55 protein-coding genes, 1 tRNA gene and 2 pseudogenes (2 of these 58 only partly in view) are annotated in these 55,593 nt (G+C 64.1%); 26 read left to right on the top strand and 32 right to left on the bottom strand.

The annotated features are described in order from the left end of the window. On the top strand, positions 1–291 hold the 3' portion of the coding sequence (locus AAG689_RS06895) for a hypothetical protein (RefSeq protein ID WP_406625302.1). 213 nt of this gene lie to the left of the window's left edge; 291 of the gene's 504 nt are visible here — the last part of the coding sequence; its start codon lies beyond the left edge, outside the window; its stop codon occupies positions 289–291. A 99-nt stretch (positions 292–390) separates the two neighbouring features. Here AAG689_RS06895 and AAG689_RS06890 read toward each other — a convergent pair whose 3' ends face one another. Then, entirely contained in the window at positions 391–603 is a 213-nt protein-coding gene (locus tag AAG689_RS06890; RefSeq protein ID WP_406625301.1) for a hypothetical protein, read from the bottom strand. 582 nt (positions 604–1,185) lie between these two features. On the opposite strand from AAG689_RS06890, the pseudogene AAG689_RS06885 reads away from it, so the two are divergent. After that, positions 1,186–1,620: pseudogene (locus AAG689_RS06885) on the top strand (RadC family protein); the annotation flags it as partial. A gap of 177 nt (positions 1,621–1,797) precedes the next feature. Further along, positions 1,798–2,106, top strand: a complete 309-nt coding sequence (locus AAG689_RS06880) for a hypothetical protein (protein ID WP_406625300.1) — start codon at positions 1,798–1,800, stop codon at positions 2,104–2,106. A 6-nt stretch (positions 2,107–2,112) separates the two neighbouring features. Here AAG689_RS06880 and AAG689_RS06875 read toward each other — a convergent pair whose 3' ends face one another. Then, positions 2,113–4,611, bottom strand: a complete 2,499-nt coding sequence (locus AAG689_RS06875; RefSeq protein ID WP_406625299.1) for a DNA repair protein — start codon at positions 4,609–4,611, stop codon at positions 2,113–2,115. Between the two features lie 220 nt (positions 4,612–4,831). Here AAG689_RS06875 and AAG689_RS06870 point away from each other — a divergent pair, with 220 nt between their 5' ends. After that, entirely contained in the window at positions 4,832–5,233 is a 402-nt protein-coding gene (locus AAG689_RS06870) for an S-adenosylhomocysteine hydrolase (RefSeq protein ID WP_406625298.1), read from the top strand. Next, positions 5,230–6,195, top strand: coding sequence for a nucleotidyl transferase AbiEii/AbiGii toxin family protein (locus tag AAG689_RS06865; RefSeq protein WP_406625297.1), 966 nt, complete (start codon positions 5,230–5,232; stop codon positions 6,193–6,195). The genes AAG689_RS06870 and AAG689_RS06865 overlap by 4 nt, the downstream gene beginning before the upstream one ends. A 107-nt stretch (positions 6,196–6,302) precedes the next feature. Here the strand turns inward: AAG689_RS06865 and AAG689_RS06860 are convergent, their stop codons facing one another. The 5 genes from AAG689_RS06860 to AAG689_RS06840 form a co-directional block, all read right to left on the bottom strand. Beyond that, a complete protein-coding gene (locus AAG689_RS06860) occupies positions 6,303–7,625 on the bottom strand; it encodes an exonuclease SbcCD subunit D (protein WP_406625296.1) in 1,323 nt (440 codons plus the stop codon). Positions 7,626–7,639: 14 nt separating this feature from the next. Next, on the bottom strand, positions 7,640–8,149 hold the full coding sequence (locus AAG689_RS06855; protein ID WP_406625295.1) for a hypothetical protein: 510 nt from the start codon (positions 8,147–8,149) through the stop codon (positions 7,640–7,642). A 5-nt stretch (positions 8,150–8,154) separates the two neighbouring features. Further along, on the bottom strand, positions 8,155–8,961 hold the full coding sequence (locus tag AAG689_RS06850; RefSeq protein ID WP_406625294.1) for a hypothetical protein: 807 nt from the start codon (positions 8,959–8,961) through the stop codon (positions 8,155–8,157). A 112-nt stretch (positions 8,962–9,073) separates the two neighbouring features. Next, the gene (locus AAG689_RS06845; protein ID WP_406625293.1) at positions 9,074–10,297 is read right to left on the bottom strand and encodes a DUF1173 family protein; all 1,224 of its coding nucleotides are present in this window, start codon (positions 10,295–10,297) and stop codon (positions 9,074–9,076) included. A 5-nt stretch (positions 10,298–10,302) separates the two neighbouring features. Then, positions 10,303–11,265, bottom strand: a complete 963-nt coding sequence (locus AAG689_RS06840; protein WP_406625292.1) for a site-specific integrase — start codon at positions 11,263–11,265, stop codon at positions 10,303–10,305. 945 nt (positions 11,266–12,210) lie between these two features. Here AAG689_RS06840 and AAG689_RS06835 point away from each other — a divergent pair. Further along, positions 12,211–13,095, top strand: a complete 885-nt coding sequence (locus tag AAG689_RS06835; protein ID WP_406625291.1) for an AEC family transporter — start codon at positions 12,211–12,213, stop codon at positions 13,093–13,095. A gap of 93 nt (positions 13,096–13,188) precedes the next feature. On the opposite strand, the gene AAG689_RS06830 is transcribed toward AAG689_RS06835, so the two are convergent. After that, a complete protein-coding gene (locus AAG689_RS06830) occupies positions 13,189–13,998 on the bottom strand; it encodes an AraC family transcriptional regulator (RefSeq protein ID WP_406625290.1) in 810 nt (269 codons plus the stop codon). A 63-nt stretch (positions 13,999–14,061) separates the two neighbouring features. Between AAG689_RS06830 and AAG689_RS06825 the strand changes: the two genes are divergently transcribed. Next, complete coding sequence (locus tag AAG689_RS06825) at positions 14,062–15,288, top strand: MFS transporter (protein ID WP_406625289.1); 1,227 nt, start codon at positions 14,062–14,064, stop codon at positions 15,286–15,288. Between the two features lie 277 nt (positions 15,289–15,565). On the opposite strand, the gene AAG689_RS06820 is transcribed toward AAG689_RS06825, so the two are convergent. From AAG689_RS06820 to AAG689_RS06805, 4 genes are all read right to left on the bottom strand, one after another. Continuing rightward, complete coding sequence (locus tag AAG689_RS06820; RefSeq protein ID WP_406625288.1) at positions 15,566–16,090, bottom strand: helix-turn-helix domain-containing protein; 525 nt, start codon at positions 16,088–16,090, stop codon at positions 15,566–15,568. Between the two features lie 149 nt (positions 16,091–16,239). Continuing rightward, positions 16,240–17,190 (bottom strand): PDR/VanB family oxidoreductase, encoded by a 951-nt coding sequence (locus AAG689_RS06815; protein ID WP_406625287.1) that lies wholly within the window; start codon positions 17,188–17,190, stop codon positions 16,240–16,242. A gap of 1 nt (position 17,191) precedes the next feature. Then, positions 17,192–17,716 carry an MOSC domain-containing protein gene (locus tag AAG689_RS06810; RefSeq protein ID WP_406625286.1) on the bottom strand — a complete coding sequence of 175 codons (525 nt, stop codon included), beginning with the start codon at positions 17,714–17,716 and terminating at the stop codon, positions 17,192–17,194. A 364-nt stretch (positions 17,717–18,080) separates the two neighbouring features. Next, positions 18,081–18,608 carry a helix-turn-helix domain-containing protein gene (locus AAG689_RS06805; protein ID WP_406625285.1) on the bottom strand — a complete coding sequence of 176 codons (528 nt, stop codon included), beginning with the start codon at positions 18,606–18,608 and terminating at the stop codon, positions 18,081–18,083. Positions 18,609–18,708: 100 nt separating this feature from the next. Between AAG689_RS06805 and AAG689_RS06800 the strand changes: the two genes are divergently transcribed. From AAG689_RS06800 to AAG689_RS06785, 4 genes are read left to right on the top strand one after another with little or no spacing between them, the layout of a single operon-like run. Then, complete coding sequence (locus AAG689_RS06800) at positions 18,709–19,026, top strand: hypothetical protein (protein ID WP_406625284.1); 318 nt, start codon at positions 18,709–18,711, stop codon at positions 19,024–19,026. Next, positions 19,008–19,697 carry a Bug family tripartite tricarboxylate transporter substrate binding protein gene (locus AAG689_RS06795; RefSeq protein WP_406625283.1) on the top strand — a complete coding sequence of 230 codons (690 nt, stop codon included), beginning with the start codon at positions 19,008–19,010 and terminating at the stop codon, positions 19,695–19,697. The genes AAG689_RS06800 and AAG689_RS06795 overlap by 19 nt, the downstream gene beginning before the upstream one ends. 16 nt (positions 19,698–19,713) lie before the next feature. After that, positions 19,714–20,364: a glutathione S-transferase family protein gene (locus AAG689_RS06790; protein ID WP_406625282.1), complete on the top strand. Its 651-nt coding sequence runs from the start codon at positions 19,714–19,716 to the stop codon at positions 20,362–20,364. 16 nt (positions 20,365–20,380) lie between these two features. Continuing rightward, entirely contained in the window at positions 20,381–21,193 is an 813-nt protein-coding gene (locus AAG689_RS06785) for an aldolase (protein WP_406625281.1), read from the top strand. Between the two features lie 74 nt (positions 21,194–21,267). Here AAG689_RS06785 and AAG689_RS06780 read toward each other — a convergent pair whose 3' ends face one another. Both AAG689_RS06780 and AAG689_RS06775 read right to left on the bottom strand, forming a co-directional pair. Beyond that, positions 21,268–22,491, bottom strand: a complete 1,224-nt coding sequence (locus AAG689_RS06780) for an HPP family protein (protein ID WP_406625280.1) — start codon at positions 22,489–22,491, stop codon at positions 21,268–21,270. A gap of 414 nt (positions 22,492–22,905) precedes the next feature. After that, on the bottom strand, positions 22,906–23,439 hold the full coding sequence (locus AAG689_RS06775; RefSeq protein WP_406625279.1) for a carboxymuconolactone decarboxylase family protein: 534 nt from the start codon (positions 23,437–23,439) through the stop codon (positions 22,906–22,908). A gap of 174 nt (positions 23,440–23,613) precedes the next feature. On the opposite strand from AAG689_RS06775, the gene AAG689_RS06770 reads away from it, so the two are divergent. The 3 genes from AAG689_RS06770 to AAG689_RS06760 are packed head-to-tail and all read left to right on the top strand — an operon-like array spanning position 23,614 to position 26,062. After that, the gene (locus tag AAG689_RS06770) at positions 23,614–24,579 is read left to right on the top strand and encodes an AraC family transcriptional regulator (RefSeq protein WP_406626305.1); all 966 of its coding nucleotides are present in this window, start codon (positions 23,614–23,616) and stop codon (positions 24,577–24,579) included. 38 nt (positions 24,580–24,617) lie between these two features. Further along, positions 24,618–25,121 (top strand): DUF1543 domain-containing protein, encoded by a 504-nt coding sequence (locus AAG689_RS06765; RefSeq protein ID WP_406625278.1) that lies wholly within the window; start codon positions 24,618–24,620, stop codon positions 25,119–25,121. Positions 25,122–25,138: 17 nt separating this feature from the next. Beyond that, positions 25,139–26,062 carry a ketopantoate reductase family protein gene (locus AAG689_RS06760; protein ID WP_406625277.1) on the top strand — a complete coding sequence of 308 codons (924 nt, stop codon included), beginning with the start codon at positions 25,139–25,141 and terminating at the stop codon, positions 26,060–26,062. Between the two features lie 235 nt (positions 26,063–26,297). Here AAG689_RS06760 and asd read toward each other — a convergent pair whose 3' ends face one another. After that, positions 26,298–27,152, bottom strand: coding sequence for an archaetidylserine decarboxylase (gene asd / locus AAG689_RS06755; protein WP_406625276.1), 855 nt, complete (start codon positions 27,150–27,152; stop codon positions 26,298–26,300). Between the two features lie 128 nt (positions 27,153–27,280). Between asd and hemL the strand changes: the two genes are divergently transcribed. Genes hemL through cyoE form a run of 4 tightly spaced genes read left to right on the top strand, consistent with a single transcriptional unit; the run spans position 27,281 to position 31,735 of the window. Next, complete coding sequence (gene hemL / locus AAG689_RS06750; RefSeq protein ID WP_406625275.1) at positions 27,281–28,618, top strand: glutamate-1-semialdehyde 2,1-aminomutase; 1,338 nt, start codon at positions 27,281–27,283, stop codon at positions 28,616–28,618. Beyond that, complete coding sequence (serC, locus tag AAG689_RS06745) at positions 28,615–29,736, top strand: 3-phosphoserine/phosphohydroxythreonine transaminase (RefSeq protein ID WP_406625274.1); 1,122 nt, start codon at positions 28,615–28,617, stop codon at positions 29,734–29,736. The genes hemL and serC overlap by 4 nt, the downstream gene beginning before the upstream one ends. 5 nt (positions 29,737–29,741) lie before the next feature. Next, entirely contained in the window at positions 29,742–30,836 is a 1,095-nt protein-coding gene (gene hisC / locus AAG689_RS06740) for a histidinol-phosphate transaminase (protein WP_406625273.1), read from the top strand. Then, the gene (gene cyoE / locus AAG689_RS06735; protein WP_406625272.1) at positions 30,833–31,735 is read left to right on the top strand and encodes a heme o synthase; all 903 of its coding nucleotides are present in this window, start codon (positions 30,833–30,835) and stop codon (positions 31,733–31,735) included. Before hisC ends, cyoE begins: the two co-directional genes overlap by 4 nt. 135 nt (positions 31,736–31,870) lie before the next feature. Here cyoE and fdxA read toward each other — a convergent pair whose 3' ends face one another. The 13 genes from fdxA to AAG689_RS06670 all read right to left on the bottom strand — a co-directional run bounded on the left by fdxA (position 31,871) and on the right by AAG689_RS06670 (position 42,554). Further along, positions 31,871–32,194, bottom strand: coding sequence for a ferredoxin FdxA (gene fdxA, locus AAG689_RS06730; RefSeq protein ID WP_406626304.1), 324 nt, complete (start codon positions 32,192–32,194; stop codon positions 31,871–31,873). Between the two features lie 10 nt (positions 32,195–32,204). After that, complete coding sequence (locus tag AAG689_RS06725; protein ID WP_406625271.1) at positions 32,205–32,903, bottom strand: hypothetical protein; 699 nt, start codon at positions 32,901–32,903, stop codon at positions 32,205–32,207. Continuing rightward, a complete protein-coding gene (locus tag AAG689_RS06720; RefSeq protein WP_406625270.1) occupies positions 32,900–33,541 on the bottom strand; it encodes an SCO family protein in 642 nt (213 codons plus the stop codon). The genes AAG689_RS06725 and AAG689_RS06720 overlap by 4 nt, the downstream gene beginning before the upstream one ends. After that, entirely contained in the window at positions 33,541–34,155 is a 615-nt protein-coding gene (locus AAG689_RS06715) for a c-type cytochrome (protein WP_406625269.1), read from the bottom strand. Before AAG689_RS06715 ends, AAG689_RS06720 begins: the two co-directional genes overlap by 1 nt. Positions 34,156–34,170: 15 nt before the next feature. Then, positions 34,171–34,761, bottom strand: a complete 591-nt coding sequence (locus AAG689_RS06710; RefSeq protein WP_406625268.1) for a cbb3-type cytochrome c oxidase subunit II — start codon at positions 34,759–34,761, stop codon at positions 34,171–34,173. Then, entirely contained in the window at positions 34,751–36,403 is a 1,653-nt protein-coding gene (locus tag AAG689_RS06705; protein ID WP_406625267.1) for a cbb3-type cytochrome c oxidase subunit I, read from the bottom strand. Before AAG689_RS06705 ends, AAG689_RS06710 begins: the two co-directional genes overlap by 11 nt. Before the next feature lie 539 nt (positions 36,404–36,942). Next, positions 36,943–38,127: an NO-inducible flavohemoprotein gene (gene hmpA, locus AAG689_RS06700; RefSeq protein WP_406625266.1), complete on the bottom strand. Its 1,185-nt coding sequence runs from the start codon at positions 38,125–38,127 to the stop codon at positions 36,943–36,945. Continuing rightward, positions 38,121–38,696, bottom strand: a complete 576-nt coding sequence (locus tag AAG689_RS06695; RefSeq protein ID WP_406625265.1) for a SirB2 family protein — start codon at positions 38,694–38,696, stop codon at positions 38,121–38,123. Before AAG689_RS06695 ends, hmpA begins: the two co-directional genes overlap by 7 nt. 4 nt (positions 38,697–38,700) lie before the next feature. Then, positions 38,701–39,141, bottom strand: a complete 441-nt coding sequence (locus AAG689_RS06690) for a CopD family copper resistance protein (RefSeq protein ID WP_406625264.1) — start codon at positions 39,139–39,141, stop codon at positions 38,701–38,703. After that, a complete protein-coding gene (locus AAG689_RS06685) occupies positions 39,138–39,593 on the bottom strand; it encodes an RrF2 family transcriptional regulator (RefSeq protein WP_406625263.1) in 456 nt (151 codons plus the stop codon). The genes AAG689_RS06690 and AAG689_RS06685 overlap by 4 nt, the downstream gene beginning before the upstream one ends. 13 nt (positions 39,594–39,606) lie before the next feature. Beyond that, positions 39,607–40,851, bottom strand: coding sequence for an NnrS family protein (locus tag AAG689_RS06680; RefSeq protein WP_406625262.1), 1,245 nt, complete (start codon positions 40,849–40,851; stop codon positions 39,607–39,609). Next, positions 40,844–41,245: a group III truncated hemoglobin gene (locus AAG689_RS06675; RefSeq protein ID WP_406625261.1), complete on the bottom strand. Its 402-nt coding sequence runs from the start codon at positions 41,243–41,245 to the stop codon at positions 40,844–40,846. The genes AAG689_RS06680 and AAG689_RS06675 overlap by 8 nt, the downstream gene beginning before the upstream one ends. 412 nt (positions 41,246–41,657) lie before the next feature. Beyond that, positions 41,658–42,554 carry a LysR family transcriptional regulator ArgP gene (locus AAG689_RS06670; RefSeq protein ID WP_406625260.1) on the bottom strand — a complete coding sequence of 299 codons (897 nt, stop codon included), beginning with the start codon at positions 42,552–42,554 and terminating at the stop codon, positions 41,658–41,660. 109 nt (positions 42,555–42,663) lie between these two features. Between AAG689_RS06670 and AAG689_RS06665 the strand changes: the two genes are divergently transcribed. Beyond that, on the top strand, positions 42,664–43,281 hold the full coding sequence (locus AAG689_RS06665; protein WP_406625259.1) for a LysE/ArgO family amino acid transporter: 618 nt from the start codon (positions 42,664–42,666) through the stop codon (positions 43,279–43,281). Positions 43,282–43,375: 94 nt separating this feature from the next. Here the strand turns inward: AAG689_RS06665 and alr are convergent, their stop codons facing one another. Both alr and AAG689_RS06655 read right to left on the bottom strand, forming a co-directional pair. Beyond that, the gene (gene alr / locus AAG689_RS06660) at positions 43,376–44,497 is read right to left on the bottom strand and encodes an alanine racemase (protein WP_406625258.1); all 1,122 of its coding nucleotides are present in this window, start codon (positions 44,495–44,497) and stop codon (positions 43,376–43,378) included. Positions 44,498–44,519: 22 nt separating this feature from the next. Beyond that, on the bottom strand, positions 44,520–46,784 hold the full coding sequence (locus AAG689_RS06655; RefSeq protein ID WP_406625257.1) for an Orn/Lys/Arg decarboxylase N-terminal domain-containing protein: 2,265 nt from the start codon (positions 46,782–46,784) through the stop codon (positions 44,520–44,522). A 709-nt stretch (positions 46,785–47,493) separates the two neighbouring features. Between AAG689_RS06655 and AAG689_RS06650 the strand changes: the two genes are divergently transcribed. The 6 genes and pseudogenes from AAG689_RS06650 (at position 47,494) to AAG689_RS06625 (ending at position 52,300) form a co-directional block, all read left to right on the top strand. After that, positions 47,494–47,567 (top strand) — tRNA-Cys (locus tag AAG689_RS06650). 181 nt (positions 47,568–47,748) lie between these two features. Beyond that, on the top strand, positions 47,749–49,005 hold the full coding sequence (locus AAG689_RS06645) for a cystathionine gamma-synthase family protein (protein ID WP_406625256.1): 1,257 nt from the start codon (positions 47,749–47,751) through the stop codon (positions 49,003–49,005). A gap of 184 nt (positions 49,006–49,189) precedes the next feature. Next, entirely contained in the window at positions 49,190–50,392 is a 1,203-nt protein-coding gene (locus AAG689_RS06640; protein WP_406626303.1) for a DegT/DnrJ/EryC1/StrS family aminotransferase, read from the top strand. Between the two features lie 243 nt (positions 50,393–50,635). Next, positions 50,636–51,341, top strand: a pseudogene (locus tag AAG689_RS06635) (CoA transferase subunit A). 1 nt (position 51,342) lies between these two features. After that, on the top strand, positions 51,343–51,984 hold the full coding sequence (locus AAG689_RS06630) for a CoA transferase subunit B (protein WP_406625255.1): 642 nt from the start codon (positions 51,343–51,345) through the stop codon (positions 51,982–51,984). A 67-nt stretch (positions 51,985–52,051) separates the two neighbouring features. Then, on the top strand, positions 52,052–52,300 hold the full coding sequence (locus AAG689_RS06625) for a DMT family transporter (RefSeq protein WP_406625254.1): 249 nt from the start codon (positions 52,052–52,054) through the stop codon (positions 52,298–52,300). A 152-nt stretch (positions 52,301–52,452) separates the two neighbouring features. Here AAG689_RS06625 and ahpF read toward each other — a convergent pair whose 3' ends face one another. Both ahpF and ahpC read right to left on the bottom strand, forming a co-directional pair. After that, positions 52,453–54,021, bottom strand: coding sequence for an alkyl hydroperoxide reductase subunit F (ahpF, locus tag AAG689_RS06620; protein ID WP_406625253.1), 1,569 nt, complete (start codon positions 54,019–54,021; stop codon positions 52,453–52,455). A 163-nt stretch (positions 54,022–54,184) separates the two neighbouring features. Next, positions 54,185–54,745 (bottom strand): alkyl hydroperoxide reductase subunit C, encoded by a 561-nt coding sequence (gene ahpC, locus AAG689_RS06615; protein ID WP_406625252.1) that lies wholly within the window; start codon positions 54,743–54,745, stop codon positions 54,185–54,187. Between the two features lie 268 nt (positions 54,746–55,013). Here ahpC and AAG689_RS06610 point away from each other — a divergent pair, with 268 nt between their 5' ends. Next, positions 55,014–55,593, top strand: the 5' end (the start) of a protein-coding gene (locus AAG689_RS06610) for an adenosylmethionine--8-amino-7-oxononanoate transaminase (protein WP_406625251.1). 698 nt of this gene lie beyond the right edge of the window; 580 of the gene's 1,278 nt are visible here — the first part of the coding sequence; the start codon lies at positions 55,014–55,016; its stop codon lies beyond the right edge, outside the window.

The following is a 55,593-nucleotide window of genomic DNA, read 5'->3' as shown; positions in this document are numbered from 1 at the left end:
GAGGTGCGCAACCAGCGCATCGGCCAGTTCGTGCGCTGGCTGCTTCGCGGCCTCTTCGTCCGCGCGCCATCGGCCACACGCCGTGCCATCGGCCGCGGCGGCGACATCGCCGTGGCCTGCCTGCCCGAGGTGTCCGCCGAGCCGGCGACGGCCCAGGTCCAGCAACTCGCCTCGGACCCAAAAGTCCGTGCCGCTCGAAAGGCATTCAAGGGCAAGGCCGAGAGCCAACCTCAGGCGACTGCGCCCGCTCCAGCGGAAGCGCAACCGCAGGCGGTTCGAGCCGGCGGCTGATTCATCGGCCGCCCGTCCCCCCGTTCCCTCGGCCTTCGCCGGGGGAACGGTACGGGACTCCCCACCCGACCTCGTTTCCCATCCCCTCCCCAACACCCCTCAGGCAGCCAGCCAGAGAGCGACCTCCTTGTCGATCATCCAGTGCAGGAACTGGGTATCGAGCGAGCTGCCCCAGTAATGGGCCTTGCACCGCGCGACATAGTTCTGCAGATCGGCGACCGTGCGGATGCCGACCGGCTCGATGGCGGTCAACCACTGAAGCCGCTCGATTTCGGAGCGGGTCAGTCGGATCTGGGAGCCCAATCGGATCATGGTGATATCGCCTCGCGTCAACGTCATCGTGGCGCAATTGCAAGGGTTTGTGGGCGCACTGGCAGCGTGCAGCACAAAAATTTCTGTGCTGACACTGCAATCACACTCCGCTGTTTCTTCAGGTCGGGTTAACCCGAAGCCCCGTTCATATTGTCGGTTCACTGCAACAGCCACCCAATATTCGCCACCCAGGAACGACCCGCCTGCCCGGGAGTTCCCGGCAGCGCGTGACATATCCGGCTTGCAGCCCACCGGCAGCAGGCCCACACTGGAGACTTCCCTGCTTCCTGATGGAGGCGCACCGGCCCATGGCCGGCGTCGCAGTCGATACCTGCCCAAACCACTGTGCCGACACCTGTTGCGCACCTTCTTCCCAACGGGGACGCCATCCCCGAGGGGTGTGGCGTTCTCTTTTTTTCGAACAAGGAGACCGCCATGGACTTGACCACCATGAGCGAACAATCGCTCATCGACGAGCTGCTCGGGCTCACCCGCCGCGGGTCCGCGTCAGCGGACTTTGCCCCGAGTGTCTGCAAAACCCGGCATCCCGCCGAGATCCACGATTCGCCACACCTGCGACGCATCCTGGAAATCGCCCGCGAATTGCTGGTCCGCAGCCTGCGCAACGACTGGCAGTACCGGCCGCTGATGGCCAGCCCCGCCACTTTCCGCGAGTGGGTGCGCCTGCGCTGCGCGCATCTCGAGCACGAAGTGTTCCTGGTCGTCTTTCTCGACGCCCATCACCGTCTGATCGATGTCGAAACGATGTTCCGCGGCACCCTGACCCAGACCTCGGTCTACCCGCGCGAGGTCATCAAGTCGGTGTTGGCACGCAATGCCGCCGCCGTGGCCTTGGTCCACAACCACCCCAGTGGATCTGCCCTGCCATCGCGCGCCGACGAGGTACTGACACAAACGCTGAAGGCCGCGCTCGCGCTGGTGGATGTCCGCTGCGTCGATCATTTCATCGTCGCAGGCGGCGATCTGCTATCGATGGCGGAACACGGATTGATGTAGGCGAAGACTCAACCTCCGTATTTCCCTGGCCGCCCAGTACGTCCGGGGAATGGTCCTTGGGCTTCCAAAGCCGAAGCCCCAATCAAGAGCCGGCGCCCGAGGCGCGGCATTGCCGAGCGGCCCACCGCCCCCGCAATGCCAGCCCAGCCCGGCACCGCCACCCATGAGGAGCACAGCATGCACACCACCAGTGCCGCGCGCCTGCGCGAATTGGCCGAGCCGCTGGCCGCCCTTTCACTGTCGCACCTGACACCCGCCACGCGCCAAAAGCTACTGGAGAACGAACTGTCGGTGAACGCCTATCCCACCGAATATGGCGGATTCGTATTCGTCGGCACGCCGTGCCACCGCCGACCGGCCGAAAACGACCTCGCATTCATCTTCGACACCGCGGAGCAAGCCGGAGTGGCCTGGCTGCTCTTCGATGCCGAAGCACCACTCCTGGAGGGCCTCCCGGTGTTCGCGCCCGCGCAACCCACTGGGTAGGATGGGTTATTCCATTCTGTCTTCCGCAATAACTCCATCGCCGTAGGTGAACGGGGCCGGCAAGCTGTCGGCCTTCAATGCCTCCAGGTCGATCACGGCGTCGGCCATCCCCGCAAGCTCCGGCGTCTGCGAAATAAAGAACTCGCGGCGGTAGCCACCCAGCCGCAGCACCTCCCGCTTCATCGCCCCGAACATGCGCTTGCGTGCCGGGTCCAGCGCACCATCCGCCTCGTCGGAAAACAGCGTTTCGTAGCGCCGCTCGCCCGTCTGGGCGAGGTACAGCGCCACCGCCCGGACCAGGCATTCATTGATCCAGACCCGCTCCCCTCCGCTCATCAGGCGCACGCTCTTACTCTCGCCCGATTCGGCATCGTGCACCACGATGTCGAAGTCCTCGCGCTTCTCGCCCTTGGCCGTCTCGGCCTGGGTGAGGATGGACACCGTGAAGCGCGGACCGTAGCTGGCCAGCAGCAGGTCGTTGGCCAGCGCCGACAAGGCCGGTCCCGCGTCGTCGATCGCCAGCGCGATCAGTCCGTCGTTGCTCATGCAGCGCGCGAGCAGGATCCAGTCGCCCATGGCACTTTCGATGCGTGCGGCGCGCCGTGTCGCCTTCGTCCGCCGATCCTCCAGCAACGCCTGCTGCTCACGCGCGAGGGTGAGCGCCTGGGCCTGGCGCTGTGCCTCCTGCTGGCCGCGCGTTGCCGCCGCGTGTGCGGCCAGGGCCCGATCGCGGGCGGCCTCAGCATCGGCCAGCATCCGCGCCTCGAACGGCGGCGGCAGGGTCGCGAGCACCGCATCGAGCCGTGCCAGAGCCTGCTGCACCTGCGCCGACTGCCGCCCGCGCCGTTCCTCGATGCCACTCAGTGCAACGCCGATGGTTTCCTGTTCCTCGGCGTCGGCCGGCGACATGCCGCCACCCTCGTCCACCGGCGCCAGCGCCGCCAGTTCCGCCTGGCTGTCGGCCAGTCGCTGGCGCGCCGCGCGCATCTCGTCGATCTTGGCCCCCAGCAGCGCGCACCGCGCGGCGCGCTCCCGGGCGCACTCCAGGCGCCGCTGCGCCTCGGCTACCCGCACCTCCACCGAAGCCAGCGCCTGCGCGCGGGCACGTACCGCCCGAATCTCCCGCTCCACGTCCGCCTTCTCGTCGGCCAGCCGTTGCAGCACGGCCTGGGCGCTCGGGATCAGCGCCTGTGCCTCGTGGGCATCCTCGAGCAGTTGGCAGCGCCCTTGAAGCGGGGTACCACTGCAGGGAACCTCCGCCGCCAGCCCGAAGCGACGGGCCAACGACTGCGCCTGCAGAGCCGCCTGGCCGGCCTCACGCTCGATGCCCTGCACGCGCTGGGCCAGCAGCCGCAGCGCTCCCTGCGCCTGCTCCCAGGCCGCGGCGTCCTGGCGACATGCCGCCAGCCGGTCGGCACGTAGCGCCAGCAGCCGCTCCGCCAGCGGCAAGCGGCGAGCCGCCCGCTGGATCGCCGGCTCGCGCGCCAGCAGCGCGAGGCACTGCGTCTGCACACCGTGCAACCGCTCCCGTTGCTGCGCGGCCTGCGCCGCCTGTTTCGCCATGCGCTGGCCGAGCCGGTCCAGCCGCTGACGTTCCGTGCGCTCCTGCGCGTCGAGTTCCTGGCTCGCTGTGCGCGCCGCCGACCGCACGGCCTCACGCTCGGCGCGCAGTTGCGTCCGGCGGGCATCGTCGGCGCGGCACCGGTCACGTTGAGCGACAGCCCGCACGCAGGCCTCGCGGGCACCCTCGAGCGTCACCGTCGCCTGGCGCAGCGTGGCATCCACCCGCTCGATACGTGCCGGCACATCGGCCCCCGCCTGCACCTCCCGCGCGAGCCGGTCACCCTCGGCGTCCATGCCGACGATCTCCTGGCGCACCGCCACCAGGCCAACCTTGAGCAGTTTCGCGGTGTCGGCGGCCTTGCGGCCCAGGTCGCGGATAGCCTCCTGGCCCAGCAGGTCCGCCAGCAGCGTCTTGATCTCCGCGTTGCGGTAGTCGCTCAGGTGGCGCTTGCCCTGCGCGCCGAACACGGACGTGAAGAAGGTGTCAGCGCTGCCGCACAGCCGCTCCACGCAGCGGGTGTAGGTCTCGACCTTGCCATCGGCCACCGTGCCGTCGTCCAGCGCGACTGGCCGCCAGGCTCCCGCCTCGGACAGCTCGAACAGGAAGGCCTCGGTACGCCGCCGCCCGTTCAGTCGAATCACCACCTGGGAACGATAGCAACGCCCCTCCAGTGCCCAGACCAGATCCTTCTCGTTCTCAGGGAGAAACACGTGATCGTAGTAGCTGAACCCGCCCGCGCCCGCCGCCGCGGTCCGCGACGGCATGCTCAGGTAGGGATGCATGTTGTCCAGCACGGTGCTCTTACCGCGCCCGTTGGCGCCGACGATGGCCACCAGTTCGGCCCCATCGCACGAGGCCTCGAAATCCAGCGTCAAGGTATCCAGGCCAAGGCCGTCGCGGATGCCGCGAAAGCCCTTGAGGGTGAGAGAAAGGAGTTGCATGAAACGCCCCTGTCGGTTGTCGTGACGACAGGTTCGCACCGCCTTTTCGCGCATCAAGCCCCGTCATGCCACCGAAGAGCCCTGCCCAAGCATCCCCGTACCGCCGGCACATTGATGATCGGGAATTGCAAACAAATATCCTTTTGCAATAACAACTTACGTAAAATCCACAAGACAGGTAAAATGAAGGTCAAGAGACCATCTTTTTGCGGGCACACACATGGACACGCTCAATCGCATCAAACGCTCCGTCGCCAACCGTGGCGACGAGGTGTTCCTGCGCAGCGAATTCGACCATTTCGGCAGCACCGCGCAGGTCGGGCGTGCCCTGCGCCAGCTCCTGCTCGGCGGTGTGTTCGTCCGCCTGGGGGTCGGTGTCTACGCCAAGGCCAAGCCCAGCGTGCTGACGGGCAAACCGATTCCCGTGCGCCCCCTGGAAGTGCTGGCCCCAGAGGCGCTGAACAAGCTGGGCATCGACGTGCTGCCCAGCCGCCTGGCCCAGGACTACAACGCGGGACGCAGCACCCAGCTGCCCGCCGGCATCGTCCTCAATATCGGCAAGCGCCGCACTGCTCGCAAGCTCAGCTTCAACGGCAAGGCGGTTCAGTACGAACGCGCATGAGGGTATTGCGGCCTGAGCGGCTGGAACTCATCGACGCGCTCGCCGCGGAAGCCGGTCCAGGAGGAATCACGGCAGGCCTGCTGGAGAAGGACGAGCACCTGACCGAAGCGCTTCGAGCGCTGTTCGCATTGCGCCCCGATGGCGTGGCGTTGGTGCTGTGCGGAGGAACCAGCCTGTCCAAGGCCCATGGGCTGATCGAGCGCATGTCCGAGGACGCCGACCTGAAGATCGTGCTATCGGACGCAACCCCACCATCGAAATCCGAAGTGCGTCGGCGTCTTTCCGATCTCAAGACCCTGGTGTCCAAGACCCTCGTCGGCATCGGGCTGGTCGAGGACAAGACCAGGGGGCAGGCGTTCAATGCCAACCGTTATTTCTGTAGCGAGTGGTCCTATGCGCGCCACTACGCCTCCGTGACCAGCCTGCGCCCGCATCTGCAGATCGAGCTGACGGCGCGCGCACCCGTGCTGCAGACGGTCGTTTGCCAAGTCGGCAGCTTGGCCGATCGATTGGCTGGACGTGAAGGAACGACGTTCGACGTGGCAACCGTGGTGGTGGCCGAGACCATCGCGGAGAAGGTACTGTCCTTCCTGCGGCGCTACGCCCAGCACCGCGCCGGCTTGCTGCGACAAGACTGGGACACGGCGCTGGTCCGGCATCTGTACGACGTACGCTGCATCCACCTGCGTCAACCCAATGCCCTCGCCGCCGCTCGACGCGCCTTCCCCGCGCTCGTCGCGGTCGACCAGAAGGAATTCGGCACGCAGTTCCAGGATTTCGCGGCGGCCGCATGCGAGGTTCTGAGCGGCGCACTCCGGCAAGCCCGCAGCGACGCCAGGATCCAGGCGGAATTCAGCAGGAATCTGCTGCCCTTGATCTACGGCGGCGAGGTACCGACGTTCGAGCAGGCTTTCGGGGATTTCGAAACCGTAGCCGGCGTCCTGCTGGAAACGCTGCGCTGACCGCCAGCTGCAGGCCGGCACCGACGCGGCGCGGTGCTTCTGCATTGCAGCTGGAGCAAGAAGCTGCATGAACCGCCCCCATCCAGCGCCCGGGCAAGTGAGCCCACTCACTCGGCCTGAACCGCTGCTTCACTGAACACGCCCGCCCCACCCCGCAACCTGATCCGCGCCTGAGCCTCTGGTGCGAAATCTTGCGTCGCCTCGTCCTCCCCATCCCTGAGCAATTGTGCGGCAAGCTCCTCGGGCGACTGTTCGGCCAGTGCAGCCAGGCAAGCCAGCAGCGGCTCGGCATTCACCTCGGAGACTCGCGCCCACAGGCGCAGCTTGTCCTCCAGCCGCGTCATCTGCGAGATCCCGGCCGCGCGGGTACGCACCACGGGAACGATGCGGCCCTCCAGCTTGGTTTCCGCCGCGCCAGCGAGCACGCGCTGGATCGCTTCGCGGTCCACCGCGCTGCGGTCCTCCTCGGCCACGGTCCAGCGCACCCGCACGCTGGCGCCGGCCACGTCCTGCCGCGCCACCGCCTCGCGCAGCGCCTCGATGTCCGGCCGCCCTTCGAACACGATGTCGACGGTGCGGCGCGCCGGCGTGGCCACCAGCGTGCAGCACGCGGCCTCGGCCTCGACGTCCCAGAACAGGAAGCCCTTCTCGCCTTCCTCGCCGTAGTGGAAGCGCCCGATCGAGCCGGCGTAGGCGATGACCTGGTCGCCTGCCCCGCCTGACTGAGCCCAGGCCTGGTGCCGGTGGATATGGCCGAGCATGAAGGCCTGCACCTCGGCGGCGAACAGTGCGCCGGTTGTAAACTCGTGGTCGAATCCCGCCATGGGCACGCCGTGCTCGCTCACGCAGCCGAACACCGTGCCATGCGAGACACCGATCGTCGGCAGGCCACGCGCCCGCGCCAGCCGGTGCGTCGGCGCGAAGCCCTCGAGTAGCCGCGCGAGTTGGTCGCCGACCGCCTGGGCCGCATCGCCGGGACCAACGGTGGCCGCGACGGTGGCTTTGTTGACGGTCGGCAGGCAGGAGAACACGGCCGCCGCGTCGTGGGGCAACGCATCGAAGCACCAGCCGGCCGAGCCCACCCAGCGCCGCTGGCGCGTGAGTGCAACCTGCCCGATCCGGTCGGCCACGTGGATGGGGTGTCGCCCGCCCAGCGAGCGGAAGACCGACAGCGTGCCGGGCGGTTCGTGCGAATACGTGCCCTGCAGCATCAACACGGGGCAATGGTCGGCGAGCCGGCGGACCTGCGCCGCCAGCCGGGCGGACGCCGGCGCGTGCAGGTCGAGCGCATGGTCAGTGGCGTCGCCGGAGATCACGGCTGCCTCGGCGCCGAGCGCGGCCGCCTGGTCGATGGCCGCGCCGAAACAGCGGTCGGCCTCGGCCAGGGTCTTGGTGCCGTAGTGCAGGTCGGAAAAGTGGGCAATGCGCATGGTTTGTTCCTCCTTCACGGGATGGGGATGGTGGCGGTGCGCAGCTCGGTCTCGATCTTGTCGAGGTAGCCGTGCAGGTCGTTGCGGTAGCGATCCAGCTCGTCCCAGGCCCTGCCGCGGCCATGCGGGTTGATCCGCCAGCCTCGCCCCCAGCGGCGGTCGGCGTAGGCATTGAAGCGCTCCGGCGCCAGGCCCATCGCCTGCGCGCGCGCCAGCAGTTGCTCGAGCGTCGGGGGTCCCGACCGTGCCGGCGCCTCGTCCCGGCACTGGCCGTCACCGCCAAGGACGTCGGCGTCCACGGTGGCCGGATCGGCCGCCACCGCCGCCGCCACGGCGCCGCAGTCGATCGGTCCGGCGCCTTCGAGCACCTGCGTCGCCAGCCGGGCCTGCTGGATAGCCGCTTCCTCGTCCTCGTGGTCGCGCAGCAGCGCTGTCACGTCCACCGGGGCCTCGAGTTCGATGATCCACTGCGGCACCCGCACGGCTCGGCCATGCTCGTCGATGTGAGGGACTTCCTTGAGCACCTTGGTCAGAAAAAAGTCGTGCGATCGCGGCCGAGGAAGCCTGAAATCCGGCCGCCGCGCATCTGCGCGACCGCCTGGAAGCGCTGGATCGCGTTGCTCATCGCGTAGAAGCTCGTGGTCGGCAGCTCCAGCGCGCTAATCGAGCGCACGCCCGGGATGAAGAACAGAAAGCGCCCTGTAAGGTTGCACTGCTGGGCCTGGTATTCGGGGCAGGACTCGGGTTCGCACCGGCCGCCGTTCTCCTCTCGCTCCACGGTCTTGCGCCCGCCGAAAATACGGATCGTGCGCCGGCCCGTGGCGTCCACCGGCACCGGGGCGTGGCGCATGCAGTGCCGCACCTGCCCGTCGGGCGAATACTGCGACCAGAACCGCTTCTCGTGGGTGCTCCAGGTCGCCAGCTCGTGCGGCATCACGGTCTGCCAGTGGTCCGAGGGAAAGACCACCGGGAAGCGGTACAGGCGGCGCCCCTGGCCGCGGTCCTCGCCGTAGGCGTCGAGGATCTGCTGCGCGATCTCCGGGTTCGGGAAATCCGAAGCGCGCACCGTGAACCACGGCACGTTGCGGGGGGCCAGCGGCGACTTGAGCTGCGGGAGGGCCTCGGCCAGCGCGCGTTCGATATCCTCGAACGAGCGGCCCTCGGCCACGCCCCGGGCATAGATGGCCTGGGCCTCGGGCCGTTCGGCGGCCTTGCGCGTGAGGACCATGATGCCCGGGCGGATCTTGCCGCCCGTGGGAATGCGGGCCGGCCCTTGGCCCAGCAGGGTGTGCAGGGCGAGCGGCCCATCCTGCACCTTGACGATCGGGTGTGCCATGCGGCGCTCCTTGATGAGACGTCGGGGATTCGACACTTCATGCTCTCGCGCGCCAAGGCGCTTTCAACCCCTCCGGTAGCCGGGCACTGCGACTGAACGAGCGCCCCGTGCGTCAAGAAGCGGGCGCGGGCAGCGCCGGCATGGCCTTGTCGGGCCACCAGACCCAGCAGTTCTGGGATGCAACCGCCTTCTCCTTCGCCATCCGCTCTTTCGAGGTGACGAATGCGCTCATGGCGTGCAGGGGAACCGGGCTCGGCCCGGCGTCCAGCAGCAGCACGTTCGGAAAGCTGCCCGCGTGGGGCGCGTCATAGCGCAACGGCTTGAGAAAGCGCCTCTGTCGCGCCACCAGCATGTCGATCAGGGGCAGCTCGTGCACGCCCTCGACGGGAATCCACTGTTCGCTGATGAGCATCAGCGTCGCGGCGTCGATCTCGTAGGTGAACTCGCGGCGGGCGCGGATCAGCGCGGCCATGATGAGCCGCACGCGATGGCCGGTGTCGGCGTCGCGCGCTTCCAGCAGTGCGGCGTTGACGCGCGCCAGGTGATCCCAACTGCGCGTGGCCATCAAAAGGGGCGCATCCGGCATGTGCTTGATCCAGATGCGGCTGGCCGGGTCCAGGCGGTCGCAGGCCTTGAACTCGCCGACCACCAGTGCCAGAGGCGCCTGGCCGTCACGGGGCTGCAGGACGGCCAGCTTCTCGCGGCGACGCTGCGCGATCTCGGCCTTGGACGTCTCGTTGAAGGGCTCTGGCACATAGAGCCGCTCCAATAGCGCAACCCCCTTGATGTCGATCTCGGTGGCGGCCTCGAGCAGGTACTTGCGCAGCACCGCCTGGTTACGCCGCCCCGCCATGGCCGGCGTCCAGCGATTGAACCCGGCGCGCTCGAACAGGAAGTGCAGCACCGCGCGCAGCGACATGCGGCGGCGCGGCACGGAGACTTCCGCAGGTTCCTTCGGTTCGCTGCGCGCGATGGACCGTCCGTCGACGCGGGCCCAGGGGAAGTTCACACGCAACTCGACACGGCCCGGCTGTGTCTCCAGCACCGCGTCACCCGTCAGCTCGCCCAGGCCGGAATATGCGCTGTCCGGCTCGTAGGACGGACACGATGGATGGTGTAGCTTGCCAGTTTCGGGCATGCGCTTGACCACGTAGCGGCAGTGCCGCGCCACATACATATCGATGCCGCCCCGCACGCACAGGCAGCGCGGGCGCTCCGCCGTGTCATGGATCTGCGCCAGCGCCTCCTGAAGGCCCGGATCGTCCGCGGCGAAGACGCTGCCGCGGATGGCGAATCGCTGGCCGCTGGCCGGGAGGTCGGGCGTGTTCTCGTCCATCGCCGCTACACCAGGTCCTGGGTGAGTTCGTCCATCGTCGGCTGCCGGCGCGGGAACTGCTCGCGCACTGCACTGCGTTCCGCGATCCCTAACAGCAAGCCCACCTGGGATTCGTCCGCACCCCTGGCATAGAGCCGGTCGGCCACCGTGTGGCGCACGGTCAATGCAGTGACGCCCTTGAAACCCGCGTAGCGGAACAGCTTGCGGTAGGTCTCCTGGATCGCCCGGCAGAGGAACCGCCTCTGCCCTTCCTCACCGTAGGGCGTGATCTTGAACCCCGTTCCGGTTGACGACAGGAACAGTCGACTGGTCTGGGCAAGCCCTCGAAACCGTTCTTCGATGCCCACGCCCAGTCCACGGCGCGCGCGATCGGTCAGGTAGTCGTCCATCGCCGCATCCAGGTGCGCGCTGCGGAAATACACGGGACGAGGCCGGCCAGTGATCGCCACTGCCGCGCGGATTTGCGAGGTTCGCCGTACCTGGCCCTGGGTGTCGAGGTAGTCGCGCACCTCCAGCCGCGCGATCTCAAGCGGCCGGGCCGCGGTGGCGAAGAGCATGTAGTAAAGCGCGAGGTCTTCGAGCGGCTGGTGGCTGCGATTGCGGATGCGCCTTGCCCCCGTGGTGATCTCGTCTGCGGTCAGGATTCGGGGATTGCCCTGGTCCGGTTCCGATAGCACGTCGAAGGTGTCAAGCGAGTCCAGCGCCGTCAACACCGCAAGCCGGTGTCTGCGCAACCGGCTCACGAACGCAGCACCGTCCTCATTCAGTCCGTCAATGCCGATGATCCTGGTCAAACGGCGCGCAACTGCCTTGATGCGCCTTTCGACGGCCGTGCGGGTGAGGCCGTGCAGCGCGGCGACGGACTCATAGGTCTGATCGTCCAGGACGGCGCGCAGCATCTCGACCGAGAGCGTCCAGTCCCGCTTCGGTTCCGCCGGCGCATCGTCGAGTCGTTTTTGCTCTTGCACGCCATCAACTCCTGGTCATTTCCATGAATCCATGAGCACATGCTGAGCATCATCCGGCGTTCGCGCCAGCCGAAATTGCGACGAAATGCCGGTGGTTTCGGCATTGGCTGCTCCACGATGAGCAGTGAGCGCCCAGCATCTGGCATCGCCTCGATGGGAGATGTCTGCTCCAACTTGCAATGGCGCCCCAGGTTCAGCCAACGGCGAGACCGAGAGGATCAAACCCCGATCATCTCGAAGTCGCTCTTGCCTGCATCCCATAGCCCAGACACCTCATGTGCTATCTACCGGCGAGTCGGGACGTGCCAAGAAGTCGTTGGGCGCCAGAACGTACAGAGAGGCTGCGTGTCGCTTTCGGAACTGGCGATTCCGCCCTGGGCGCCCCTGCCGTCGAGGCAGAAACCAGTAAGCGCGCCTCAAGCGCTGCTCACTATGACCGTATGTTCTATGTTACATTATTTTTTGACCTAGGCCATTATTTAACGAGGCACGATCAAGCTCTTCGTGGACTGCCCGCAGCAACCAGCAGCGTGAGTCCACAATGGCGCGCCGAACCCGCGCCAGCAGACGCGCCTTCCCATCCGGCAGGTGCCGCAAAGTACCAAGCGAGGAAGCATGGTTGGCAGAAGGCTTCTCCCCGCGCCCGCCAGCCCGTGTTCCTGCCGGACCCCTGGTCGTGCGCAGGCATGTCGGGCCGGAGCCACGAACGTGGCCCATCGGATCCAGCGTACCCGCAAGACGTGCCGTCGGCTCGAGGTCAGCGCTTGTCCGTATCACGTCTTCAACGAAAGGATCAACCGTGTGTCAGGTGTGCCTGAGCATCGTGCTCTCCGGCTGGATTTCCGCCGATAGCGTCGAAGGCGCCTATGGACTGCTTGCATGCACGGTCGGCGGGCGCACCGCGTATAGCCCCTGCATCATCCGGAGCTGCGAAAGAAGAGTCGAATGAGCTTATTTCTTCCGGTGCTCTATCTCATTCTCGGCTGGGGAGTTGGTCGTTACCGCCCCGGCATCAGGCATCGAGCCTCCACGCTTCTCACCCGGTATGTGATTCCGTTCGTCATCACCTACAACGTGGCGACCAAATTCAACGAGATGTATGTGGTGATCATCGGCACCGTGGTCGCCATGATGGTCATGATGCGGGTGTCCCGTTGGTTCTCCCCTGACCCCTTACGAAATCTCTGCTTCTTCTATCTCAATATCGGATGGCTGGGCCTGCCGATAGCCAGCACCCTGTTTGGCGACGGTGCCACAACAATAATGATCGCCGCCTACGTGGGCAGTTCGGTAATGGGGAACTCCCTGGGATTCATGCTGCTGTCGCCTCACACGGGAGAATCCAATGCCCTGCTGGCGAAGAAACTTCTGATCTCGCCACCGGTTCTGTCTGTCGCCCTCGGCATCGTGCTGATGCCGCTGCACTCCGCGATAAGCCACTATCTTTCCCCGGTGCATGAAGCTGCCACGTTCACCATGAGTTTTCTGGGCATGGCGATATTGGGCATCTGGCTGTCGCAGACAAGAATGAATTTGAGCGACTTCAAGCATGAGCTCGTGGAAGCATTGTGGCGAGCGGTCAGTTGGGCGGTGATCGGCCTGGTGATCATCTACCTGGCCTGGACATTCCATGCCGAAGCCATCTACAACAACAAGGCGACGGTCTTCCTGCTGTGCTTCCTGCCGCCTGCGGCAAACATCATTGTCATGGAGACCTACTATGTCGGCACGGGCAGATCCGCCAGAATCATCTCCTGCTCGACCTGCATCAGCATTCTCGCCATTGCCTGCTATGGTGCGATCACCACGCTAGTGCACGTGACCCAATAATCGCTTGGCCGCTTCACGCGGCAGGCACAGGCCGCCGGGCGCAGCGGCATTCATCCTGTACGCGCTCACGTCTTCCTGGATCGGGCGACACCGCTACTGCACGTCGACCTCGCCAGCCAGACGCGCCAGGAATGTGCGAGGCGTGACGCCGAGGGTGCGCCGGAACATTGTCGAAAACGCGCTCAGGCTCTCATAGCCCGAGTCCAGGGCGACGCGGGTGACGGACATTCCCCCACTCAGGAGACGGACCGCATGAAGCAGGCAGGCCTGCCTGCGCCATTGCACGAAGCTCAGTCCGGTTTCTGCACGAAAGCGCCGGTACAGCGTACGCGCGCTCCCCGGCGGCAGGAATCCTTCTCCCCCATGCACTGGATCGTCCAAGACCCGTTCGCACAGCTGCAGCAGATCCAGGCTGGCAGGCATGGGAAGCTCAAGCGCGCAACGCGGTAGCCGGGCGATCTCGGCGACCGCCAGCTGGCCAATCAACGCGACGGCCTGGTCGTCGCCGTTGATTTCCGGTGACGTCATCCGCATGATCAGTTCGCGCAGCAGCGCGGTGACCTCCAGCACGACGCTGCTGGGCGGCAGCCGCGCGGCGCTGGCTGCGTTGAGGTAGAGGGTTCGCATGTGGAGTTCGCCATGCGCGTCGATCGAATGCTCCGTGCCGGCGGGAAGCCACAAGGCCCGGCTGGGCGGCACCAGCCAGGCATAGCCCGGCGTGCGAACGAACATGGTGCCGGCCGCTGCGAACAGGAACTGCCCGCGCACGTGCTGGTGCTCCGGAAGATGTGCCCCCGCGGGGAACGAGACCCGACGAGCCACCAGCATGGGTGCCTCGGCTGCTGCGGGTAGAACGACGGGGGACCGGACACCCGGTCCGGCTTGCAAGGTCAGCGTGTCCATTTCGCGATAATTTACCAAGAAACATCGAAAGACGGATAGCTTCAAATCCGGCAGACTGCTGGCATGACTACGACCACTTCATCATCGGTTGCGCCAGGCCACGCCGTCGCCCAGGATCATCCCCGCGCGGTGGCGCTGCTGCTAAATGTCGGCCACGCGCTCGACCACCTGTTCCTGCTGATCTTCGCCACCGCCGTCGGCACCATTGCCGCCGAGTTCGGCTACGCCCGTTGGGAGGACCTGATGCCCTACGGGGTCGGCGCCTTCTTTCTGTTTGGATTGGGTTCCGCACCCGCCGGGCGCCTGGGCGACCTGTGGGGTCGGCGGCCGATGATGCTGGTCTTCTTCTTCGGCTTGGGTGCCGCGGCGCTGCTGACGGCCTTGGCCCAAGGGCCCTGGCAACTGGCGGGCAGCCTCGCGCTGATCGGCCTGTTCGCGTCGATCTATCACCCGGTGGGCATCCCGATGCTGGTGCAGCGTGCCCGTCGACCCGGTGCGGTCATCGGCATCAATGGCCTGGCGGGGAATCTGGGCGTGGCGGGCGCCGCCCTGCTCACCGGCTTTCTCGTACAGTGGTGGGGCTGGCGTGCCGCCTTCGCCGTGCCAGGCCTGATCTCCCTGGGCTGCGGCATTGCGTTCTGGCTGCTATGCCCGCCCCAGGGCCAAGCGCCGGGCCGCACCCGCAAGCCGCCGGCGGTCGTGTTGCCGCCCGGCCAGCTCGCGCGCGCGCTCGTCGTGATGACGGCAGCGGCCGTCACCGGCAGCCTGTTGTTCAACTTCACCACCAATGGCAACACGCAGTTCCTGACCGAGCGCTTCCAGGGCGTGATCGCGGACCCCGCGCTGATCGGCCTGCTGCTGGCGGTGGTCTACGCGATCGCCTCGCTGGCCCAGGTGGTCGTAGGCCGCCTGATCGACACGGTCCCGCTCAAGCGCCTGTACCTCTGCATGGTGCTGGCACAGATCCCCTGGCTGATCCTCTCGGCCCTGGCCAGCGGGTGGTGGCTCTTCGCAGCGCTGATCGGCGCGATGGTGTGCATCTTCGGTTGCATCCCCTTCACGGACGCTATGATCGTCAGGTACGTGGACGACAGCGTGCGGTCGCGCGTGGCCGGCATGCGCCTGACCGTCTCGTTCGGCATCAGCTCGCTCGCAGTCTGGCTACTGGGGCCCGTGGTCAAGGCGTCGAGCTTTGCGACCCTGTTTTTGGTCATGGCCGGCATTGCGATCTGCACCGCGTCCATCATTCTGCTGCTGCCTGCTGAGCCTGTCGCATCGCGAGAACGCTAGGGTCCAGCCTGTTCATAACGTAACAGGGAGGCCAGGCTCAGCTTTCGGTGGGTGCCAGCAGAAGTCGCGGCTACTAAGCACAGTCGACCAGCATGGTGCGTATGCGACCATTCAGGCGCTGTCGTCTTCGCGGCGCAGACCTGGCAGATACCCAGCACTGTGGAAGGCAGTTTCATGCCCGAAGCGACTTGGCGCCGCAGGCCTTCTCCACAATGCTTGAGCATGCCAATGCCGCAGCCAAGTGAGGTGTTATTGCGAAACGCCGAGCCACCTGAAGTCACGCCGTGGCGGCAATCACCACGAGCGCGGATGCTGGCTTGTCGGTCAGCGCGATCAACTTATGCGGGATTGTCGAGTCAAACTGGACGCAATCGCCGGGGCGCAATCGCTCCCTGCGGGCCCCGATCTGTATTTCGATGTCGCCGCTCAACACGAACAAGATCTCCTCGCCTTCGTGGTGGCTCATGATGCGGCCCCGCCTGTGTGTCTTCCCGGGCCGCACGATGAACGCGCGCATCACACGGTCGTTGCGGAGTCCGGCCACCAGCGACAGATGGGTTGACAAACCGCCTGCAATGGAGCCGTTGCCTCGGACGATGGAAATGATGTCTTCCTCTAGCTGTTGGCCGAAAAGACGATCCACCGTCACGCCCAGCGCCGTCGCGATGCGCAATGCTGCCTCGATGGAAGGCGTAGATACACCCCGTTCGATCTTCGACAGATAGCTGCGGGTCAGGCCCGAATCCCGGGCCAGATCCTCCAGCGTCATACCGCCCTGGACGCGCAGATACTTGAGATGCAATGCCAGTTCCGTAAATCGGTCTGCCGTAGCCCGACCTGCAGCCCCTGAATTGCCAAGAGTTGATTCAGCAGAAGACTCTGGCACGGCCCGACCACGCCGCATGGCACCCCCAACTCCTCCGGCGCGTTCGCTGTTCATTGCCGTGGAACCTACAGATCGAGTACCAGCCGCCGCCCCGAACATCCCGCCACGCAGACGATGACCTCGTGCTCGCGCTCTTCGGGGCTCAGCACACGGTCGCGGTGAATCGGCGGTCCCTCGAGCCAGCGGGTGCGACACGCACCGCAGATGCCGCCGCCACATGACACGGAAACATCGGCCCCCATCGCCTCCAGCGTGGCCAGCAGACCCACTTCCGGCAGCACCACCGATTCGCGCCCGCTCTTGGCAAGAACCACCTCGTAGGGTTGGTCCGTCGACATCGGGATAATCTTTGGCGCTACGAAGCGTTCCACGTGCTTGCGATGCTCCGGCCAACCGGCGACTGCGGCCTCGAAGGCGTCCAGCATTCGGCCCGGCCCGCAGCAGAACGCCTTGGTATCTTCGCCACAAGCCTGCAAGATGGCACGGATGTCGGGTGGATTTCCCGTGTGGGTGTTGTAAAGGTGTGCGCGCCCGGCTTTGAGTGCCGGACCCAGCATATCGATCAGGCTCGGTTCTCCCGCGCTGGCCCAATGCAGGATGTAGTTCGCCTTGCCTTCCCGCTCCAGGGCGAGGATCGCGGAGATAAAGGGCGTCACACCGATTCCGCCCGCGATGAACACGTTCATGCTCTGCGGCAAGAGTTCCAGTCCGCCGCGCGGCACCGAGACGCCAATGGAGTCTCCGACTCGAAGCACATCATGAATGTGGCGCGATCCGCCGCGGCCGACCTCCTCGCGCTTGACAGCCACCACATATCGCCTGCAGTCACTCGGATCGTTGCACAGCGAGTAGGTCCGCACCAGCCCGTTGCCAAGATGCAGATCGATGTGTGCTCCAGGTTTGAACGCCGGCAGGCGCCAGTCGTCCTCATCAGCCAACACGAGGCGTTTGACTCCCGGCAGCGGCTCCTCAATCTGCCGCACGAGCGTCTGAAGATGCTTGATCGGCTTTGCCATGTCACGCGCCGCGCACGGCATCGCCCACACGGATGATGCCCCCCTTGAGGATCCTGCAATTCAACCCTGACCTGTTGATCAGCGGGTCGAACACGGCCTTGCCGAGAATTTCCTCGATATGGCGGCATGGTGTGGACAGCCGTGTCGCCTCGAGCAGCGCCTCGCCAACCCAGAACTGGCGGCCGACCAGATGGTTCAGCGGCACGCCCTGCACTGTGACATTGCGTCGATGCTCGTGCGGCAGAAGCTCGATCCTCGCGTCGCGTGCCAGCGCCTCCAGCGTCTCGATCTCGAAAAGAGTGATCTGCCGCCCCTCTTCCGGCTTGTGCGAATAGAACCCGGTTTCCCGACCAATCATGTAACGGTCCCCCACGATGCCCTTGCCGGCGATGAGCGTGAGTTCGTCGAACGCTTCCATTGGAAGGAAAGCGCGCGGCGTAATGTGCAGATGCCGCACAGCACCAGTCCATACGGGCGCGACGGGGTGCCCGCTGGCCGGCGCATGCAGAATGGTCGAATGAGACATGAGGATCCTTGTGAAAATCCGGCTGCAAAATGGTTCAGAACAACGCTGCAACCAGGACACTTTGTGTCCTCAAGGAAATAGTACCAAGCGGCCCCCGTGTTGACAAGAGAAGTGGCCGCGGTGATAAGAACGCCCCCAAACTCGCGGCTTCAGCTCCCGTTGCCAAGACTCGACGTTTGGTCCGCTTGCTTGGCAGTTAGGCGGTAAAGTTGGCGCCGCAGCCGCTGTGCCTGGTCTTGATACGACACGATCGCGGAGCTGTGCCAAGCTGAACGCCCGCACACGCTCCAGCCGGCGTCAGCATGGGTGGTCTCAACACCACGCCGCCGACGAACCGAAGACACAGAATGTGCACGCAGGTTCACTACGGCTCTGCGGCAATCACCAGCAGCACCGATGCGGGTTGTTTTCCAACGGAGGTGATCTTGTGCGGGATGCTGGAGTTGAAGTGGGCACTGTCCCCGGCACATAGCGTCTCCGTGCGGCGCGCGAGTTGCAGCGTGACGCTGCCCTTGAGCACGTAAAGGATTTCCTCACCTTCATGATGACTCATGGGATGGTCGCGAACCGGCTCGTCGGTGGGTGTCATCACAAACGCGACCATCCTGTGCCCAGGCAGGGTGCCAGAGACCATACGCGGAGTCTGGAGCTTACCCTCCTTGCCCTCGGAGGCGCGATGGATCGACACAGGGTCATCTTCCGGCGCTTGGCCGAAAAGCTCCTCCACTTTCACACCCAGGGCCTTCGAGATCCGCAACGCCGCCCCGATGGACGGCTCCGAAACGCCCCTCTCCAGCTTAGAGATATAGCTGCGCGTGAGCTCGGCAGCCTGGGCGAGTTCTTCCAACGTCAGGCCCGCCTGCACGCGCAGCAACTTCAATTTCACCGACATATCTTTCCCTTAGGACACTTGTGTCCTAAACTACACTTGTTTCTTGACATAGATCAACACCCGGGTGACTTCCTGTCGCTCTCACATAAGGAGACATGTTATGACGCAAGTGAAACGCCGCCGGGCACTGGCCTTCCTCGCCCTATTCGGCATCGCCACGGCAGTGCCGCAGATGGCGTACGCCGCCGATGCGGCCTACCCCGACAAACCGATCCGGCTGATCATCCCCTTCGGTGCGGGCGGCATCACCGACGTCGCCGGACGGTTGATCGGACAGTACCTCGGAGAAGCCTTGTCCCAGCAGATCGTGATCGAGAACCGTCCTGGCGCTGGCGGCTCCATCGCCGCCCAGGCGATCACGAGCGCCCCCCCGACGGCTACACGCTGCTGCTGGGCACCGTGGGCACCCAGGTCGTGAACAAGATGCTCTACCGCAAGCTCAACTATGACCCAACCGCACTGACCCCGGTTTCGCTGGTCAGCAACTCGCCCTATGTGCTGGCGGTCCATAGCATCGACGGGGTGGAAGACCTGCAGGGGTTCATCCGCTATGCGAAGGCCCATCCCGGACGCCTGAACTTCGGCTCGGCGGGGAACGGAAGCTCGCCGCATCTGGGCATCGAGCTTTTCAAGCTGTCCACCCAAACCGACATCGTACACATTCCCTTCAAAAGCGGGGCCGAGGCCGTCAACGCAGCGGTCGGCGGGCAGGTGAACATCGTGATCGACGCACTGCCCGTCATCGAGCCCCAGGCCAAGGCTGGCCGGCTCAAGATGCTGGCCCTCGCCGCGGCCGAGCGCAGCCCGGTCACGCCCGATCTCAAGACCAGTGCCGAGCAGGGCCTGCCGCAGTTCCAACTCGGCTCCTGGAATGCCCTGGTGGCCCCACCGGGAACGCCCGCCGCCCAGGTGGAGGTGCTGAACAAGGCGCTGGCCCGAGCGCTCAAGCGTCCGGAACTCGTATCGCGGCTTGCCGCGATGGGCATCGAGCCTCTGCCGACTGGCGTCGCCGCATACCAGCAGCACATCGCCAGCGAAACCGCGAAGTGGGCCAAGGTCATCCAAGCCGCCGGCACCAAACTCGACTGATAGGACGACCCGTCCCATGCTCCTCTATGACACCTTACGATCCGGCAACGCCTGGAAGGTCCGGTTGCTCGCCAGCCTGCTGAACATCCCGCTCGAGCGCCGTACCCTCTCCATTGACCGGGGCGATCTGGCACGGCCGGAGTTCCTGGCTGTCGCGCCAATGGGCCACGTGCCCGTGCTGCGCCTACCCGACGGCAGCCATCTGGCCGAATCGCTCGCCATCCTGCACTACCTGGCCCAGGGAACCCCCTGGTGGCCCCAGGACCGTCTGGCGCAGGCCACGGTTCTGAGCTGGCTGTCGTTCGAGCAAGACCGCCACATGAAGCCGCTCGCGCAATTGCGGCTCCACCTGGCCTTGCACCGCCGGGGTGACCCGAGCGCCGAACCCTTTGTCAGCCATGCGGCGGCGGCACGCGCCGCGCTGGCGGTGCAGGAGGCACAACTCCAGCACCAGGGCGGGGACGGCTGGGTCGCCACAACGAACGCTCCGAGCATCGCCGATGTGGCGCTGTACCCCTACACCTGCATGGCCCCGATGGGCGGCATCTCGCTGGCGCCCTACCCAGCCATCCAGGCCTGGCTGCAGCGCGTGGAACACCTGCCAGGCTACCAGCCGCTGTTTCCCGGACAGCCCGAACGCAACCTTTCCATCGAAGAACGTCCCTGATCACAGAGGCCTAGCCATGACCCCATCCAATACTTTCCAACTCGACAAAGCCACCCTGGTGGCGCAATCCACCCACCGCATGGACCGGCAGTTCCAGGACAGTGCTTACTCCCTGCGCCAGAAGCTCGCACTGACTTGCCGAATCCTGTTCGACAACGGACACGACTCCGGGCTCGCAGGCCAGATCACGGGACGAACGGACGTGCCCGGCAAGTTCTACACGCAGCAGCTCGGCCTCGGCTTCGACGAGATCACAGAGGACAACCTGCTGCTCGTGGACGAGGACCTGAACGTGCTCGAAGGCAACGGCATGCCCAACCCTGCCAACCGCTTCCACTCGTGGGTCTACCGCGCACGGCCGGAGGTGAACTGCATCATCCATACGCATGCGCTCCACACCGCGGCGCTCGGGATGCTGGAACAGCCGCTGATCGTCTCGCACATGGACAATTGCGTGCTCTACGACGACGTCGCCTTTGTGGCGAAGTGGCCGGGAATTCCGGTGGGCAACGAGGAAGGTGAATTCATCGCCGGCGCCCTGGGCAGCAAGCACGCGCTGCTGCTGTCCCACCACGGACTCCTGATCGCCGGCTCGACCGTCGAGGAAGCCTGCGTGCTCGCCATCGCCTTCGAGCGGGCCGCCCGCATGCAGCTCCTGGCGAGCGGCGCCGGGACCATCCAGCCCATCGATCCCACCCTCGGCGCCGAGGCCCACGACTGGGTGTTGCGCCCCAAGCGCAACACCATCGCGTTCGAGTACTACGCCAGGCGCTCCCTGAAAGACCCGCGCAATGCCGATTGTGTTCGGCCCGCCTCCAAGGCAGGTTGAGCGGGGCAAAGGTCGGCCAGGCGCACGAGTATCCGAGTGCCACTGGATCGGTGGTAAGCGTGGGCTAAGAGCGATCAGGCCCTACCGATCGTGGCGCGGTAAAGCGAGCGGATAAGGTCGGATTGCGTGACGATGCCCACCAGGCGATGCTCAGCATCGACGATGGGGATGTGACGATGCCCATCGTCGGAAAAGACCGGCACCAGATCCACGATGGGACGATCGTCGCTCACCACGCTCACTCTGCGCGTCATGATCTGCCCGACGATGCCGGTTGTTGCGGCTGTGTTGCGTGATGCGCGGACCAGTTTTCGCAGCCGCCAACTCCAGCCCTCATGGACATCCAGGTCCACCTGTTTCATGAAGTCCGCGACCGTCACGATGCCGACCAGATGATGCTGGACATCGACTACCGGCAATGCCTTCACGCGCCGCTCGCGCATCAGCGTCCAAGCGTGGCGCAGCGAGCTTTCGAAATGCACGGTGACGGGATTCGGCGTCATGATGTCCCTGCAGCGCAGGTCGCCCAGCAGGCGCTGATAGGCGGCTGCCTCGGCCTGGCGCAGAATGTCTTCCAGATCGTCGCGGTCAATATCGACCACTTGGTTGTAGCGCACGAGCGCGGCATCCAGATCAGCCGCCGAGAACCGGCCTCCCGTCGCACCGGCCGACTGAGGTCGATGCACATGTGGCCACGGCCTTCGCGTGATGTTGTTGTAAACCACACCGACGATCGCCAACAGCGTGGAATTCAGCAGTACCGGGCTGAGCACATAGCCGAAGTCGGTCACACCGACCAGCACGGCGAGAAGGGCTGAAGCGCCGCCTGGAGGATGAAGGCAGCGCAATGCAAACATCAGCGCGATCGCCAACCCCACGGCCAAACCGGCTGCCAGGGTGGCGTCCGGCACCCAGCGGGCGCGTGCGATGCCGATCAGCGCCGATAACGTGTTCCCACCGAGAACCGACCAGGGTTGGGCCAAGGGGCTGGCGGGCGCGGCAAACACCAATACGGCGCTCGCGCCCATCGGGGCGACCAGCCATAAGGCCAACATGGTGTGTCCGTGTGCGATGGCCGCGTCGGCCATCATCCATTGCGAGCCGACGGCAGCCATGACAATGCCCAGCACAGCGCCGCAGCAGGCCCGCCATTTCTCTTTCGCGTTGATGGGCTGGGCAGCCGGCCACAGCGCGCGCAGGAAGCTCAGTACCTGGGCACGAATGTGGCGCCAGCAGGAAGTCGTCGAAGACAGGGAGCCTATCGCTTCGGAATTGTTCGGAGGAGTTCTACGCTCCATGCTGCGTCAGAACACAAGTCTGCCAAGCGCAGCCGTGATTGCAGCCTACATTGCCCGTCAGCCAACGTGCGCAGCAGGAACTCATCACTCCTGGCAGGCTGGGGTCGTAGCCACGGCGAACGGATTCCTTGGCAGACAGGTCAGTTCCCGCGAAAGCAACACAGTTAGAACTGCGTCGGAAGATGAACGGCATGTCGAAAAATCCCAACACTATTTCATTATTGACCTAGGACAATCATAAAATAGTGAGAGAATCCTCACAAGTCGCCGCCGCGAGTCTGTCCTCCACCAACTAGCGCTCGGCGGTCATGCAATACGGTGGCGTGTGATGCCACCTTCCAGGGGTGCGACCTTGAAGGCCACGCCCTGGAAGAAACCAAGCCCCACCCCTGAAGTGGTGAGGCGAGTGCAAGCCTATTTCAGGGCGACCTTGGGAAAGTCGACCGGAACATCCAGGGCGACGTTGACGTAGTTGGTGAAGAGGTTCAGTGCAACATGCGCCACGATCTCGACGATTTGCTCGTCGCCGAACCCGTTTTCCCGCAGGCGGGCAACGTCGGCATCACTGACCTGACCGCGTTGCTCTACGACCTTGAGTGCGAAGGCCAGCACCGCAGCGGTCTTGGCATCGCTGGATTGCCCGATCTGGGCGGCGGCAATTTCGTCGGCCGATGCGCCCGCCTTCTTGCCGAGCACCGTGTGCGCCGCCAGGCAGTACTCGCAGTGGTTGCGATTGGCGATGGCCACGGCAATCTGCTCGCCGAGCTTGGCGCCGAGCGTGCCGCCACCCAGGGCGCCGAAGGCCGCCCACATGCTCTGCAGAGCGGCAGGCGAGTTGGCCACGGCCTTGAACATGTTGGGCGTAGCACCGAAGGCTTGATCGATCTGGACCAGCAGCGGACGGCTGGCGTCAGGGGCGTGTTCGGTCTGGATGTTGACGCGAGGCATGTGGATCTCCTAAAGAGGTTTTGGCCAAAGGAAAGGAAGCCAGCCGGTCAGGCAAGCCCCAGCGGGAGATTGCGGGGCGCACCCTGTCTGTGGACTCGGCCTGCCTAGGCAGTATGGACGCATTGGATGTATGATTTGGATCAATCAGTCCTTAGAAAATACCATTTCGTCCAGATGTCAGTCACCCTTCCCATCGACCGCCTCTCGGGCATCCTGGAACGCTTCCGGGTCCAGGCGGAGTTGCATTACTCGGGCGCGTTGTGCGGACGCAGCCACTTCGACGCTGGTGAAGGACATGGCTACCTGCACGTGCTGCGCCGCGGCCAGTTGGAGGTACGGCACCCAGGCGCGCGGCAGGTGCCGAAATCGATACGCTTCGACGAGCCGACGCTGTTGTTCTACCCCTGCCCCTTGACCCATCTCTTCCACAACCCGCCGGCAGAAGGCTCCGACTTCACCTGCGCGCGACTGTGCTTCGAGGGCGGCACCGCCCACCCGCTTGCACGTGCGCTCCCGCCTCTGATCGCGCTTCCGCTGGCGCGGGTGCCCGGCCTTGATGCAGCACTCGGACTGCTGTTCGCAGAGACCGACCGCGTGCGCTGCGGCCAACGGCTGCTGGCCAACCGGCTGTTCGAGGTGGTCGTGATCCAACTGCTGCGCTGGCTGCTCGACCACCCACAGGAGGCCGGCGTGCATGCGGGCCTCATCACCGGCTTGTCGGATCCGCGCCTGGCGCGCGCGCTGACGGCCATGCACGACACCCCCGGAGAGCCCTGGCCGCTGGAACGCATGGCCGAGCGTGCAGGCATGTCCCGCACGGCGTTTGCCAGCACCTTCCGGGAAGTGGTGGGCCAAACGCCAGGCGACTACCTGGCCGACTGGCGCATGGCCCTGGCACAGAGCCGGCTGCGCGAGGGCCGCCCCATCAAGAACCTGGCCGAAGAGCTCGGCTACGCGAACCCTTCGGCGCTGTCACGCGCATTCAGAGCCAAGGTCGGAATGCCTCCGCGAGATTGGCTCGAGAAAACATCGGCTGAACTGCGCGAACGCGTGGCCGCGAATCCCCGGGCACAGCAGCGGCGTCGACCATCAGATGCCCCATCCTCCGCCTCACCCCATGGACACCATCCCAAGACATGAGACAGCCGCCCACCGACTCACCACCCATCCAGCTCCATATGTTCTACGTGGGTGGGAACGCGGGAAAATCGAACATCGAGGTGCATGACGTTCAGTTCGCTGCCGTGCAGCATCCGGAAGATGCCTGGCCGCTGCTGCGTGAGGCCTGGTTCGGCGACAAGCACAAGCTGCATGTGGACGGCTACAGCATCATCACCTGGGCCGACGGGTATGACGTCCAGCTGCACGCCACCCCGTTCACAGGAAGCAAGCGGCTGTACTTCGTCAATGTCGGGGGATACCGGCCCGACACCCTGGTCGAGCAGCACGAGTTCGGCCTCTTCGTCGCCGAGGATGCGGCCCGGGCCAAGCGCCGAGCGCTCGACGTCCTGCTCGTCGGGGCCAACACCCTACACAAGGACAATCTCTCAAGCGTAGACGATTGCGTCCTGTTGGGGAAGTTGGGGGGACTGCACATCCACTTGCGCGAGAACCCCCAGGGCCAGTCCGCAGCACCCGCGTGGCAGGGGTATCAGCCGATCGGGATTTCGCAACCAATCTGAGGATGGGAGGATCAACCATGCAAGTCCTAGTGCTTGGCGCCGGCGGGATCGGAGGCTACTTCGGCGGCAGAATGGCGGCGGCAGGTGTCGACGTCCGGTTTCTGGTTCGGCCAGCGCGCGCCGAGGTGCTCACCCGCAGTGGTTTGGTGATCAGAAGCCCTTTGGGCGATCTTGATATCCCGGTCGAGGCCCTGACGAAGCCAAGCGTGGCGTTCGATGCTGTAGTGCTGGCCTGCAAGTCCTACGATCTGGACAGTGCCATGGACGCCATAGCGCCCGCAGTCGGTGCGGATACGCTGATCCTCCCGCTTCTCAACGGGATCGGCCATCTCGATGCTCTCGACGCACGGTTTGGCGAAGAACATGTCCTCGGGGGCCTGTGCCACATTGGCGTGACCATGGCACCCTCCGGTGAGATCCTCCATCTCAACAGACTGCAAAGGTTGACGCTCGGCGCACGCACCGAGCAGCAGCGGGCCGGCGCCCGGCGCCTGCACGAGCTGTTGGCAAGGGGTGGCTTCGAGCCCGTGCTGAGCGACGTAATCATGCAGGAGCTGTGGGAGAAATTCGTCTTTCTCGCAACCTACGCGGGCATGACGACGCTGATGCGCACAACCGTCGGCGCGATCTCCTCGACGGATGAAGGTGATGCGATCACGCGCGAAATGTTGGACGAATGCATCTCTGTCGCCGCAGCCGAAGGCTACTTCCCACGCCCGCCCGCCAGGGCCGAGATGATCGCATCGCTGACCGACAAGCGCTCGACGGGAACCGCATCCATGCTGCGGGACATGACTGGGAACCGGCAGACCGAGCATGACCACATCATCGGAGACATGTTGGTCCGCGCCCGCGGGGCAGGCCTGCCTGCTCCGCTGCTGAGGGTCAGCCTGGCGAACATGCAGGCCTACGCAGCCACGCGGCCGGATGCGGGCGCGTAGGCAGCGTGGAGGAAGCCGTGCTGGCTTCGTATCGACAGCTTCCCGCCATGTGCGCCAGCCGCGTCGAGCCAACCAGCGCACCAGGTGTACGAGCACCTCGCACCGGCTTGCTTTGGCGCCGCGGCACCCTTCCTAACTGTCGTCAAGCTACAGGCTGTCGGCGCGTCGGTGATTCCGGACTGTCATCGCCAATGGCACCCCGCGTGTCGGCGAACCGCAGGCGGCAGCTGCTGACTCAAGGCCGGGTGGCGGCGGCCTGGCCCATCAGCACATGCTCGCCAATCTCCCATTGCGGGGCGAAGTCCCACGCGCTGCCCGGCATCAGCACCACAACCGTGGAACCGAGGCGGAAGCGTCCCATCTCTTCGCCTTGCAGGAGGTTCCGTGCCCGGTGCACGGAATCGTCCTCCCCGTAGAGCCACTGGCGGATCTTCGATCGCCGGGGTGGAGCCACCACCCCGTGCCAGGCCGTGGCGATGCTGCCGACGATGGCAGCGCCCACGAGCACCACGGCAAAGACACCGATCCGAGGATTCTCGAACCAGCACACGACCCGCTCGTTGCGTGCGAGCAATCCGTCGACGCCCTCCACGATGTCGGGCCGGACGGACAACAGCGTGCCGGGTACGTGGCGCATCCCCAGCAGGCGTCCCTCGCACGGCATGTGCACCCGATGGTAGTCGCGCGGGCTCAGGTAGACCGTGCTGAAGGTGCCCCCCTCCAGTTGGCGTGCCAGCGCCGTATCCCCAAGCAGTTGCTCGACGCTGTAGCTGCGTTGCTTGGCCTGGATCATCTGGCCTGCCCGGATGCCGCCCAGCTGGCTCACCCTGCCATCCGCAGGGCTGGTCCACTCCGCCATCGCCAAGGGGCGTACGCCGGGCCGCAGCGCTCGGACAAAGAACTCATTGAAGCTGCGGTAAGCACCAGGATTGCTGTGCAAGGCTTCGTCGAGGTCGATGCGGTGGCGGTACACGAAAGCACGGATCAGGGGTTGGGCAATCCATGGCCAGCGACAGCTCGCCAACACGCCTGCGCAACGGGTCAGCAGACGCATTGGGGCAAGGCGTTGGATCACCACCGCTGAAGACATTCGACCATGCCGGGTACCTGGTGCAATATCCTGTGTCATAATATACAATGTCCTAGGACAAAATCATACTTTAAACCATCGTGCTCTGTTGTGCGCGCGGCGGTCCTTTTTCAGGTGGCAGCAAGGGCATGGCATCAACGAATGATCAATTGTTCGCGCGGGGACGCAAGGTGATTCCCGGTGGCGTCAACTCTCCCGTGCGCGCCTACCAGGCGGTCGGCGGCGTGCCTCGATTCCTGCGCCGTGCCAGCGGCCCTTATGTCTGGGATGGCGAAGGGACCCGGTACATCGACTACGTCGGCTCCTGGGGACCGGCAGTCCTCGGCCATGCCCACCCGGACGTCGTGCAGGCGGTGCGGCAGGCGGCCGTGGACGGGCTGTCGTTCGGCGCTCCGACCGAAGCGGAGGTCGTCCTGGCCGAGGCACTGGCTGCGCGGCTGCCGTCCCTGGAGCAGGTTCGCCTGGTCAGCTCCGGCACCGAGGCCACCATGAGCGCGATCCGTCTTGCCCGCGGCTACACCGGCCGCCCCAAGCTGATCAAGTTCGAGGGCTGCTACCACGGCCATGCCGACAGCTTGCTGGTCAAGGCCGGCTCGGGATTGCTCACGCTGGGCCATCCCGATTCGGCCGGCGTGCCGCGCGCGTTCATCGAGCACACCCTGGTGCTGGGCTACAACGACCTGGACGGGGTGCGCGAAGCATTTGTACGACATGGCGACCAGATCGCCTGCGTCATCGTCGAGCCGATCGCTGGCAATATGAACCTGGTCAGACCAGCGCCAGGCTTTCTGGATGGCTTGCGCGAGCTCTGCACAGCCCATGGCACCCTGCTGATCTTCGACGAGGTCATGACGGGCTTTCGCGTCGGCCCGCAAGGCGCTCAGGGGCTGTTCGGCATTCGTCCGGATCTGACGACGTTGGGCAAGATCATCGGCGGTGGCATGCCTCTGGCCGCCTTCGGCGGGCGGCGCGATGTCATGGAACGGATCGCCCCACTGGGGCCGGTTTACCAAGCCGGCACGCTATCCGGCAATCCGGTGGCCGTGGCCGCAGGTCTGGCCACACTGCGGCTGATCGACGCGCCGGGCTTCCATGAACGGCTTGCGGCGCAGACCCAACGTCTCGTGGTCGGGCTACGCGAGTGCGGCCGTCGTGCCGGAGTACCGTTGTCTGCTGATGGCGTGGGCGGCATGTTCGGCCTGTACTTTCGAGCGCATGCCCCAGCGAGCTTCGCCGAAGCCACGGCCGTCGACCTGAACGCCTTCGCCGCTTTCTTCCACGGCTGCCTGTCCCGCGGCATCTACTTCGCACCCTCGGCCTTCGAGGCGGGCTTCGTGTCCATCACCCATGACGATGACGTCATTGACCGCACCCTCGCCGAGGTGAGCGACGTTCTGCTGACCTTGGCACGCAGCCGTGCAGCCCCTGAGGCAGGCGGTAGATGCTCCGCCGGAATGCTGCGATGAACAGCCTGCGGCAAAGGCCATTCAATTTCGGCGCTGGACCTGCCGCGCTGCCGGAAGAGGTGCTGCTCCAGGCGGCCGGCGAGATGCTGGACTGGCGTGGCAGCGGCATGGGCGTGATGGAGATGAGCCACCGCGGCAGCGACTTCATCGCGATCTACGAAGACGCGATCACCGGTCTGCGAATCCTGCTGGATGTCCCCCAAGAATTCCACATCCTCTTCCTGCAGGGCGGCGGCATCGGCGAAAACGCCATCGTGCCATTGAATCTCTCCGGCGGCGGCGTGGCCGACTTCCTGCTCACCGGGAGTTGGAGCAGCAAGTCCTGGGATGAGGCTCGCAGGTACGTGCGCACCGCCCATGTTGCCGCGTCCGCCGAACCGGATGGATTCACCAGCATTCCCCCTGCATCGCGCTGGCGTCTCAGCCCCGATGCCGCCTATGTGCATGTCTGCAGCAACGAGACGATCCAGGGCGTGCAGTTCGCCGAACTGCCCCATCTGGCGGCCCTCGGTTCACGCGCGCCGCTCGTCGTGGACTGTTCGTCCGACATCGCGTCACGGCGCTTCGACTGGCAGCGGGTCGGGCTGGCCTTCGCCGGCGCCCAGAAGAACCTTGGGCCCGCGGGTCTGACGGTGGTCTTCGTGCGCGAAGACCTGCTCGGGCGCGCACTGCCGATCTGCCCCAGCGCATTCAACTACGAGCTGGCCGCACGGCACCAGTCCATGTACAACACCCCGCCGACCTGGGGCATTTACCTCCTCGGGCTGATGGTGGAATGGATGCGGCGCCAGCGCGAAGGCGAATTGACCGGGGTCGCTGCGCTGGAGATCCGCCATCGGAGACAGGCCGGCAAGCTCTATGCCGCGATCGACGCCAGCGCCTTCTACACCAACCGGGTCGCGCCGACCGCGCGGTCGCTGATGAATGTGCCTTTCTTCCTGGCCGATACGCGGCATGAGGCGGCTTTCCTGGACGGCGCCCGGGAGCGCGGGTTGCTTCAACTCAAAGGGCACAAGTCCGTCGGCGGTATGCGTGCCAGCCTCTACAACGCCATGACCGATGCGGCCGTCGATGCACTCGTGGGCTATTTGCGCGAATTCGAACGGCAGATGGGATGACTTCGATGAACCACGACTTCCTCAGCCCGCCGGTCCGTGACCTGCGGCCATACCAGCCTGGCGAACAGCCTGCAATTGACGGCCTGATCAAGCTGAACACCAACGAGAACCCCTATCCGCCCTCCCCCCAGGCTATCGCGGCGATCTCTCGTGCTGCCTCGTCGGGCTTGGAGCTCTACCCGGACCCGGAAGCGCGGCTTTTGCGTGCCACGATCGCTGGACGACTTGGCGTGCCGAAAGAACAGGTCTTCGTCGGCAACGGTTCTGACGAGGTTCTGGCCCATGCGTTCTGCGCATTCTTCCGGCACGGCAGAAGCAAGTTGCTGATCCCCGACGTGACCTACAGTTTCTACGAGGTGTACTGCCGGCTGTACGGCATCGACGCCGGACTGGTCCCCGTCGATGAGGCGCTGCGGGTCGATGTGGGCGCTTTCGCCACGCATGCCCGCACCTTCGGCGACGTCGCCGGCGTGGTCGTCGCCAACCCGAACGCACCGACCGGCGAAGGCCTGGCCCTGGACCAGATTCAGCAACTGCTCCTGCTCGAACCCCGGCGCGTAGTGCTGGTTGACGAAGCCTATGTGGATTTCGGCGGACAGACGGCTGTTGGCCTGGTTGACCGCCATCCCAACCTGCTCGTCGTGCAGACGCTCTCGAAGTCGCGCGCGCTGGCTGGCCTGCGCGTGGGATTCGCGATTGGGCAGCCAGCGCTGATCGAAGCGCTCGACCGCGTGAAGAACAGCTTCAATTCCTACCCGCTGGGCCGCCTGGCCCAGACAGGTGCCATCGCGGCAATCGACGATGTCGCGCACTTTGAGAAGACGCGGCAGGTCATCATCTCCTCCAGGTCCAGACTGGCCGCAGGCCTCGCGGAGTTGGGCTTTGAGGTGCGGCCTTCTTTGGCCAACTTCGTTTTCGCACACCACCCCCGGCATGATGCTGCTAGGCTGGCCGCCTCCCTGCGCGAGACCAAGATTCTGGTGCGGCATTTCCGTCAAGACCGCATCGAGCAATTCCTGCGCATCACAGTGGGCACCGACCAGCAGGTGGATCAACTGCTGGGTGTGCTGCGCACCATGCTGCAGGAAGCACCGCCGTGAGTCCAGCCGGCAGGTTTCAGGACGCCCGGTTCCGCTGGTCCCGGTTCTGGGTGCTGACCAAGCCGAGGATTGTCCAGCTGATCGTGTTCTGTGCCGGCATTGGCATGCTGCTCGCGCTGCCTGGCCTGCCCACCGCCGCCCAGTGGGGGCGCATCGCCCTCGCCTGCCTCGGCATCTGGCTGGTCGCCTCGGCCGCAGCCGTCTTCAACTGCCTCGTCGAGAAACAAATCGATGCCCGCATGCGGCGCACCACGTGGCGTCCCACCGCCCGGGGCGAACTCAAGGATGGGCAGGTGCTGCTAGTCCTCTGCGTGCTCTGCGCGGCCGGCAGCCTGATCCTGTGGCGTTACGTCAACTTGTTGACTCTGTGGCTGACCTTGGCCGCTTTCGTCGGCTACGCCGTGGTCTACACCGTGGTGCTCAAGCCCCGCACGTCGCAGAACATCGTGCTGGGCGGCGCCTCGGGGGCGATGCCCCCGGTCCTCGGATGGGCCGCGATGCAGGGCGAGGTATCGGCCGAGGCCTGGCTGCTCTTTCTCATCATCTTCGTCTGGACCCCTCCGCACTTCTGGGCGCTTGCGCTGTACCGTGTCGAGGACTACCGGCGGGCCGGCGTGCCGATGCTGCCAGTGACGCACGGGCGTGACTACACCAGCCGCGCCGTGTTCCTCTACACGGTGCTGCTGCTGGTGGTGTGCGCACTGCCGACCCTGCTCGGCATGCGCTCATGGCGCTATCTGTGCGTGGCAGTGTTGCTGAGCGGTGTGTTCTGCATTCACGCCTGGCAACTTTGCCGACGTTACTCCGACGCGCTGGCGATGCGGACCTTTCGGTGGTCGTTGTGGCACCTGGCGGGCATTTTTGCTGCGCTGCTGGCGGATCACTACTGGCCATCCTGAATCGCGAGATTCCGTTGCGCCGGCGATGTTGCGAGGTTCAGTCGTGGCGCACAGGTGACGGGGCACTCGAGCGATGGATCTGAAGCGCCGGCCGCACAAACCGGGGTCCGCCGCCGAATCCGCATCCAACCCGCTTCATTCTTCCAGCAGATTCCGCTTGTGGGCCACGGCAGCCCAGAGTTCCGCGTCCGGCAAGGCGCCCTTGCCGCGCGCAATGAGTGGCCAGCGTTTCGCCAGCCGCGCGTTAGTTTCGAGGAAGTCGCTTTGATCTGCCGGAAGATCGTCGTCGAAGAAGATGGCATCGACCGGGCATTCAGGCACGCACAGTGCACAGTCGATGCAATCGTCAGGGTCGATCGCCAGCATGTTGACACCTTCCCGAAAAGCATCGACCGGGCACACGTTGACGCATTCGGTGTACTTGCATCTGATGCAGGATTCCGTGACGACGTGCGTCATCATCGGCCTTTCACTTGTGAACAGCCTGCATCGGTCGACCTGTCCCAGGCTTTGCATCAGGGCTCCGCTGTGTGTGGCCGGCCCCGGCGAGAAGCGCCCCGTGTGTGATAGCTAGGGCATCCCTTGGATCCTGACGGGACATGCGCCAGGTGATCCGACCAAGCCAGAGTGCCGCGATCCCGGCTGCAGTCCAGCTCAGTGTCTGGCCGAGCCACACTTGCTCGTCCAGGCGGTAGGCATTGCACAGCCGCACGGATGCCGTCTCGTAGAGCCAACCAGCGACCGCCATCATCGGGAGCGTGTTCCCGAGGAAGAAGGCTTGCAACCCGAGCCCCGCGCGACGCCATGAACCGCGCAGCGCAACACCGCACAGGAGCAGGGCCGCAAACTTGACGGCCTCCACGAGCGGGTTGACCAGCACCAGGTCGAGCAGGCGCGGCACCATCGACAGAGCCAAGACCAAAGCCGCAAAGACCAGTCCCGCCATCCCGTGGGCATTCCATCCCTGCAATCGCTGACGCACTGCGGGAGGGATGGCACCGGCGAGCAGCGCGCCCGCCAGCAGCAGCACTGGAAACTGCAGCAGCATGTGGGAGGACATGCGTGCTTCGAGCAGCGACCGCAGGGGCGGCAAGGCCATGGCAACAAGCAAGGCAAGTCCCGTCACGGCTTGGTGACGTGCCAGCCAACGGCCTGCCTCGTTCATCATGATTCGCCTCCCCCGGCAAGGTGGCGAGCGAACACCAGGGCTGCGGCCATTTCGGTGTAGTCGAAGATGCGCACCAACCGACCCGAGCCGTCGACGACAAGCAAGGCAGCGTTGTGCTCGTAGCCGCCCATGCCGTCTGGAATCACGACCACCCCGAAGCGGTCGAGCAGCGGGCGCAGTTCATCCTTCCGCACGGGCACCGCGAAACGCCAAAGGTCCGGGTCCGCATGGAACCGACCGGCGTAGGCCGACAGAACCTCTGGCGAGTCGTGTTCAGGGTCGAAACTGATCGACAGCAGATGGATCGGCGCCGCAAAGCCTTTTTCTGCCTCTTGTGCAACAAGCGCGGACTGCAACTGCTGAAAGGTCGATCCAAGCGCCAGGCAAACTGTCGGGCAGCGCGTGTAGACGAAATCGACGATCGTGATGCCGCCGCCCGAACGCAGCAGCGCCGGTAGGCTCGCGGCCTCCAGGCCGGGCCCATGGACCGTCATTTCCGGTGCAGCCACCGGTGCTTGCACGATCGCGAGCCGGCGTGCGCCTTCTTGCGTCCATACGCGAAAGTCCAGCGTCAGCCATGCGCCGGCCAGGTAGCCGAGCAACGCGACTGCGAGTCCGAGGCAGGCCGTGCGTCCCATCACTTGCTCTCGCCGATCAGTGCTCTGAGTTCCGCGCCGCCGGCAAAAGGCGTATCGCGCATCACCGCTTGGCGCTCGGCTGCGACCTGCTCCGCGGCAACCGGGCTGGCCGAGTTGGACCACTGCGCGCGCACGTAGCTTGCCAGTGCCGCGATCTCTGCATCGCCGAGCCGCTTGAAATCAGGCATCATGCCCGTGTAGGTCGTTCCCTGTACCTCGATCTCGCCGCTGACGCCGTGCAGGAGGATATTGATCAGCGTTCGCGCATCGCCCTTCACCCATTCCGAGCCGTCGAGCGGCGGGAACACGCCGGGCAGTCCCTTGCCTGTCGCCTGATGACAGGCCACGCAATTCGCCGCGTACAACGCCTTGCCGTCGAGCTGGCCCGCAGCTGCACCGCTGGTGGCCTTGGCAGCGGACAGGTCGGCCACGGTGCGCCGGTCGCCGAGGCTGGCGGCACCGAACGAGTCCGAGAACAACAGGTAGCCGGCGCCGAACAACACCATTGCCACCGTGACGGCGCCGGCCAACAGAGGCATGGGGCGGGTGCGCTCCGAAGGCTCGGCGTTCTCGCGCGCCTGAGCAGATGGCCGGGGATGGCGGGGCGTGTTCATGCAGACTCCTCGGCGTCAGGGTGTCCCGGGCGCCGGCAGCACTGGATAGGTGCGGTCCAGCGACTGCAGGTACTTCACGAGGTCGAGCGCTTCCTGCGTCGCGATCACCACCTTACCGGCCGGCGCGTGGCCCGGCGGCAGTGGCACCGCCTCTTCGCCCGCCTCGGCGGCATCCTTGATCCGGAACAGGAAGGGATAGGCCGGCATGATCGACTCGGGCACGTAGGCGCGCGGCTGATACAGGTGCCCAAGGTGCCAGTCCTTGCTGGGCTGGCGCGCGCCGATGTTCAGCAGGTCCGGACCGGTACGCATGGTGCCCAGCAGATGTGGCTTGTCGTAAACGTAGTCGGAGGGCACCGACGGGCGTCCCCAATTGCGCGAGAAGTCGGGCGCCAAGGCGCGGTCGCGCGGCTGCTGGCTGTGGCAAGAGACACAGCCGTTGGCGATGTAGACCTCGCGGCCGCGCAGCTGCGCGTCGGTATAGGGCTTGAGCGCAGCAGGGGCCTGAATGTCGCGCACCTGGATATAGGGCATCACAACCAGCGCCGCCGTGGCGACGGCCAGCGCCACCATGGCACCCGCCGCCAGCTTGACTTCATTTTCCATGGGACAGCCTCGGGAAGACCTCGCTCGGCGAGCGGAACAGCGCCGCGCCTGTGCGCTCGGGGCCGAAACGCAAGGCCATCGCGAAGAAGTGGCCGATGAACACGAAATGCCCCAGCACCATCAGTGCGCCCCCCACGCTGCGCGATTTCAACCAGGGCAGCGTCAGCGTCATCGACTCGTTGAAGCTGCGTGCAGCATCAAGCATGGCCAGCCCCTGCAGCCAGCCGCCGATGGACAGGCCCACCACGTAGATGCCGATGCCGATGGCCGCCAGCCAGAAGTGCAGCGAAATCAGCCAGGGATAGGGCCACTCCCAGTCCAGTACGCGCGGCAGCATGAAGTAAATCGCGCCAAACATGACCATCGACACGAAGGCGTACATGCCCAGGTGCGCATGCGCCACGGTGAAGTGCGTGAAGTGCGTCACCGCGTTGACGCTGCGCAGGGCCTCCAGCGAGCCTTCGACCGACGACGCCAGGTACATCAGCCCGCCGAACATCATGAAGCGCAGGGTCGGCGAATAGCGCGCCAGGTGCATCTGGCCCTTGAGCGTGCCGCGCATGTTGATCGTGAACGCGATCACCGGGATGATCATCATCACGCTCTGCACGATGGACAGTGTCGTCAGCCAGCCGGGTACCGGGCCACCGATCAGATGGTGGCCGCCGACCTGGCCATAGAAGAAGGCGAGCGTCCAGAATCCCAGCAGCGACAGGTTGTACGAGACGACTGGCCGGCCAATGATCTTGGGCAAGAAGTAGTAGATCGTGCCGATGCTCACCGGCGTGAACCAAAGGCCCAGCGCGTTGTGGCCGTACCACCAGTTGGTGGTGGCCTGCTGCACGCCCGTGTGCACGCCGGGCAAGTTGGCGACGCCGAACAGCACCGCGATCCACAGCAGCGCCGCGACGGTGTACCAGACGCTCACGTACAGGTGCTCGACTCGGCGGTTCACCAGTGTGAACAGCGCGGGCAGAACCACGAGCGCGACGCCGGCGAAGATGAAGATGTCGATCTGCCAGGGAATCTCAAGGAATTCCATGCCATCCGACCAACCGGCCCCGATGGCGCCGATACCGGCCACGATCCCCGCATTGATGAAAGTGCCGCCGAGCATCACCCACAGCGCGCCATGTAGCCGCGTGCGCAGCAACCGCGGCAGCAACCACAGGATGACCGAAAGCGCCGCGTTGGACGACCATCCATAGATGACCGCATTCAGATGTACGGTTCGGATACGTCCGAAGGTCAGCCACGCCTCCTGCACCAGCCAGTCCGGCTCGTGCAGCTTGACCGAGGCGATCAGCCCGGCAACCGAACCGACCAGAAGCCAGAAGCACGCGAAGGCGATGAACATGAACACGGGGAAGGCGCTCGAACGATCCGCCGCGACCCGGTCCTGGATCTCGTCGTGGTCAATCGCGGAGACAGGTCCGGCGCGGGCCGCCGCCTGCATCTCGTGTTGCGCCGTCTCGCCGATCGCAGGATCGTCGATACGGCCGATCTCGCCACGCGCGAAGATGACCGAAGCGGCGCCAGGGTTCTCGACGAGCAGTCCTTTGCGCAGCGACCAGATGAAGGCGAACAGGCCAATCAGCGAAAGCAGGAAGGCCCCCAGGAGGCTCAGGACGGCGCTGTCCATCATGACCTCGTGAGCGATCCGGCGACTCGGGCCGGCAGAGCGGATTTCGTCATCGTCTTTCTCTCCTGACTTCCGGGGCTAGAACGGCCCGGTCCGTGATCGCCTTCAATTGTCACAGCCATAATAGATTATGTCCCATGACAATTTATCAAAGATCGCGCAAAGAAGATAGCCACCCTCCCGATGGGTGGTCGCAGCGCATCGCGAGCGACATAGAGGCCCGATGCAGGCCTCCCATGAGATCGAGCGGATCGGGGGTACGAACGACAACGACCCTGTTCGCGGAACACGCGAGCACCGCAACCAATGCCGGTGCTTTGCCGGTTCGGGAACACGCCCACTGCCGCGCGAGCAGTTCGAACTCGATCCGCCGCCACGGCGTGGAGAACGGTTCGCGCCCCAACATTGCCAGCAGCAGCGAAACGGCCGCGAACAGGCAGAGCCGACCACCTCGGTTCGGCAGAAAGACCTTCCGCTATCAGCCTGGAACGCTGTCCGCATCACGATGTCTTGGTGGTCGACACAAAGCGCCTTGGTGCCTAGCTCAACGCCTCTGCCGGGCCGAAGAACTCGTAGCGGCTGCGCTCGTCAGGCAAACCCAGATCGCGCAATGTGCGTTTGATGAAAGCCATGAAGGGCTTTGGGCCAAGGAAGTACGCCTCGTACTCCTGATCGGCCGGAAGCCATTGAGCCAGGTGTTCACGACTCGGCCGACCCACCGCATGCGGGGCCGGCTGGTCCGTGGCCGGGGCCTGCTCGTAGACGACATAGGACTGGAACTGCGGATGGTCCACGCTCCATTCGCGCAGCACGTCGCCGAAGGCATGGACGTGGGCGTTGCGGGCGTAGTGGATGAAGACCACGGGCCGGCCGGCGTCCAAGGCCGTCTTGGCCATCGCCAGCGTGGGCGTGATGCCCACCCCGCCACTGATCAGCGCGACCGGTCTATCGCTGTCCGTCAGCGTGAACTCCCCCGCAGGCGGGAACAGATCCAGCATGGCACCTTCATGAACCTGGTCGTGCAGGAAAGCGCTGGCATTGCCGCCGGGAATGCGCTTGACGCTGATGCGATAGCTGCGCCCGTTCGGTGCAGCCGACAGCGAGTAATTGCGGCGGACCTCCTCGCCGCCGACCATTAAGCGCAGGCCGATGTACTGGCCGGGCTTGAAGTCCACCACGGGTCGGGCGTCCACGGGTTCGAGATAGAACGAGGTGATCTCGGCGCTCTCGGCCACCTTGCGCACGACCCGGAACGGGCGCGCCCCGCGCCAGCCTCCCGGTGCCGCCGCCAGCGCGTCGTACACCTGGCGCTCCGCATCGATGAGGATGCCGGCCAGTTGCTGATAGGCCGCACCCCAGGCCTCGATGACGGCGTCGGTGGCCACTTCTGCGCCGAGCACCTCGCGGATGGCGCGCAGCAGACAGGCGCCGACGATCGGATAGTGCTCGGGCTGGATCTGCAGCGCCACGTGCTTGTTGACGATCTGCGCGGCCAGCGGGCCCAGGACTTCCAGGCGGTCGATGTTACGCGCGTACATGAGCACGCCGTTGGCCAGCGCGCGCTGCTGGGCGCCGCTGGCCTGGTGCGCCTGGTTGAACAACGGGCGCACCTGCGGGTACTCGCTAAGCATCAGCTTGTAGAAGTGCGTGGTGAGGGCTTCGCCGCCGCTCTCCAGCAGGGGGACGGTGGCCTTGATGATGTCGCGTTGGCTATCTGTCAGCATGGGGTTTTCTCGTGAGTAGGTAAATGAAGGGGTGAAAAGGTCGAGTTGGAGGACGACACAGTGGCCTCGCCGGGCCTGGCCCGGGGTAATCGCAGGCAAGGAACCGCTACGCCCCTCTGGAGGAAGGACTGCATGCGGGAGGCTGCGGGCGCGGACAGGGACGTTTCCTGGAATATCCGCAGAACACCGAGCGGCTCGTGGGTGCGGGCGACGGTGACCATCGTCGCGAAGCACACCAGGGCGGCGATGAATGCCAGGGCCTTGCCTGCGCGGGACTGAGCCCGCCGCAGCGCCAGCGACCCGAAAACGATGTAGGCCAGCAGGAAACCGAGCTTCGTCCGCAGCCACGGCGTCGCGAACGGATTGAGTTCCAGCGTCGCCAGCAGCAGCAAGGCCGCGGTCAGCAAGGCGGTGTCGATCACCTGGCTGCCCCGCCGCACCAGCGGTGCCATGGGCGCCCGCGCACCGAGCAGCACGCCGACACCCCGGCAGGCGAACAGGCCGCCGCTGAGCAGCGCCAGCCCCACATGGCTTGCCTTGATCACCAAGTAGTAGTCGGTAAACGCCATGCCGTCACCACGTCACGTAGAACATCGCCTTGGCCAGCAACACGATGGCCAGGATGTGACAAAACACGCTCCAATGCAGCCCGCGCGAACGCGTTCCGCGCAGGACGCCCCTGCGACGCCACACCATGGCCGTGGCGAAGTGGCCCAGAACGCTTAGCGCCAGCAGGATCTTCACGGCCAGCAGCAGGCCGAAACTGCTGGCCAGCGGCTCGGCCTGCGTCGCGCTGTGCTCCCAGGCCAGCCCAGCCCCCGCTCCGAACAGCGTCAGCAGCACCCAGGGCATGACGGTCGTGGCCCGGTCGCCGACCGCGCGCTCGACCACGCGCATCGTCTCGCGCGGCGTGTGCTTGCGCACCGTGTGCAGCATCACCACCTCGAAGAACACCGTGCCGGCGAAGGCGATCGCCGCCAGCAGGTGCAGCGCCAGCAGCGCGCCGTAGCTCATGCCAGCCTCCGTTGCTCGAAGCGGATGGGCCGCCCCGCCCCTGGCGGCAGATCGGGTGCCGGCAGCAGGTCGGCCAGCGTGAATCCGTCAAGGTGGGCCATGAAGGCCTGCAGGGCGCCGCCGAGGGCGCCGGCGAGCCGGCACTGGCCCGTGAGCATGCAGTTGCCCCCGGTGGCGAAACACTCGACCAGATCGAAGTCGGGTTCGATGGTCCGCACCACGGCGCCGATATTCACGTCATGCGGCGCGTGAGCCAGGCGCATGCCACCGCCCTTGCCCCGCACCGTCTCGATCCAGCCCGAGCGCCCGAGCAGGTTCGTGACTTTCATCAGGTGCGCCTCGGAAATCGCGTGGGTCTGCGCGACCTCGGCGATCGTGCACAGGCGCTCCGGTCGCTGGGCCACGTACATCAGCAGGCGCAGCGCATAGTCGGCCATCGTCGTCAGGCGCATCGGTTGGCTCCCGTCATCGAGGTGCCCGCGCAGGCAGCGGCGCCGACCGGATGGCCGGTGCCGGCTGACCCATCCGCGGTCGGATCATCATGGGCAGGAAGCGCCACAGGTACAGCCCGAAACCGAGTACCCAGGCACCGACCGAGGCGTGCAGCAGGGCCTGCGTCCACGCCGTCGGCAGCAGGGCCAGCAGGCGCAGCGCGGCGGCGGCGATCACCAGCCCGTAGCACGCCACGATCAGACCATCGGCGCGCAGCGGCCGACCGAGGTGGCCGAGCGCGGTGCGCGTGACCATGCCGATGATCAGCACCGAGAACCCGGCCACGCCGATCACGTGCACCGGCCAGGCGATGCGCAGCACCCACCCGGCCGACTGCGCCGCCGCCACCAGCAGACCGGCGCCGAGCGCGGCGTAGCCGAGGTAGAGAATCCACAGCAGCGGCACCCGCAGCACGGCCCAGGGCTTCCACGCCACCACCTGGATCAACGCGATGGCACCGGCCGCAGCGAGCAGCGCGGCAGATGCCTGCGGCCACCCCAGCAGGCCGCACATGATGGCCAGCCCGCTCGCGGCCAGCTGCACGTGGCCGCTGCGCGTGTGCATGGGCATCTCCAGCCCCGGCAATGCGCGCATGGCGAAGAACGGGATCACCCGCCGCGCCACCAGCAGCGCGATCAGCGCCATCATCAGCAGCCCGGTCCCGAGGTGCTGCATCAGGAGCGCGTAGTCGCCCTGCCACACGGCCAGCAGGAACAGGCCATCAGACACGCCCAGGGCCAGCACGAGCAGCGGCACCCCGTAGTTGCGCCGGCTGCGCGCACCGTAAACCGCCCTCCCCAGCGCCACGGCGGCCCAGGCGAAGAAAAGCAGTTCGCAAGTCGCTGCCAGCCAGAACGGCACGGAACCGGGTACCAGGTAACCCACGCGCGCCAGAGCCCACAGCAAACCCAGCCCGCCCAGCGCAGGGCCTTTGAGCGGATTGATGCCTGTCCAGTTCGTGCCCGCCGTCAGCAGAAAACCGACGGCGATGGTGGCGACGAAGCCCCAGAGCATCTCGTGGGCGTGCCAGATCACGCCGGGCAGCCGGGCTGTCAGCAATCCCGGCGCGAAGATCCACAACGCCACGGACAAGGCGCCCCAGAAGCACCCAGCCAGGTACAGCGGCCGGAACCCCAGTTCGAGAAAGGCCGACCACTGCGGCGAAGGTGCCGGCGACGGCGTCGGTGGCGGTTCCTCGATCCGCAGCAGTTCAGCCATGGACAAGCTCCGTGGGCATGGCGTCGGGGCTGCGGTTCAGCTGATAACCGAGCCACAAGCTTTGCGCGATCCGCTCGGCCATCGCACAGGCCTGTGCGGCCATGGCCCGGTTCGGCTGTTCTGCCGCCGTTTCCCGGAACAGCGCCAGCCAGCGGTGGAACAACTCGGCGCTCAAGTCGGACAGTGCAGCGTGCTTGGTCATCGGGCTGCCGCTGAAACGTCCTGTGCGCCGCAGGATCGATGACCAGAAATCCACCAGCTTGGCCAGGTGATGATCCCAGTCGTCGACATGGGCGTCGAAGATCGGACCGAGCACCTCGTCCTGCCGCACCCTCGCATAGAAGGCATGGACCAGCTCCGAGATTTCAGCTTCCGTGCACAGATCGGCAGACATGGATGTGCTCCGTGACCAGTAGGCTTCCAAGCCAAAAGATACATTTGAAGTATATCTTATAAACACCCGCCCTTCCTATCGAATGTCCGGCATAGCGTGCTACCTCCTATGCCCCTCTCGCTGCAACGGCATGTGCGAGGAGGCGATCACCAGCCTATCGCGTGGTACGGTCCCAGGTACGGCTGGAATACCGCGCAAGAGTGGCCTCGGCAAAGCTGCATCTCGAGGTGACCATGCTTCATGAATGGGCAAATCACCCAGGCCAAAAACGGCCGCAGCACCGCGCTGCGCACAGAAGCCCCCCATCGGCATCGGGCTTGGCATGCCAGTGGACTCCGTAGCTGCGATACCGACTCGGTGCTCATCAGCGTGTGCATGGAAGGCAGCGCCACCACCAGTGGTGCACCATCCTCTATTTGAGCAACACCTTGTCTGCAGCCTGGCGCAGGACCTGCGTGATTTGCTGCAGCGTACTGGAGCGCACTGCGGCATGCTGCCAAAACAACGGCACGTCAAGCCATCGCCCGGGATCAATGACGACGATGCGTCCCGAATCCACTGCTGGCTTGATCAACGATTCCGGCGCCAGGCACCAGCCAAGGCCCAGTGCGGCAGCTTCGATGAAGCCCGTGGAAGTGGGCATGTAGTGTATGGGGGGCTTCAGCCGAGCGCGAGTGATCCGCCTCATAAATCGCCATTGCAATTCGTCTTTGCGGTTGAACACGATCAGTGGAGCAAGAGCGAATGCCGCAGCATCCATGCCATCGCCAAAGTAATGCATCGCAAACTCCGGCGACGCAATGGCCCGATAGCGAAGCGCGCCGAGAGGGCATACCTCGCAGCCTTTTAAAGGCACCGATTCAGCGGTGATGGCACCAAGTACCGAGCCGTTGCGCAGGAACTCGAGGGTGTGGTCCTGATCGTCCACATGTAGATCGAAGAGATAGCCACGGCCCCGGTGCAGCATGGACAACGCCGGCAGCAGCCACGTGGCCAGGGAATCGTCGTTGACTGCGATAGCGATCGGATGTCCCGATGCTGCAGTGCTTTCCTCGGGGAGGAAGTCGGCCAGTGCCTCGGCCTCCAGCGCCTGCATGGGTCGGACGCGGCGCAACAATCGTTCACCGGCTGGAGTCGGGCGGCAAGGCGTCTGACGGACCACGAGAACCTGCCCAAGGCGATCCTCCAACGCCTTGATGCGCTGCGATACGGCCGATGACGTGACGGACAGCCGCCGAGCCGCGGCTTCGAAACTGGTTTCTTCCAGCACCGCAGCGAACGCGGCTAGTTGCGGATGGATAAGGTCCACGGCAAACACCTTTGAGATTAGTTTTTCTTCATTGTATGAAGGAGAAGTAGCTTTTCTTAAAAGGAGCGAGCAGTCAAGATGACAGCTTTCTCACCGCTCAGAGCTTCCAATGATCCTCGCGGCAGCGACTGCCGGTTTTACGACCGGAGCTGGCCTCATCATCGCCATCGGTGCGCAGAATGCCTTTGTCCTACGGCAGGGACTACAGCGCAGCCATGTTGGCCTAGTCGTCACAGTTTGTGCGCTGGGCGATATCGTTCTGATACTCTGCGGTGTCGCCGGTATTGGCGCATTAGTGCGCGGATGGCCTGAGTTGCTGCTGGTGCTGCGCTTCGGTGGCGCTGCATTCCTTGGATGGTATGGACTGAAGGCAGCACGACGTGCATGCTGTGGCAGTGGTGCGCTGATGCCGACCCATGCCAGTGAGCAGCACTGGCGTCGTGCGCTGCTGGCATGCCTTGCCTTCACCTTTCTCAACCCGCACGTTTATCTCGATACGATGGTGCTGGTCGGCAGTCTCTCCATGAACTACCCTGGAATGGCCCAGTGGGCATTCGGCCTCGGTGCCTGCATTGCCAGTGCGACCTGGTTCTCGACACTCGGCTATGGCGCACGTTTGTTGCAGCCGGTTTTCCGCAAGCCCCAGGCATGGCGTGTTCTTGATGCACTCATTGCCACGATCATGCTGACGCTTTGCGTGCTGCTGTTGAGGCGCCCTTTGATTTGAATGAAGAATCTTCGGGCGGAACGCCAATGTTCCTGCTTGGCAGAAAAAGCGTGTTCGATTTCACATGCGCTACCCGGGACGTCACGCGCCAAACCTAGTCAACCTCGAATTTGAAAGGTACGCGCTTGGCCACAGCGCACATCAGCTCATAGCCAATGGTTCTTGCATGGGCGGCCACCTGATCGATTGCGAGCACCGTGCCTCCAAACTCCGCGCTGGCCCGTCCCCACAAAACGACTTCGCTGCCATGTTTCGCAGGCCTGCCGATATTCACGGACGCGGAGAGATCAACGGCAATCATGTCCATGCTCACACGGCCTATCGTTCGGCTTGCAATCCCATCAACCAGGACCGGCGTTCCGGTTTGACAAGCCCGCGGATATCCATCGGCATAGCCGCAAGCTGCGATACCAATCGTCATAGGCGCTTTCGCCGTAAAACTGGAACCATAACCAACGGTATCCCCAGACTGGAGATGCTGTACTGCAATGATGCGTGTTCGCAGACTCATCGCAGGCTCCAATCCCCAATGCCCGATCGACCTGTCCGGGAAGTCCGGTGAGCCGCCATATAGAGCCACACCGGCACGTACCCAGTCCTGAGCAGTGCCCGCGTTTTCGCCGAATCGCAATGTCGCCGCACTGTTGCAGACGCTGCGTTCTCCGCGCAGGCCCTCTGTCGCGCAGCGGAACTCCACCAACTGCTTTTGTATTCCAGGCTTTCCATCGGCATCGCTGAAATGCGTCATCATCGAAATCTCTCGCACCTGCGGCAGGTTCGTCAGTCGATTCCATGCGTCTCGAAAGTGACGTGGTTTCAACCCGAGACGGTTCATGCCGCTATTCAACTTCAGGAACACATGGTGGGGAACATACGTTTGGTGGGATGCGAGCATGTCGATTTGCTCTGCGCAATGCACGACGTGCCACAGATTGAACCGTGAGCAGATATCCAGGTCCTCGGGATCAAACACCCCTTCTAGCAGGAGAATGGGGCCAAGCCAGCCCAGGCGGCGAAGGCGTACGGCCTCTTGCAAATCCAACAGCGCAAACCCATCCGCTGCCCTGAGTTCTGCGTAGACACGCTCGATGCCGTGGCCATAGGCATTGGCCTTGACGACGGCCCATACCCTTGCACAACCAGCATGCTGCCGCACGACCTGAAGGTTGTGCCGTAACGCGGCGTGATGGATGACCGCCTGGATCGGGCGAGGCATGTTGGAACCGGTCTCTATGCAGCTAGGCGACGCAGTCCACGTAGTAGCGCGGTTTACCATCCTCACCGGACTGTTCCACGAAACCATGGATGTCGGTGCCGAAGCCCGGGCAAAGGCGGTTGAGTTCGCGCGAGAATTTGAGGTAGTCGACGATCGTTCGGTTGAAGACCTCGCCAGGTACCAGCAACGGGATGCCCGGAGGGTAAGGCGTGATGAGGCTGGTAGTGATGCGCCCTTCCAAGTGGTCGATGTCTACACGCTCGGTCTTGTGGCTGGCAATGTGCGTGTAGGCGTCGCTGGGCTTCATCGCCGGCACCGCCTCCGTCAGATACATCTCAGTCGTCAACCGGGCAATGTCATGCCGGGCGTACACTTCGTGCACGCGCTGGCACAGGTCGCGTAGGCCCGTCTCCTCGTAGAGCGGGTACTTGCGACAAAAATCCGGCAGCACACGCCACAGCGGGACGTTGCGTGCATAGTCGTCCTTGAACTGCTGCAATGCTGTCACCAACGAGCTCCAGCGCCCCTTGGTGATGCCGATAGTGAACATGATGAAGAAGCTGTAGAGCCCGGTCTTTTCGATGATCACCCCGTGCTCGGCCAGGAATTTCGTCACGATGGATGCCGGAATGCCGGTCTCACCGAACCGTCCCTCCAGATCCAGTCCCGGCGTGACGAGAGTGGCCTTGATCGGATCAAGCATGTTGAACCCACCAGCGAGCGGGCCGAAGCCGTGCCATCCGGTATCGGCTTCGTCGCCTGCGATGATCCAGTCCGTGGCGCATCCGATACCATCCTGCTCGAGTGCTTCCGGTCCCCAGACCTTGAACCACCAGTCGTCCTCGGCGAACTGCGCACCCACCTGGCGCATCGCACGCCGGAAATCCAGTGCCTCGACGATGCTTTCTTCGACCAGGGTGCGGCCGCCAGGGGGCTCCATCATCGCCGCCGCCACGTCGCAGCTGGCAATGATGGCGTACTGGGGCGACGTGGAGGTGTGCATCAGGTAAGCCTCGTTGAAGAGATGGCGGTCGAGCCCCCGTGTAGCTGAATCCTGCACCAGGATGTGACTGGCCTGGCTGATACCCGCCAACAGTTTGTGCGTGGATTGCGTCGAGAACACGATGGACTCGCGCGGGCGCGCGCGCTTCTTGCCCATCGCGTGGTAGCTGCCGTAGAAGGGGTGGAATGCGGCATGCGGAATCCAAGCTTCGTCGAAATGCAGCGCATCCACGTAGCCGTCGAGCGCGGTCTTGATGACCTCGGTGTCGTAGAGGATGCCGTCATAGGTGGATTGCGTCAGCACCAGTACCCGCGGCTTGACCTGGTCGACGTCCACACCGGCCAGCAGCGGATGGGCACGGATCTTGGCCTTGATGGCCTCGGTCGAAAACTCCTCGCGCGGGATGGGCCCAATGATGCCCAGGTGGTTGCGGGTCGGGCGCAAGAAGACGGGAATCGCGCCGGTCAGGATGATGCTATGCAGGATGGACTTGTGGCAGTTACGGTCCACCACCACCACGTCGCCCGGTGCCACGGCGTGCTGCCAGACAATCTTGTTACTGGTGCTCGTGCCGTTTGTGACAAAGAAGCAGTGGTCGGCATTGAAGATGCGCGCCGCGTTGCGCTCGGAAGCACCGATGGCGCCGTTATGGTCTAGAAGTTGCCCCAACTCTTCCACCGCGTTGCAAACATCGGCACGCAGCATGTTCTCGCCGAAGAACTGGTGGAAGACCTGGCCCACCGGGCTTTTCAGAAATGCCACGCCGCCCGAGTGGCCAGGACAGTGCCAAGAATAGGAGCCGTCCTCTGCGTAGTCGAGCAGCGCCTTCAGGAACGGGGGCCGGATCCCGTCAAGGTAGTTCTTCGCCTCACGTATGAGGTGCCGGGCAACGAACTCCGGGGTGTCCTCGAACATGTGGATGACCCCATGCAATTCCCGCAAGATGTCGTTGGGCATGTGGCGAGCAGTCTTGGTCTCGCCGTAGATATAGATCGGCACCTCCGCGTTGCGCCGCCGAACTTCGCTGATGAAGGCCCGAATGCTCTGCAAGGCTGGCGCGGTATCGATATCCGACGTGAACTCCTCGTCGTCGATTGATAGGACGAAGGCGCTGGCACGGCTTTGCTGCTGAGCGAATTGGCTGAGATCGTAGTAGCTGGTTGCTCCCACGACATCGAATCCTTCCGATTTGATCGCTTCGGCCAGGGCCCGGATACCCAGGCCGGACGTGTTCTCGGAACGGAAGTCCTCGTCGATGATGACGATAGGGAAGTGGAATTGCATGGGCTGTCCTGTGTGGAGATAAGGTCACTACTTGGTAATCGCGCGTTCTGGCAGTTGGAGGGCACACTACGGCTCTCGGGGCCACCAAGCCTCATTCGCCACACATGGACGCCGTCACCTCCGATCTGCCCTTAGTCATTATTGCATATGTCCTAGGACAATTTCCAGAAACGAAGCCACCCCCAGTCGAACGGACGAACGGCAGGTCGCTACTTTTCAGGAGGGGTCGCCCATCTCTAAAACATTGCCGGCAGCGGCCATATGTGTACCCGCAGACGGCAGGAGCCACAGCCCTGATCGCAGTACCGGCCGTCGTCAGTCGGCCTGGACCGTCAGCGGCGTGCTCATAGGTGTGTGTCGCTGTGCCGATCGGGCTATCAACTTCGCTTTGGCAAGACGGTAGTGTCAAACCCATCGCGATCTCGACCTATGCGTACCCCTCAGTCGGAGCATCAGTCGCACCACATACACGCACACTACGCTGATCTAGTCGCGCTCATCGACGGCGATCCCGTCACGCAGGCACAGGTTCCGCGTGGTTGTGAGCCAAGCCTTCCAGCTCAAATCAGATAGACGAGAGAGAAGTCAGCGGGTGGAACTCGGCCGTAGACCACCGGCTGTTCCGGCAGAAGGCATGCAGAAATCTGATAATTGGCTTGCACATTTCCAGATAGGCCATTATACTTTTTGACATAGGACATAAATAGAAGGCGCGGTGGCAGAGTGGTCATGCAGTGGATTGCAAATCCGCCTAGGCTGGTTCAATTCCAGCCCGCGCCTCCAATCTATGTGCTTAGAAGATGCGATTCCTACCGGCTCTACGCACCTTGTTGAGGGACTGACTTCTAGAAAGGGCCGAATCTCCGCGAGCAGCTGCGATCTGAACGTCCCTGTTGCGAGCCATTCGCTGGCAGCACACATTCACAGGGCATCGCTTTCGATGGTTCATCACCAAGAGCTGCCCATGAACAACGAGCACCCTAGCACCCGTATTCTGCATTCTGACCGACGTGGCGGTGTGGAGCATGGTGCAGTCCACAAGCCCTCGCACAATGCCGTCACTTTCGGCTACCCCACCGCGCGTGATCTGGCAGACGTATTCCAGGGCGGCAAGAGCGGATTTGTCTATGGTCGCCAGGGCAACCCGACCACCGCCGCGCTGGAAACCAAGATCAATCTCATGGAAGGCGCCGTAGGCACTGTGACCTTCGCCACCGGCATGGCTGCCATCAGCGCGATGAGCTTGGCGCTACTGAACCAAGGCGACCACATCATCGCAAGCCGTTACCTGTTCGGCAACACCGCAAGCTGGCTTGACACACTCAGCCGCCTCGGCGTAGCGGTGAGCCTCGTCGATGCGACCGAGGTCGGCGCCGTGGCCGCTGCGCTACGCCCCGAGACGCGCTTCATTTTCGTTGAGACCATTGCCAATCCCGGAACTCAGGTGGCTGACCTTGCGGGTATCGGTCGACTTTGCCACGAGCATCGTCTGCTTTACGTCGTTGACAACACCATGACTACACCGGTGATGCTGCGCGGTCACGACGTCGGCGCAGGTCTGGTCGTCCATTCGCTGTCCAAGTCGATCAGCGGCCATGGCAACGCGTTGGGCGGCAGCATCAGCGACACTGGCATATACGACTGGACGGCCTATCCAAACATTCTTCCTGCGTACCAAGGAGGTCCACCCCACAGTTGGGGTTTGTTGCAAATCAAGAAGAAGGGGCTGCGCGACACCGGAGGCACGCTAAGCGCCGAGCAGGCCCATCGCATCGCCATTGGCGCCGAAACGCTGGACCTGCGCGTGGAACGTGCCAGCAGCAATGCACTTGCGCTTGCACGCTGGCTCGAAGGCCAACCCCGCGTGCGCCGCGTGCTGTACCCCGGCCTGCCAAGCCACCCCCAACACCTACGAGCACGGGAGTTGTTCGGCGGCCGCAGTACGGGCCGCTTCGGCAGCCTGTTGAGCTTTGAGTTGCGCGAAGGCATTGACCCCTTCGCGCTGCTTGATGCGCTGCGCATTGTCGTCAAGTCCAGCCACCTCGGCGACAACCGCACGCTGGCGCTGCCGGCAGCGCATACTATTTTTTTCGAGATGGGTCCGGATAAACGGCAGTCCATGGGCATCTCCGACGGTCTGGTACGCGTGTCGGCCGGTATCGAGGCTGAGGCGGATCTGATCGCTGACTTCGCCCGCGCATTCTCATCTCTTGACGCTTGACCGAGGATCGCCGTAGGTCGGTTCAAGCTGGTTCAGGGAGGTTCGGGGGCGGTTCGAACAAAGCTACCGAGCCGGCCTCGGTGATTGGTCGGTATGGAGGGGCAGTGGCCATATGCGGCGTGCTGCCGACGCCACAGCGATGCGCGCCCCGATCACCTCTCCCTCTTCATCAAGGTTGAATGTTGTGCTGAATACTTCTTTCTCTCCCTGGCCAAGTTTCACCACTGAAGAAGCCGAAGCCGTGCGACGCGTGCTGCTGTCCAACAAGGTCAATTACTGGACTGGGCAGGAATGTCGTGAATTTGAAAAGGAGTTCGCCACCTGGGTTGGCGTGCCGCACGCCGTGGCATTGGCCAATGGCACGTTGGCGCTCGATGTAGCGCTCAAGGCGCTGGGCATCGGCCCGGGCGACGAAGTGGTTGTTACGCCGCGCACGTTCATCGCCAGCGTGTCCAGCGTCGTGAACGCGGGCGCCACACCAGTATTCGCTGATGTAGAACTCGACAGCGGCAACCTTTCGGCCGCCACCATCGAGCGGGTTCTCACACCACGCACACGCGCCGTCATCTGCGTCCACTTGGCCGGCTGGCCATGCGACATGGATCCGATCATGGCGCTGGCGGCCAAGCACGGCTTCAAGGTGATCGAAGACTGCGCGCAGGCGCATGGCGCACGCTACAAGGGACGGTCCGTCGGCGCCATCGGGCACGTAGGCGCCTGGTCCTTCTGTCAGGACAAGATCATGACTCCCGGCGGAGAAGGCGGAATGGTCACCACGAGTGACGAGCTTCTGTGGCGTGTCATGTGGGAGTTCAAGGACCACGGCAAGAGCTACGAGGCGGTCTACCACCGCCAGCATCCACCGGGCTTCCGCTGGCTGCATGAGAGCTTTGGCACCAACTGGCGCATGCTGGAAGTTCAAGCCGCCATCGGCCGTATCCAGCTGCGCCGCATGGCTGACTGGACAGCACGACGTACTGCCAATGCCGAGGCCGTGTGGCAGGCGTGCCGGGCGCACCCGGTGATGCGCGTCCCCACGCTGCCGGAAGGCACTGAACACGCGCATTACAAGTGTTATGTGTACGTGCGGCCGGAGCGACTCGCGGAAGGTTGGACACGTGACCGCATCATGGATTCCATTCAGGCCTTGGACGTGCCCTGCTACCCCGGATCCTGCTCAGAGGTGTACCTAGAAAGGGCCTTCGATGGCACCGACTGGCGCCCTACCCCGCCCCTGCCGGCGGCCAAGGCTCTGGGGCATACCAGCTTGATGTTCCTGGTGCACCCCACATTGACGGCCGCAGAGGTCGAGAAAACGACTGATGCGATTGCGCAGGTATTGCAGCAAGCGGGCGGTCAGCCTCCATCACCTAGTGCACTGGAATGATCTGCGTAAGCCCCTATCGGTGTGCCTGGAGCTGAGGCGAGGATCTGAAAGGAGGCGAGCAACCGCCCTTCAGATGAGCGCCAAGAATGTCACGGACTGCTCCATAAAACAGCATAGACTGATACAATCATTGTCCTATGACATATGAGATGATGCAGGCCTCTTGATCGGAGGCGGAGCGGCATGCTCTCAGACCTGGCCCGTAGCCAAGTACAGTTTTTTCTACACCTTCGGGAGACCACTTTGAACAAGATTTTTCCTTCAGCCACCGAAGCTTTGATGGACGTGGTGTCTGATGGTCAACTGATCGCTGTCGGCGGCTTCGGCCTTTGCGGTATTCCAGAAGCGCTCATCGATGCCCTGCGCGACAGCAATGTCAAAAACCTCTCGGTGATTTCCAACGGTGCCGGCGTGGACGACTTCGGCTTGGGAAAACTGTTGCAGACACATCAAATCAAGAAAATGATTGCGTCCTACGTTGGCGGCAACAAGGAGTTCGAGCGCCAGTACCTGGCAGGAGAGCTGGAGATCGAGTTCACACCGCAAGGAACGCTAGGAGAAAAAATTACGGGCCGGCGGCGCCGGCATTCCTGCCTTCTTCACAAGGACCGGCGTGGGTACTGTGGTTGCGAAAGGTAAAGAACTGCGCGACTTCGATGGAAGGACCTACGTGCTGGAAAAGTCACTGGTACCTGACGTGGCGCTCATCAAAGCCGCTGTGGCCGACAAGGCCGGAAACCTACGCTTTCGGTTTACAGCTCGCAACTTCAACCCAGCAATGGCCACAGCCGGAAAGATCACCATCGTCGAGGTCGAGCAAGTGGTGGAAATCGGCGAGCTTGAGCCAGACGACATCCATCTGCCTGGCATTTACGTGCACCGCATCGTGCTGAACCCCCATCCTGAAAAGCGCATTGAACAGCGTACCACCCGGCAAGAGGAGAACTGACATGGCCTGGAATCGTGACCAAATGGCGGCGCGCGCCGCCCGCGAGCTCAATGATGGAGCCTATGTCAACCTGGGTATTGGCTTACCGACTTTGGTTGCCAATCACATTCCCGACGATGTTGAGGTATGGCTGCAATCGGAAAACGGCCTGCTTGGAATCGGCCCATTTCCGACCGAGAGTGAAGTGGATGCCGATCTTATCAATGCCGGCAAACAGACCATTACCACCATCCCCGGCTCGTCCATCTTCAGCACCGACCAGAGCTTTGCGATGATCCGTGGTGGGAAAGTGGACGTCACTATTCTTGGAGCGATGCAAGTCAGCCAAAAGGGTGATCTGGCGAACTGGATGATTCCCGGCAAAATGATCAAGGGCATGGGAGGCTCCATGGACATCGTGGCCGGCGTCAGGCACGTGATCGTGTTGATGGAGCATGTGGTCAAGAAGAAGGACGGCACGACCGAACTGAAGATACTTCCGGAATGCACGCTACCTCTGACGGGAGCCTGCGTGGTTGACCGCATCGTTACCGATCTTGGCGTGCTGGATGTAACACCGGAAGGACTCAAGCTGGTCGAGTTGGCAGAAGGCGTCACCTTCGAGGAAATTCAGGAGAAAACGGGCGTGACATTGCTACGCTGATGCCCACCACCGGCTGATGGTGAGATTTTTCAATGAATCCAGCCCAGCAGCCTGAACCGGCATAAACTTGAAGCCGGACAGTTGGTTCACGCGGACCTCTGGCGTCTTTGGTGCACTTTTCATTGCGACAGCCATCCTGACGGTTTCCCGGCACGGTGCCGCCATTGTCTTCGCGCTGATCGTGGTGGACCAGTTGTTCGGCTCCATGGTGCTCGACCACTTCGGGCTGTTCGGCCTTGCCCAGCATTCGATCAGTTCTATCAGGCTCGCAGGGGCGGTCTTCTTACTCTTGGGCGTAGTTCTGATCCGTGCTTGACCATTTGCCTCCGTGAAGACCAGTGCGGTCTCGCACATGTATGGCAACCATGCGTCCGTTGCTGACAGAGGCACCCCATACCCCGAGTGGTCCTCGACCAACTGGGTCCTTTGATCCAGGCGATTGAAATCTCAAACGCCTGAAACATAGGGTTAAAGGATGGGCGCAGGTGTTCGGATCAGATGGTCGAAAGCGCTCAGCGCGGCGGTGGCGCCAGCGCCCATCGCGATCACGATCTGCTTGTACGGCACGGTAGTGGCATCGCCAGCGGCGAACACGCCCGGCACGCTGGTCTGTCCGCGCTCGTCGATGACGATCTCTCCGCGCGGCGACAGCGCCAACGTGCCCATGAGCCACTCGGTGTTGGGCAGCAGGCCGATCTGCACGAAAACGCCTTCCAGCTCGATACGGTGGCTCCCGCCGCCGACGCGATCCTGATAGGCCAGGCCGCTGACCTTGCCGCCATCACCTAGTACCTCGGTGGTCTGGGCACTGGTGATGATCTTCACGTTGGGCAGGCTGGCGAGCTTGCGTTGCAGCACCGCGTCGGCGCGTAGCTGCTCGCCGAACTCGACCAGGGTGACGTGCGACACGATCCCGGCCAGGTCGATCGCCGCCTCGACGCCGGAGTTGCCGCCGCCGACCACAGCCACACGCTTGCCCTTGAACAGCGGGCCGTCGCAATGCGGGCAGTAGGCGACACCCTTGTTGCGGTACTCGTTCTCGCCCGGCACGTTCATCTGCCGCCAGCGCGCGCCCGTGGACAGCACCACCGTCCGGGACTTCAGCGTGGCGCCGTTCTCCAGCCGGATTTTGATCAAGCCGTCATCGCCGGCCGGCGCCAACTGCTCGGCGCGCAGCAGGTTCATGATGTCCACATCGTAGGCGAGCACATGCTGCTCGAGCGCCGAGGCCAGCTTCGGGCCCTCGGTCTCCGGCACCGAGATTAGGTTCTCGATGGACATGGTGTCCAGGACCTGCCCGCCGAAGCGCTCGGCGGCGACGCCGGTACGGATGCCCTTGCGCGCGGCGTAGACCGCCGCCGCCGCGCCGGCCGGGCCACCGCCCACTACCAGCACGTCAAAGGGCGCCTTGGCGGCGATCTTCTTCGCGTTGCGGTCAGCCGCACCGGTGTCGAGCCTGGCGACGATCTGCTCCAGGCTCATGCGGCCCTGGTCGAACAGCTTGCCATTGAGGTAGACGGTCGGCACCGACATGATCTGGCGCGCCTCGACCTCTTCCTGGAACAGCGCGCCGTCGATCGCCTCGTGTTTGATGCGGGGGTTCAGCACCGCCGCCAGGTTCAACGCCTGCACCACATCCGGGCAGTTCTGGCAGGACAACGAAAAGTAGGTCTCGAACTTGTACTCGCCTTCCAGGTTCCTCACCTGCTCCAGCACTGCGGGGGCGACCTTGGAAGGATGCCCGCCGACCTGCAGCAGCGCCAAAACCAGCGAGGTGAACTCGTGCCCCATCGGGATGCCGGCGAAACGCAGCGAAATGTCCTGGCCGGGCGAAGTCAGGCCGAACGACGGCCTGCGCTCGGCGTCGTCGCGCCAGACGTTGAGGGTGATGCGATCACTGAGCGAACTCAGTTGGTTGAGCAGGTCCAGCATCTCGTGTGACTTGGCGTCGTCGCCGACAGAGGCATCTATCAGGATCGGGCGCGTGACCTTTTCCAAGTAGGCCTTGAGCTGGTTCTGGAGGTTGGCGTCCAACATGGGGGAACTCCTGGTAGCGGGCAACGGGTGAGCACGACGACCCTTTGGCGGGGTCGCCTCGGTGAAATGGAGGTGGGTCCTAGCGAGGCCCTCCGAAACCGCAGGAGCGGGATCGGCGGACGCTGGCTGAGGTTGCATTCCCCTGCCTCAGCAGGGGGACGGCTCAGATCTTTCCGACCAGGTCCAGCGACGGCGCGAGGGCCTTCTCGCCTTCCTTCCACTTGGCCGGGCAGACTTCGCCCGGGTGTGCGGCGACGTACAGGGCGGCCTTGACTTTGCGCAGCGTGTCGGAGGCCTCGCGGCCGATGCCCTCGGAAGTGATCTCCACGGCCTGGATCACGCCCTCGGGATCGATGATGAAGGTGCCGCGATTGGCGAGGCCGCTGGGGCGCAGCACATCGAAATTCTTCGAGATCTGGTGGTCGGGGTCACCGATCATGGCGTACTTGATCTTGCCGATGGCCGGCGAGCTATCGTGCCAGGCCTTGTGCGAGAAATGGGTGTCGGTCGAGACCGAGTACACCTCCACACCCAGCCTCTGGAACTCCTGGTAGTTGTCGGCCAGGTCTTCCAGCTCAGTCGGGCAGACGAAGGTGAAGTCGGCCGGGTAGAACGCCACCACGGACCACTTGCCCTTCAGGTCGGTGTCGGAGACCTTGACGAACTTGCCGTCGTGGTAGGCGTCTGCCGTGAACGGCAGGATTTCGGTGTTGAGAACGGACATCGTTGGATTCCTTTCAGGGATGGGTTGTACGGTTCATGACACATTTCATAGAAATCAATGTCATAGGACAAAGTTTCGCGCAGCTCTGGCGATGTGTCCAATCTAACTTTCACATCTAATTGATAGCTTTCCACTATTTCATAGCATCCCGCCACAGACGTCACTACGCTCGAAACACTGTTGCTCCAACAATTGTCATAGGCCAATGTTATATATAAACTAAGCCTTATTCCACACCCCGAAGACAGGTCATCAGAAAGGAGTTTCCGTGCAACCTCACAAGGAGGCGAACTGGCGCGACGAAGGGCTGAACCATGTCTGGTTGCCCTACACGCAGATGAAGAGCGCTGTCGGGCCGCTCCCCGCAGTTCGGACACGAGGGAGCCGGATCCAGCTTGCCGATGGGCGCACGTTGATCGACGGGATCGCTTCGTGGTGGTCCGCATGCCACCGCTACAACCCGCCTCACGTCGTGGAGGCAATCCAACACCAGCTCGCCGAAATGCCGCACGTCATGTTCGGAGGTCTCGTGAACGAACCGGCCCTGCGACTGGCGACCCGACTCACTCGCCTGCTCGGTGGTGGCCTGGAGCGGGTGTTCTTCTCGGATTCCGGCTCGGTCGCGGTAGAAGTCGCTCTGAAGATGGTCCTGCAGTTCTGGATCAACCGGGGAGAGACCCAGCGGACGCGCTTCGTGGCGTTCAAAGGGGCCTACCACGGCGACACCCTGGGCACGATGGCCATTGGCGACCAGGACGACGGGATGCACGCGACGTTCAAAGACGTGCTGGTGCAGCACGACCTACTGGCACTACCATGCGACGAAAGCAGCCACGCCGCGCTGGAGC

Origin of the sequence: Acidovorax sp. SDU_ACID1, assembly GCF_045291395.1 — a bacterium.
Lineage (GTDB): Bacteria > Pseudomonadota > Gammaproteobacteria > Burkholderiales > Burkholderiaceae_C > MR-S7.
Note: the sequence above shows the minus strand (reverse complement) of the source record. Positions and strands in the feature narration are given on the sequence as shown.

Excerpts from the sequence above, each read along its gene's own strand:
- AAG689_RS06675 (WP_406625261.1), bottom strand. The coding sequence starts at position 41,245 with ATGTCTGCCGATCTGTGCACGGAAGCTGAAATCTCGGAGCTGGTCCAT.
- AAG689_RS06655 (WP_406625257.1), bottom strand. The coding sequence starts at position 46,784 with ATGCAATTCCACTTCCCTATCGTCATCATCGACGAGGACTTCCGTTCC.
- AAG689_RS06870 (WP_406625298.1), top strand. The coding sequence starts at position 4,832 with ATGGACACGCTCAATCGCATCAAACGCTCCGTCGCCAACCGTGGCGAC.
- AAG689_RS06760 (WP_406625277.1), top strand. The coding sequence starts at position 25,139 with ATGCAAGTCCTAGTGCTTGGCGCCGGCGGGATCGGAGGCTACTTCGGC.
- AAG689_RS06825 (WP_406625289.1), top strand. The coding sequence starts at position 14,062 with ATGACTACGACCACTTCATCATCGGTTGCGCCAGGCCACGCCGTCGCC.
- fdxA (WP_406626304.1), bottom strand. The coding sequence starts at position 32,194 with ATGACGCACGTCGTCACGGAATCCTGCATCAGATGCAAGTACACCGAA.
- AAG689_RS06665 (WP_406625259.1), top strand. The coding sequence starts at position 42,664 with ATGATCCTCGCGGCAGCGACTGCCGGTTTTACGACCGGAGCTGGCCTC.
- AAG689_RS06645 (WP_406625256.1), top strand. The coding sequence starts at position 47,749 with ATGAACAACGAGCACCCTAGCACCCGTATTCTGCATTCTGACCGACGT.
- AAG689_RS06770 (WP_406626305.1), top strand. The coding sequence starts at position 23,614 with ATGTCAGTCACCCTTCCCATCGACCGCCTCTCGGGCATCCTGGAACGC.
- AAG689_RS06800 (WP_406625284.1), top strand. The coding sequence starts at position 18,709 with ATGACGCAAGTGAAACGCCGCCGGGCACTGGCCTTCCTCGCCCTATTC.
- AAG689_RS06705 (WP_406625267.1), bottom strand. The coding sequence starts at position 36,403 with ATGGACAGCGCCGTCCTGAGCCTCCTGGGGGCCTTCCTGCTTTCGCTG.
- AAG689_RS06765 (WP_406625278.1), top strand. The coding sequence starts at position 24,618 with ATGTTCTACGTGGGTGGGAACGCGGGAAAATCGAACATCGAGGTGCAT.
- AAG689_RS06845 (WP_406625293.1), bottom strand. The coding sequence starts at position 10,297 with ATGGACGAGAACACGCCCGACCTCCCGGCCAGCGGCCAGCGATTCGCC.
- AAG689_RS06695 (WP_406625265.1), bottom strand. The coding sequence starts at position 38,696 with ATGGCGTTTACCGACTACTACTTGGTGATCAAGGCAAGCCATGTGGGG.
- AAG689_RS06775 (WP_406625279.1), bottom strand. The coding sequence starts at position 23,439 with ATGCCTCGCGTCAACATCCAGACCGAACACGCCCCTGACGCCAGCCGT.
- AAG689_RS06790 (WP_406625282.1), top strand. The coding sequence starts at position 19,714 with ATGCTCCTCTATGACACCTTACGATCCGGCAACGCCTGGAAGGTCCGG.
- AAG689_RS06875 (WP_406625299.1), bottom strand. The coding sequence starts at position 4,611 with ATGCAACTCCTTTCTCTCACCCTCAAGGGCTTTCGCGGCATCCGCGAC.
- AAG689_RS06850 (WP_406625294.1), bottom strand. The coding sequence starts at position 8,961 with ATGGCACACCCGATCGTCAAGGTGCAGGATGGGCCGCTCGCCCTGCAC.
- AAG689_RS06715 (WP_406625269.1), bottom strand. The coding sequence starts at position 34,155 with ATGAACACGCCCCGCCATCCCCGGCCATCTGCTCAGGCGCGCGAGAAC.
- AAG689_RS06860 (WP_406625296.1), bottom strand. The coding sequence starts at position 7,625 with ATGCGCATTGCCCACTTTTCCGACCTGCACTACGGCACCAAGACCCTG.
- AAG689_RS06815 (WP_406625287.1), bottom strand. The coding sequence starts at position 17,190 with ATGGCAAAGCCGATCAAGCATCTTCAGACGCTCGTGCGGCAGATTGAG.
- AAG689_RS06685 (WP_406625263.1), bottom strand. The coding sequence starts at position 39,593 with ATGCGCCTGACGACGATGGCCGACTATGCGCTGCGCCTGCTGATGTAC.
- alr (WP_406625258.1), bottom strand. The coding sequence starts at position 44,497 with ATGCCTCGCCCGATCCAGGCGGTCATCCATCACGCCGCGTTACGGCAC.
- hmpA (WP_406625266.1), bottom strand. The coding sequence starts at position 38,127 with ATGCTGACAGATAGCCAACGCGACATCATCAAGGCCACCGTCCCCCTG.
- AAG689_RS06785 (WP_406625281.1), top strand. The coding sequence starts at position 20,381 with ATGACCCCATCCAATACTTTCCAACTCGACAAAGCCACCCTGGTGGCG.
- AAG689_RS06805 (WP_406625285.1), bottom strand. The coding sequence starts at position 18,608 with ATGTCGGTGAAATTGAAGTTGCTGCGCGTGCAGGCGGGCCTGACGTTG.
- AAG689_RS06725 (WP_406625271.1), bottom strand. The coding sequence starts at position 32,903 with ATGATGAACGAGGCAGGCCGTTGGCTGGCACGTCACCAAGCCGTGACG.
- AAG689_RS06880 (WP_406625300.1), top strand. The coding sequence starts at position 1,798 with ATGCACACCACCAGTGCCGCGCGCCTGCGCGAATTGGCCGAGCCGCTG.
- AAG689_RS06720 (WP_406625270.1), bottom strand. The coding sequence starts at position 33,541 with ATGGGACGCACGGCCTGCCTCGGACTCGCAGTCGCGTTGCTCGGCTAC.
- ahpC (WP_406625252.1), bottom strand. The coding sequence starts at position 54,745 with ATGTCCGTTCTCAACACCGAAATCCTGCCGTTCACGGCAGACGCCTAC.
- AAG689_RS06780 (WP_406625280.1), bottom strand. The coding sequence starts at position 22,491 with ATGGAGCGTAGAACTCCTCCGAACAATTCCGAAGCGATAGGCTCCCTG.
- hisC (WP_406625273.1), top strand. The coding sequence starts at position 29,742 with ATGAACCACGACTTCCTCAGCCCGCCGGTCCGTGACCTGCGGCCATAC.
- AAG689_RS06810 (WP_406625286.1), bottom strand. The coding sequence starts at position 17,716 with ATGTCTCATTCGACCATTCTGCATGCGCCGGCCAGCGGGCACCCCGTC.
- serC (WP_406625274.1), top strand. The coding sequence starts at position 28,615 with ATGAACAGCCTGCGGCAAAGGCCATTCAATTTCGGCGCTGGACCTGCC.
- asd (WP_406625276.1), bottom strand. The coding sequence starts at position 27,152 with ATGTCTTCAGCGGTGGTGATCCAACGCCTTGCCCCAATGCGTCTGCTG.
- AAG689_RS06680 (WP_406625262.1), bottom strand. The coding sequence starts at position 40,851 with ATGGCTGAACTGCTGCGGATCGAGGAACCGCCACCGACGCCGTCGCCG.
- AAG689_RS06830 (WP_406625290.1), bottom strand. The coding sequence starts at position 13,998 with ATGGACACGCTGACCTTGCAAGCCGGACCGGGTGTCCGGTCCCCCGTC.
- AAG689_RS06835 (WP_406625291.1), top strand. The coding sequence starts at position 12,211 with ATGAGCTTATTTCTTCCGGTGCTCTATCTCATTCTCGGCTGGGGAGTT.
- AAG689_RS06710 (WP_406625268.1), bottom strand. The coding sequence starts at position 34,761 with ATGGAAAATGAAGTCAAGCTGGCGGCGGGTGCCATGGTGGCGCTGGCC.
- AAG689_RS06630 (WP_406625255.1), top strand. The coding sequence starts at position 51,343 with ATGGCCTGGAATCGTGACCAAATGGCGGCGCGCGCCGCCCGCGAGCTC.
- AAG689_RS06890 (WP_406625301.1), bottom strand. The coding sequence starts at position 603 with ATGATCCGATTGGGCTCCCAGATCCGACTGACCCGCTCCGAAATCGAG.
- AAG689_RS06865 (WP_406625297.1), top strand. The coding sequence starts at position 5,230 with ATGAGGGTATTGCGGCCTGAGCGGCTGGAACTCATCGACGCGCTCGCC.
- AAG689_RS06690 (WP_406625264.1), bottom strand. The coding sequence starts at position 39,141 with ATGAGCTACGGCGCGCTGCTGGCGCTGCACCTGCTGGCGGCGATCGCC.
- hemL (WP_406625275.1), top strand. The coding sequence starts at position 27,281 with ATGGCATCAACGAATGATCAATTGTTCGCGCGGGGACGCAAGGTGATT.
- ahpF (WP_406625253.1), bottom strand. The coding sequence starts at position 54,021 with ATGTTGGACGCCAACCTCCAGAACCAGCTCAAGGCCTACTTGGAAAAG.